Here is a 57,137-nt window from a genome sequence, read left to right on the forward strand (position 1 = left end):
AGCTGATAGGCCGTGAGCCGATCCGAAACCGATAAATCTTTCCAACCAGAGGAGATGCCTCCCTGGCACATATCCAGTATTAGCCACCGTTTCCGGTGGTTATTCCAGAGTCTCGGGCACGTTGCTCACGTGTTACTCACCCGTTCGCCACTAATCCACCCCAGCAAGCTGGAGCTTCATCGTTCGACTTGCATGTGTTAAGCACGCCGCCAGCGTTCGTCCTGAGCCAGGATCAAACTCTCCGTAAAAAAATTACAACACCCACCCACACCACAAAAGCGCAGGCAAGCTGAGTTCAACCCAGACAACAAAACACCAAAATCAATCTGGCGATCATTATCCAAAATATAAAAGGAACCAAAATAACCAACCCCCAAAAGGGCTAGTCACGAGGTAACCAAAAAAATGGCATATGACAATTTAAAGTGCACACTGTTGAGTTCTCAAAGACCGTTCGCTTTCGACTTCCGCAGCGGATTCTGTCTCGCTGTTTCTCTTCGAAGCAACCTGTTTAGCTTATACCCAGAAGCTTTCGCTTGTCAACCTGGCGTTTCCGTCTTGTTCAGACTCTGTTTCTGGTTCAGACCTTCGGAGCTCTTCGAGTATCGAGCGTGATTCGCAGTGAATCTCGCACCCGGTCTGGGGCTTGCCGCCCCGTCCGGGGCAACTCGATTAGCTTAGGACACATTTGGAGCGAGTGTCAACTCGGCCAATCACGCCGCCCCCGACGTGGCCGCGATCAGGGATTTTGCCTTGGAGTGTCGGCGTGTCGCCATCGCGATTGCCGCGACTCCCGCCGCAGCGACCGTCATCAGCGCAAGGATCAACACCGGGCCGACGACCGCGCCGGCGCTCGCCCCCGCGTATCCCGCCTGCATGCCCGAGGCCACCTGGCTCATCGGCGCGAAGCCGCTGAGGGTCTGTGCCCACCCCGCGCGAAGCTCAAGCGGGAGGAACCCTCGCACGAGCACGAGCTGTAGTGCGAGCACGACGATCGACACGATTGCCGCGGTGCGCCGCTTCGCGAACGCCGAGAACATGAGGTGCAGGGCAATGGTGCAGGCGCTCGCGAGCACCGCGAACAGCAGGGTCACACCAATGCCCGCCCACGGCACACCAAAGAAGACGTGCTGCGCGAGGGTTGTGATGCCGGCCACCGCGACGATCGGGGCACCGAGCTTGCGGGTCGCGCCGAGCAGGATGCTCCACGTCGAGGCGCTCGAGTCGAGCAGCTCGTCGGTAACGACGCCGCGACGAAGTGCCGCGATGAGTCCCGCCAGCCAGATACCGAGCGGGAGCAGCAGCGCCGCGAGCACACCGGCGAACGTGGGATCGTGCACCGCGCTCACCTCGGCCACAACCGGTTCGGCGACCGTGTCGGCGAACGTCTCGGGGTCGCCAATCGCGTTCTTCGCCTGGTCGGCGCCCTCCTGCAGCGCCTCGGCCATCGTGTCGGCACCGTCTTCGATGCCGTCGATGCCGTCGCCGAGCTGATCGCCGCCGTCGACGAGCTGCTGCTGCCCCTCCTGCAACTGGTCGAGACCGCTCGCGAGCTCGCCCGCGCCGTCGGCAAGGTCACCGACCCCATCTGTGAGGTCGCCACCGGCGCTGACGAGCTGGTCGCCGCCATCCGAGATCTGCGTCGACGCCGATTCGAGCTGCTCGGCACCCGAGGCGAGTTCGCCACCGGCCGTGGCGAGTTCGCCGCCGCCCGACACGAGCTCGTCGCCCGCACCGTCGAGTTCCCCTGCGCCCGACGCGAGCTGGCTCACGCCATTGGTGTAGTCGGTGAGCCCGCTCGCGAGCTGCGAAAGCTGATCGCCCGCGCCCTCAACATCCTCAATCTGGCCGATGAGTTCGTCGAGCTGCGTCTCGATCTCCGTCACGTCGATGCCCGTGTCGGGAATCTGGCCCGCGAGCTCGCTCAGCGCGGTCGTGCACGCCTCGGCCTGCGCGGGGTCGACATCGGTGAGTAGGTCGCAGTACGTCTGGAGCTGCGACGGGTCGATGCCATCAAGCGACGACACGACGGTGCGCAGCTGCTCGAGCCCCGCGACCGCGTCGTCAATCGTCGTGCTGTTTGAGTTCAGTGCCTCGGCGATCTCGCCGAGCTGGCCCGCGGCCTCCTGCAGCGCGGCGCTGCCGCCATCGAGCTCCCCGAGTCCGTCGGCGAGCTGCTGCACGCCGCCCACGTACTGCTCGACGCCATCGGCATACGAGTCGACACCACCGGCGTAGTCGCCCACGCCCGACGCGAGCTGGTCGGCGCCGTCGACGTACTGATCGACGCCATCAACATACGAGTCGACACCGCCCACGTACTGCTCGACGCCGCTCGAGAGCTGCCCCGCGCCATCGCTCAGGGTGCCGGCACCGTCGGCCGCCTCCCCCGTCGCGTCGGCGAGATCCTGCGCGCCATCCTGGTACGTCGAGAAGCCGTCGCCGAGCTCGCCCGCGCCATCGGCGAGGTCCTGCGCGCCGTCGGCCGCATCCTGCAGCCCATCGGCCGACTCGTTGAGCCCGTCGGCGAGGCCGACCGCGACCTGGTTCGTGATCTGCTGCCCGAACTGCGCCGTCATGCCGGTGAAGATCTGCTGCGTCACCTCGCCGGTCATCCAGTCGGTCGCCTGGCTCACGGTGATGTTCACGCGCGCCTGCTGCGGGTCGCCGCCGCCCATCGACACGACCGACGCCGAGAAGTTCTCGGGGATCTCGACCGCGGCGTACGCGGTGCCACTGTCGATGCGCTGCTGCGCCGTCTCGGCGTTCACGAGCTCCCAGTCGTACCGACCGGCGTTCTCGGGATCGGTGAGCCAGGTCACGAGCAGCCGCCCGGCAACCACCTGCGTCGTCGTGCCGTCGGCGTTCGCCTGTTCGACCATCTCGTCGTTATTCACGAGGACGACCGGCAGTGCGTCGTCGCGGTCAGCGCTCCCGCCGAGGGCGCCGAAATAGGCACCGACGATCGCGAGCGGCAGGAGCACCGCAATGAGAATGTTCCGGATCCGCGTGCCGGTGAAGCCGGTTGCCGGCTGCTTCGAGTCGCGCATTAGTGCATTTCCTTTCGGCCGGTGGTGTCGGCCACGGCGGGCGTCAGCTCCGCCGAAGAGTTCTGGGTGTGAGCGAGCTTGGTGCTGGCTGGTGGCAGGTCGATCACGCGGACCGGTCGCCCGAGTTCGTCAAGCTGGCTGCGGTCGAAGGCCGGGCCGCAGGCGAGCACGATCGCGACGTCGCGGCGCACGAGCTGCTGCACCGCCTGCAAGGCGCGGGCAAGCCGGTCGCTCGCGTCGGAGTCGAGGCCGAGCGCGCCCGCCTCGAGCACAAGGAGCTCGGGCAGCTCGACAATCGCCGCGCCCGCGAGCACCACCGCGCGCCCGAGCGCATCCAGCTGTGTCACCCGAGTCGCCGCGGTCAGCCGCGGCCCGCGCCAGCCGACCACCCGAAGCGCGGCCTCGAGGTCGTCAATCACCGTCTCGACCTGTTCGGCGGGCAACTCGGTGCGCAGGGTCGCCCGACCGAACGCGCCGTGGCGGCCGATGAGCTGGCCAATCGTGAGTTCGCGCGCGCGGTCATCGGGGTCGCCGAGATTCGCGATCGCGACCCGCGAAATGAGCGCGCCGCCATCGCCAGGGAGCGTGCGGCCGAGCACCTGCACGCGCCCGGCATAGGGATCGATGCGCCCGGCGATCGTCGCCGCGAACAGCGACCGTTCGGCGACCTCGCCGCGAACGACGAGCACACCGCCCGCGGGGAGATCGGCCGTGACGGGCGCGAGGTGCGCGCGCTCGGTGCCGACGACGAGGTCTTCGAACGCGACCGCCGCGTCGTGCGCCTCGGCCCACTTCGCCCGATCGCGGTATTCGCGCAGCTGCTCGCCCTCGATGTCGAGGTCGGGCATCGCGCGGTCGAGCCAGCGCGGCAACTGCCACGCGTGCTTGCCGAACAGCGCCATGAGCGCGGGCACGAGCGTCATGCGCACGAGGAACGCGTCAAAGAAGATGCCGGCCGCAAGCCCGAGCGCGATGACCTTGATGACGCCCGCTCCCTCGGGCACGAACGCGATAAAGACGAAGAACATGATGAGGGCCGCCGCCGTCACAACGCGCGCCGCCGACGAGAACCCCTCCTCGATCGCGCGCTTCGGTGCGTGCCCGTGCACGTGCGCCTCGCGCATCCCCGACACGAGGAACACCTCGTAGTCCATTGCGAGCCCGAACACGATCGCGAGCAGAATGATCGGCAGGAACGAGATGATCGGCCCCGGAACGATGCCCATGAACGTACCGAGCACGCCGTCTTGGAACACGAGCACAACGACGCCGAACGCGGCAAAGGCCGAGAGCAAGAAGCTCACCGCCGCCTTGAGCGGCACGAGAATCGAGCGGAACACGAGGGCGAGCAGCAGGAAGCTCAGGCCGACGACCACGCCCGCGAACGGGAGCAGCGCGCCGTTGAGCCGGTCGGTGATGTCAATCTGCACAGCGGTCGAGCCCGTCACCGAACTCACGGCGCCGTAGTCCTCCTCGATGCCGGCGGCGAGCGCGCGGATGCTCGCGACGGTGTCGGTCGTCGCGGGGTCGGCCGGCCCGGTCGTCGGAATCACCTGGAGAATCGCGGAGTCGACCGTGGGATTCGGCAGCGCGTCGCCGACGCGCTCAACGCCGGGCACCGCGGCCACGCGGTCGCGAATCGCGTCGAGGTCGTCGAGCAGCGAGTCGTTGTCGACCTGCGTGATGTCGAGCATGACGAGCATGGGGCCGTTCGAACCCTCGCCGAAGTGGTCGGTGATCATGTCGTACGCCTCGCGGGCCGTGTTGCCCTCGGCCTCGTTCTTGCCGCTCGGCAGCGACGTCTCCATGTGCAGCGCCGGAACCGCCGTGATGCCGAGCGCGCCGATCACGAGGATGACGAACACGATCGGGGCGCGCAGCACGAGGCGCACCCAGCGCCGGCCCATCGTCGGCTTCTCGTTCGCGCCGGTCTCGCGCCGCCATACCCGGCTGCCCTCCTTCGGGCGCAGCCGCTCCCCGGCGAGCCCGAAGAAGGCGGGCAGCAGGGTGAGCGCGGCGAGCAGCGCCATGAACACGCCGGCGGCCGCCGCGACACCCATGACCGAGAGGAAGGGGATGCCGACGATCAGCAGGCCGAGGAGCGCGACCATGACGGTCGCCGCCGCGAAGGTCACGGCCGAGCCGCTCGTACCGACCGCGGTCGCGGCCGACTCTTCGACCGCCATCCCGCGCGCGAGCTGGTTTCGGTGCCGCGAAAGAATGAACAGTGCGTAGTCGATGCCCACCGCGATGCCGATCATGACGGCGAGTAGCGGGCTCGCGTTCGACACGACGATGAAGCGGGTGACGAACAGCAGCGCGCCCATCGTGACCCCGACCGCGACGATCGCCGACGCGAGCGGCAGCCCCGCCGCGAGCACCGACCCGAACGTCACGATGAGCACGATGGCCGCAAACAGCACGCCGATCGCTTCGGTCACGGTGAGCCCGTACTCGATGTCCTGGTACAGCGTGCCGCCGAACTCGACGCGCATCCCGTCGCCCTCGAGCGACTCGGCGATATCGACGATCGACTCCTTGTCGGTGCCGATCTCGTCCATCATCTCACTGTCGAACTGCACCTGAATGATCGCGGCCTCACCGTCGTCACTGAGCGTGCCGGTCGCGTAGTCGGAGTACGGGTCGAGTGCCTGCACGACGTGCTCGAGGTCGCTGATCTGCTCGGCGACGTCGGCGATCTCGTCGCGGTGGTCGTCGATCGTCGAACCGTCGTCGGTCTCGATCACCACCTGCGCGCTGAGCCCCGCAACCTCGGGGAACACCTCGCCGAGCCGGTCGAGCGCATCCTGCGACTCGGTGCCGGGAATCGCGAACGACTCATTCATCTGGCCGCCGAGCCCGAGCCCGAGGCCGAGCGCCGCCGCGAGCACGACGAGCCAGGAGACGAGTACCTGCCAGGCGTGCCGGAACGAGAAGCGACCGATGCGATAGAGGAGGAGCGCCACTGAGTTTGGTCCTTACTAGTTCTTCGTGGTGGGAGTCTGCGTTGCGGGAACGGTGGGCGTCGCGACGCCGCACGCCGCGTCGGCCGCGGGCGCGAGCGTGAGCTGCCGGATGAGCGCCGCGAGCGTCTGCGGGTCGGTGAGGTCAAGCTGCTGCATCCCGTGGTTTCCCTCGAGGTCGTCGGGGCCGATCGAGAGCAGGTAGGCGATGCCGATGAGGCCGATCACGCAGCGGGTCGGCGCCGTCGGGTCGCTCGGCTCGAGCCGAGCGGCGACGCGCTCAATGATGCGCAGCAGCTGCAGCGACTCCCCCTTATCTGGCAGGGAGCGGTGATGGAACATGAGCAGCTGCACCGCGAGGCGATTGCGCAACATGAGCTCGGCCGCCGCGTACGCGACGTCGAAGTCGGGGTCGGCGGCGAGCTGCGCCTCGAGCGCGGCACTCGCCTCGACCGTCGGCTCGAGCACCTCGTGCGCGAGCTGCTCCTTGCTGCCGAAGTGGTAGAGCACGTTCGCCTTCGTGCATCCCGCCCGGTCGGCGATTTGTTGGAGCGAAACCGAGTAGCCGAGCGCCGCGAATTCCTCGAGCGCGCGGGCACGGATACGTTCGGCAAGTTCAGACTTCGGGGCAAGCTGCGCTTCGGTCACCTGGGCGTGTCCTTGGAGTGAGGGTCGTCATACGTCGATCGGTCGGGCGGAGGCGAAGCTCACTCCTGACCGATCGGTCAGGGAAGACTTTACGCGCCGACGGGAGCGCACGCAACGACGACATGTCGCGTTAGTCTTGGCACGCAGACGCGGATTCGCGTCAGCCTCGTAACGTCGCAAGGCGAGCCCACATCGCAAGGAGTGACCACCGGTGCGAAAGTATCTACTCAACGGCGCAGTGCTGTCGGCAGTCGCCGGCATCCTCCCCGCCATCAAGACCACGCAGGCCGCAAACTCGCGCCTGCGCATCATCGCCACCTGGGTCGTCGCCGGCGCGACGATCGCGCTCGCCGTCGCGGGCGTGCGCGAAGCGGCCGAAGAGGCCCGCCAGGAAGAGCTCGACTAGTTCCTCCACCACGGGTGTCGCACCCGTGGAGTTTCCAGGTGCGTCCGTAGACTCTCGGGGAGCGCGCGGCCTGCGCGCACTGCGAGACGAAAGGGGTGCTGATGTTCGGTTGGTTGCGCAAGCTCACCGGTCAGGGTGAACCGCAGAACGAGACCACCGCCGAAGCACGGGTCTTTGACGTCGACGTTCCTTCGCCGAAGTCCCCGATCACGCTCCCCACCGAGCTCGTGAACGAGGCACCGCAGCGGCCCGCGGCGGCACCGACGCCGCAGCCTTCGGCACCCGTTACTCCCCCGGCGGCTGCCGCGCCGACACCACCGGCTCCGCAGCCGGTAGCCGCCGAGCCCGCCCCGGCGGCGCCCCGCGCATCCGAGCCCGCCGACTACGTGACGCCAGAGCCGCCGACCGTCGCAGTGCCCGAACGCCCTCGCGCCACGACCCGTCGCGAGGCCGCCGAAGCGCGTCGCGTCGCGGAGCCCGCGGCCACCGTTCCGGCCCCGGCCGAGCCGCAGGCCGTCGCGGCGCCCGCCGCGCCGCAGGTTGCTGAGGCGTCGGTTGCCGCGGAGCAGCAGGTTGCCCCGGAGCAGCCGGTTGGCCACGAGCAGCAGAGCGCCGCGCCGCAGGCTGAGCTCGCCGACGACGACTTTGACGCACTCGAGAGCGCGGCCGACGAGCACGACGAGCACGAGCACGACGAGCACGAGCACGCGGCCGACGAGTGCGACGACGCACCCGCGCAGGCAAGCCGTGCCGGACTCATCCCCACCCCGTCGGGCCGACCCGCGATGCCCCTTAGCGCGCATCCGAACTTCGCGGGCCTCGGCCTCGCGCCCGCGCCGCAGCAGCCGCCGCGCATGCTCGACCCGGTCGCGGCCCTCAGCCCCGAGGCACAGCGCGAACTGCTCAGCCTGTTCGACGACCTCTTCGGCCCGCGCGGCCGCTACCGGCTCGAATGGCGCACCGCCCGCAAGCCGGGCGACGACGCCGTGTTCGCCGAGATCATGGCCGCCGACCTCGTACGCCGCGTGCAGAACGCGATCGCCGACGTGGCCGAACTCGAGCGCCCCGAGCCGCTCCGCGCGATCGAGCGCCGCAAGGACGACGGCGAAGAGTTCCAGCGCGCGAGCTAACCGCTCGCCGAGCTAACCCCTCTCACGGAGTTCGCCCCCGCCGATTATGAATCGGCGGGGGCGAACTCCGTTGGGCCCGGATTGTCGGGCCGCGCTAGATCATCGAGAGGCGAATGGTCTCCCACATGCCCGCGAGCACAAGGCCGACCACTGCGAGGTACCAGATCACGACGATGACCCACGCCCAGCTGCCGAGCGCCTGGCCCGCGCGCATCCCGCCCCGGCCGAGGCGGCCCTGCGCGAGATTGCCGATCGTCGTGAGCGCGACCGACGGGATCGTCGCGGCCCAGATCGTCATGCACCAGATGCAGAGGGCACGCAGCTCAAACGCCGAGTACCACTGCAGGTAGGTGACGAGCACCGCGGCACCGATGAGGCCGACCTGGAGGCCGACGAAGTACCAGTTCGGCAGCTTGACCCGCGCAACTACGAGCACGCCCGACACGACCGCGACCGTGAAGCACACGAGGCCGAGGATGATGTTCGGGAAGCCGAGCACCGCGGCCGCCGACGACCCCATCGCCGGCTGGCAGGTGACGAACACGTTGAGGTCGCACAGCAGCGCCGCGTCGGGGTCGGTGAGGCTGTGCAGGTACTCGAGCGTGAGCATGAAGCTCGCGAGGAGCCCGACGGCGCCGCCGATCAGGAGCGTCCAGCCCGTGAAGATCGTGCGCGTTGCCGCCGGTGCCCACTCGCTTGGGGCATCGTCGAAGTCAGTCTCGAGGCCGGGCTCGAGGTCGGGCGCTGAGTCGCCCACCGTCGTCGTCACGGCTACTCGCCCGAGGTGTCGGTCGCCGCCGGGGTTTCGGTGGCTGCCGGCGTCTCGGTCGCTGCCGGGTCTTCGGTCACCTCGGCGCCGATCGCCTCCTGCAGCTCGGCGAGCGACGCGGGCACGGTCTCGAGAATGGTGCCGTTCACCGAAACCGAGGGGGTACCGGGAATCCCGTCTTCGCGAGCAGACTGCGTGTTATCGCTGATCCAGGTGGCGTAGCCGCCGTCGCTGATGTTCTGGAGCGTCTCTTCGTCGGTAAATCCGAGCGTCTGCACGTACGAGGCGTAGTCGCTGTACGACCAGCTGACTTGCGTCTCGGCAGGCACGTCGAAGATGCCGTTCATGACGGTGTAGAACAGCTCGGGCTGCACGTCGATAACGCCCGCGACGGCCGAACCGGCGTAGAGGCCGTAGTCCTGCACGAAGCGGATCATGTGGTAGGTCACCTGCACGTCGCCGTCAGCGATGACCTGCTCGTACGACGTCTCCATTGCCGCGTGGTACTCCTGGCAGTGGGGGCACGAGAAGTCGAAGTAGTAGTCAAGCTTCGTGGGTGCGTCGTCGGAGCCGACGACGACGCCGCCATCCTCTTCGACGCGGATCGGCAGGCTGACCGCCTCGCCAGCGGAGTTCGTGAGCTCGACCTCGCCCTCGGCCGCGGGGGTCACCTGGTTGCCGAACCAGCGCGGGCCGAAGACCACGAGCACCACGATCGCGGCGATGACGACGACCGCGCCGCCGACGATGCCGAACTGGGCGAGCATCCGGTTGCGACGCTTGCGCGCCTCTTCCTTCTTGCGAATCGCGTTGGCTTCTTCGCGGAGCTTTCGAATTCGGTCGCGGTCTTTACTGGCCATGCCGGTGGTGTTCCATTTCGTTGGGGCGGGAAGGTCCGCCGCGATTCTAGGTTCTCTGAATCTGAGGTTGCCCGAGCAGGGCGCACCGAGACTTAGTGAACGACGCGGGCCGTCTGCGCATTCCCAAACTGGCCGTACGGATCAAGATCGTGCGCAACGTGCGCGAAGTCGGAGTAGCGAGGCATGACGTCGGCGGCCTCGCCCGCGTTAAACGTGTTCCAGCCCGCCCAGCTCGGCAGACCGCCGAGGAAGATGAAGAGCTCCTCGGCCTGCGCGAGCGCCTCGCGGTTGCGGTCGCTTGCGGCGTCGGGCACCTCGATCGCGATCGTGACGACGTCCTGGCCGTACGCGGGCGACAGCCACACATCGTCGCGCGCGACCATGCCGAGGCGGGCCGAGGCGCGGGCGAACGCCGAATTGCCGTGCGCGAGTTCGTACAGCGCCTCGACCACGAGGCCGCCGCGATAGAGCGGGAACTGATACTCGAGGTAGGCGGCACCGGCGCCCGCGCCCGAGACGTCACGCCCCTCGGCAAGCACGCCGCCCTCGCTGCGCTCAGAGAACCGGCTCGAGCTACCCGCAACGAGGCGGCGGATGCCCGCACGGATGCGCGTGAACAGGCCCGGCTTGCGCTCGTCGGCCGCGGTGATCGACGTGAGCGAGGTGCGGCGGGCCGCGACCTGTGCGGGCGACGCATCCTCGAGCCAGCCGAGCGTGAGGCGCGCGCCATCGTGGCCCGGGCGCCAGGTTGCCGAGTAGTAGTCGACCTTCTCGCGCGCCTCGGGCAGCTCGCGCAGCAGGCTCGCGAGATCGCGACGAACGCGCTTCACGCGCAGCGCCTGGTACGGCCGCACGCGCACCGTCACCTCGGCGATGATGCCGATCGCGCCGAGGTTGAGGCGCGCGGCGCCCCAGAGGTGCGGGAACTTGTGGGAGGTGACGCGCACGAGGTCGCCGTTCGCGGTGACGAGCGCAATGCCGGCGATCGAGCCCGAGAAGCTCGCGTCGGTGGGGGCACCGCTGTGGGCGCCGGTTGCGACCGCCGCGGCGAGCGTCAGCCGCGGATTGCTCGGCGCGCCGACCATCGAGTATCCATGTCCCTCGAGGTAGGTCGCCGCCTGGTCGATCGTCGTGCCCGAACGGAACGTCGCCGTGCGCGCCTCATCGTCGACCTCGACGATGCCCCTAAGGCCACCGAGGTGAATGCCGACGCCGCTCGTGTGCGCCGCGGGCTCTGCCTCGGCGGTGTCGAGCTCGACCGCGCGCACGTGGTGCCCGAGCGCAACCGCCGTGCGAACCGCTTCGCGCAACTGCGCCACCGTCGTGGGGCGCGTCTCGAGCGCGGGCTGCGCCGTCGCAACCTCGGTCGATGCGCTCGCTGCGGCGCGCTGTTCGAGGACCATTCCACCAGCCACGATCTGCCTTCTTTCAGCTCTCTGGAAAGTCTGCGTCTCTATTCTGCCCCAGTCGCGGAGTGTCGCCTCGCAGGCGGAGTGCGCGGCCGGCGCTGGCGCCGCGCGAGACCGTCGTGGCGAATGACGTCACAGCGAATGGGTTCATCCCACGGTGCAGGGGTGCATGGTGCGCCATACCGCTGGTCGCCGTGCGGTACACCCACTCGCGCTGGTTGGTAGCTCGCGCGCATCCGCCGCGCGCGCAGACGCGGCGACTGACAGCCACAACCAGGCCGTCAGGAGAAGGAAGAAGAAGTGCGCCCCCCGGGACTTGAACCCGGAACCCGCTGATTAAGAGTCAGCTGCTCTGCCTATTGAGCTAGAGGCGCGAATCGAGCGACGGAGTCTCTTGCGAGCCCGCGTCGTTCCGACTGGTAGACACTACCACCGCTCGATCTACCCGTGCAAGTCGCCTACGAAACCCTCGAGAGGAAGGTCTTCGTGCGCTGGTGCTGCGGGTTCGTGATGACGTCGCGAGGGTTGCCCTCCTCGACGACGACACCGCCATCCATGAACACGAGATAGTCGCCGACGTCGCGTGCGAACGCCATCTCGTGCGTGACGACGACCATCGTCATGCCGCTCTCGGCGAGCTGCTTCATGACCTCGAGCACGTCGCCGACGAGCTCGGGGTCGAGCGCCGACGTCGGCTCGTCGAAGAGCATGAGCTTCGGCTGCATCGCGAGCGCCCGAGCGATCGCGACGCGCTGCTGCTGCCCACCCGAGAGGTGCCCGGGGAACGACTTCGCCTTATGGGCGAGGCCGACCTGGTCGAGCAGCTCCATGGCGCGCTTCACCGCCACTGACTTCTTCTCGTGCTTCACGCGCATGGGCGCCTCGATGATGTTCTCGAGGGCGGTCATGTGCGGGAACAGGTTGAAGCGCTGGAACACCATGCCGATGTCGGCACGCTGCGCCGCGACCTCGCGGGGCGACATCTCGTAGAGCTTGTCGCCGCGCTGGCGATACCCGATGAGTTCGTCTTCGACCCAGAGGCGGCCGCCATCGATCGACTCGAGGTGGTTGATGCAGCGCAGCAGGGTCGACTTGCCCGAGCCGGATGGGCCGATCAGGCAGAGCACCTGGCCACGCTCGACCTCGAGCGAGATGTCCTTCAGCACCGTGTTCGAGCCGAAGCTCTTCACGACGTGTTCCGCGCGCACCATCGGCACGGCGGCGGTCGTGGACTGCGTCGCGGTCATGCGCCGTCTCCCGTCGTTCGAGTCGAGGTCGCCGGGTCGGTCGACGCGCCCTCGGCGGTCGGCACGGCCCCGGTGACGGTGTTGAACACGCCCGTGTCGGTCACCGCGGTCTCCTTCTGCGGCGCGACGCCGCGACCGTAGTACGCCTCGAGGTAGTGCTGGCCGACCATGAGCACGCTCGTCACCACGAGGTACCAGATGCTCGCGACGATGAGCAGCGGCACGGGCTCGTAGAGCGCCGCCGAGATCTCCCGCGAGCGCGCGTAGAGGTCGAGCGTGAACCCGAGCGCCGTGACGAGCGATGTCGTCTTCAGCATCGAGATGAGCTCGTTGCCGGTCGGCGGAATGATGACGCGCATCGACTGCGGAATGATGATGCGCAGCATCGTGTCGCGCCAGCTCATGCCGAGCGCCTTCGACGCCTCCTCTTGGCCGCGGTCGACCGAGAGGATGCCGCTTCGCACGATCTCAGCCATGTACGCCGCCTCGTTGAACGCGAGGCCGAGCACAGCGAGCCAGAACAGATCGATTGACTCGAACGGCGCGATCGTGAAGAACGTCGTGTCGGTGAACGGCACGCCCACCTCGACCTGGCGGTAGATGGTCGCGAGCAGCCCCCAGAACACGAGCTGCACGTAGACCGGGGTACCGCGAAAGAGCCAGAGGTACAGCCACGACAGCGTGCGCAGCACGGGGTTGTCGCTGAGCCGCATCACCGCGAACAGCAGGCCCATCACGACCGCGAGCAGCATCGACAGGATGGTCAGGGCCAGCGTGACCCCGGCCGCCTGGAAGATGCGGGTGTCGAAGAGGTAGGCCCCGACGAGGTGCCAGCGGAAGGTCTCGCGCGTCGCCGCATCGTACACGAACACGGCGAGCGCGAGCACCAACACAATCGCGATGATGGTGCGCCACGGGTGGCGCAGCTTGACCGCGACGATCGGGTCGGTGCCGTTAGCTGACACCGTTGATCACAGCTTCGTCGACGGCGCCGGCCTCAACGCCCCACTCCTCGAGGATCTGCGCGTAGGTGCCCTCGTCGATGAGCTCCTGCACCGCGACCTGCACGGCGTCGGTGAGTTCCGTGTCCTTCGCGAAGACGAAGCCGTACGGCGCGGCTTCGAAGATGTCGCCCTCGAGCACGATCTTGTCTTCGGCCTGGAGCACGCTGTTCTGCGCGATCGGCGAGTCGGCGAGCATGTAGTCGGTGTTGCCAAGCACGACGTCGTTCGTCGCCTCGTCCTGGCCATCCTTCTTGATGAGCTCGATCGGCGCTTCGCCGTTCGCCTCGCACTCTTCGCTCGCGGCCATGAGGTAGTCGTCGGAGGTCGTCGTCGCCTGCGCGCCGATCTTCAGGCCGCACAACGAGTCGCCGAGCGGCTCGACGTCGACGCCGCGCACGTACTGCAGGCCGGCCTCGTAGAAGTCGACGAAGTCGACCGATTCCTGGCGCTCGACCGTGTCAGAGAAGCTCGACGAGCCCATGTCGAGGGTGCCGCCCGTGACCTTCGGGATGATCTGGTCGAAGCCTTCCTTCGACCACTCGACCTCGAGGCCGAGCTTGTCGCCGATCGCCTCGACGAGGTCGACCTCCCACCCGATCGGTTCGCCGTCGGGGCCCGCGTACTGGTTCGGCGCGTAGGTCGCGTCGGTGCCGACGCGCAGGGTGCCCGAGCTCGAGATCTCCTCGGGCACGAGCGCCGAGGCCGCCTCCGACACCGACACGTCGAGTTCGGCGCCGCCGCTCGAACCGGGCGCGCCTCCCCCACCGCCCTCGGTGTTCTGCACACACCCCGTGAGCACGAGCGCTGCCGCCGCGAAGGCGCCAATCGCGCCGACAAAGCGGCGACCGTTTCGAGAAACCGACGACTTGAGCATTTCAACTGCCTTTCGATTTGCCGGCCCGACATTTCGGGTTCGGCAGAGTGCCCGTACGCCTCGGCTCGTATGCATCTTTGCGGCTGCGGATCGCAAGCAACGCTGGTCGCGTCGCAGCTGAGTCAGGCGTGGGGTACTCGATTTTCAACTGTGCGGCGAGCATAGCGCGACCCGGCGACGCGTCGTACACACTGACGTCCCCGTGACCAAAGTGTGCTCAAATTGCCGGATGCGGCCCGCTTCGCCCGACAGGCGTCCGGCCCCGCGCACACCGACCCACAGGAGGACAACGTGACCGACCCCATCCGGCTCGAAGCAGGCGACCAGTTTCCCGACTTCTCGCTGCTCGATCAGGCAGGCAACTCCGTCTCTCCCGCCGATTTTCGCGGCGAGAAGCTCGTGATCTTCACGTTCCCGCAGGCGTTCACGCCGGGCTGCACGACCGAGGCGTGTGACTTCCGTGACAGCGAGGCACGGCTCACCTCGGCGGGCTACCGCGTGCTCTCGATTTCGGCCGATTCGGTAGACAAATTGGCAGATTTCAAGACGAAGTACGAGCTGCCCTACACGCTGCTGAGCGACCCGGGCCACGAGGTGCAGCGCCAGCTCGCCGCGTACGGCGAGAAAAACAACTACGGCAAGGTCGTGCAGGGCGCGATTCGCTCGACGTTCCTCGTCGACGAGTCGGGCAAGGTCATCGACGCGCTCTACAACGTCAAGGCCACGGGCCACGTCGACCGCGTGCTGAAGAAGCTCGCCGACAGCTAGACGCTTCCCGCACGGCGGGGCGGATACGCGGGGCTGGCCGGCGCGAACGCGCGGGTCGGCCCCGCTTCCGTTAGTCGGCGCGGCGCAGCCGGGCGCTGACCGCGGGGCTGAACACGAGCAGCAGGCCGATGAGTGAGGCGAACGCGAGCGCCCAGCCGAGCGCATCCGCCATGTCGCCCTGGATGATCGTGACGGCCGCCGCGACCTGCAGGAGCTGCCACACCGCGGTGAGGCCGCGCACCCATGGCTGCTCACGGAAGATTCCGGTCGCGAGGGCCGCGAGCGCGGCGGCCGCGATGAGCGCGAGCACGGTGAGCGCGATCGACGAGGCGAGCGACAGCGACGGCTGCGTGAGCACCTCAACCACGAGGAACAGGGTGACCGCGGCCATCATGAGTGCCTCTGCGGCGACGAGCGTTCCGAGCGCGAGGAGCGGCCATTTCGGAGGCTCTGAGGTGGTCTCGACGGCGCGTTCGCTCTCTGCGTTCACTCGAATAATCCCTTGATCAGCCTGCCAGTGCGTGGCAAGATACTACAGATCGGGACCTCGGCTATCGGTACGCGTCACCGCGCGCCACAGTGCCAAGGTCATCATGACTCTGTTCTGAGAGTACGGCCTCCGCGTGCCAAAACGCGTAGACAAGGAGCCCCTGTAAATGGATTGGCGTGATCGCGCCGCATGCTTGCATGCAGACCCAGAACTGTTCTTCCCGGTTGGCAACACGGGCCCGGCAATCGAGCAGATCGACGCCGCAAAGGCCATCTGCGGCCGCTGCCCCGTAACCGAGCAGTGCCTGCAGTACGCCCTTGACACGAACCAGGATTCTGGTGTCTGGGGCGGGCTGTCTGAGGACGAGCGTCGTGCGCTGAAGCGCCGCGCAGCCCGCGCCCGCCGCGCAAGCTAGGCAACCAACCACCCCGCAATGATGCCTCGGGAGCTTCGGCTCCCGGGGCATCATTCGTTGCGACGACGGCGCGCTAGCTCGTGACGACGCCCCAGCGCTTCGGAATGCTGATCTCGACGAGCGTGCCGCTGCCGGGGTTCGACTTCCACTCGATCGTGCCGCCGAGCTCACCCTCGACGAGCGTGCGCACGATCTGCGTGCCGAGGCCGGAGCCCTCGTGGCCCCCGACCATGCCCTGGCCGTTGTCGCGCACGAGGATCTCGAGGTTGTCGTCGTCGCGCTCGACCGTCACCGACACGACGCCGCCCTCGGCGCCGTCGGGGAACCCGTGCTCGACCGCGTTCGTGACGAGTTCGGTGAGCGCGAGCGCGAGCGGGGTCGCGAACTCGCTCGGCACGGCGCCGAACGACCCCTCGAGCGACGGGCGCACCTCGGCGCTCGCGCCGCCGGCGACCTCGGTCGCGAGCCGCATCACCCGCGCGAACACCTCGTCGAAGTCGACCGACTGCGAGAACCCGCCCGAGAGGGTGTCGTGCACGACCGCGATCGACGACACGCGCCGCATCGCCTGCAGCAGCGACTCGCGCGCCTCATCGTTGTGCGCGCGCCGGGCCTGGATGCGCAGCAGCGCCGCGACGGTCTGCAGGTTGTTCTTCACCCGGTGGTGAATCTCGCGGATCGTCGCATCCTTGGTGATGAGCTCCTGCATCTGGTTGCGCACGTCGGTCGTGTCGCGGCAGAGCACGATCGCGCCGAGGCGCTCGCCCGCGCGGCGCAGCGGTATGGCGCGGAGCGTGACCGTGACGCCGCGCGCATCCACGTCGCTCATCCACGGCGCGCGGCCGGTGACGACGAGCGGGAGCGCCTCGTCGACGGTGACGTTGCGCTTGTCATCAACGAGGGTCGACGCGACCTCCGAGAACACCTCGCCCTCGAGCTCGCCGCCGAAGCCGAGCTTGTTCAGCGCCGAAAGGGCGTTCGCGCTCGCGAAGGTGACGACGCCCTCGGTGTTGAGCCGCACGAGGCCGTCGGAGGCTCGGGGCGCGCCCCGGCGCGAGAATTCTGGCGCGTCGAGGTCGGGGAACTCCCCCGCGGCGATCATGTCGAAGAGGTCTTCTGAGCACTCCCGGAACGTCACCTCTTGCCGCGTCGGCTGCCGCGTGCCCGCGAGGTTCGTGTGCCGTGTGATGATCGCGATCGGCTTGGCCGAGCGCTGCGCGCGGCCGTCGACGTTGCGGGTCGAGAACACGGGGCTCGTCGTGAGCTGCGCGGGAATCTCGTCGAACCAGTCGGGGGCCGATGAGCGGATCGTCACGCCGCGCTCGTAGACGGCCTCGACCTCCATTTCCCACTGCTCACGCACCGGCTGGCCGATGAGGTCACGGTAGAAGAGCGTCGGGGCGGAGGCCGGCCGGGCTTGGCTCACGGCGACGTAGCGGCCGTCGCCGTCGCGCACCCAGAGCACGAGATCGGCGAGGGCGAGGTCGGCGAGCAGCTGCCAATCGGCGAGCAGCAGCATGAGCCAGTCGCGATCGACCGAGTCAAGGTCGCTGTGGCGCTGGATGAGATTCGTGAGGCTCGACACGCCTCAACATTATTGGACGACGGTGCGCGCTCGGTGCATATCTGCCACACGGCGTGGGAGTGCGTCGAGCTGCGCGAGCACTCGCACCGCGATCGCGTCGAGCTGTTTCGCGAGCTGTGAGCGCGGCGCGGCGTCGACGACGGCGATCGCCTCGGCCGCCGCGCGGTCGACCGCGCGCGGGTCGTCGGGCAACAGCGTCGACTGCTCGATCCCGCCGAAGCGCAGCAGCACCTGCCGCACCTGCCCGGCCGAGTCGGCGCCCGTGACCGAGCGTCGCAGTCGGTTCATGACCGTCTCGATGCGGGCATCCGGGCCGAGCAGATCGACGAGCCCGAGCCGCGCGCGCAGGTACCGCTGCACCCCGACCGGGGTTGCTTCGCCGAGCGCGACGACGAGGTCGGCGGCGTCGACGGCCGCGTGGGTCGCCGCGTTGCGCCGCGGCGCCGCGACGTCGCTCACGAGTTCCTCATCGCGTTCGAGGTTGAACCCGACGTCGATCACGACGACGTCGTACTGGTCGCGGGCGCGGGCGATGACGCCGCGGACGCGCTCGGCGCCGAGTTCGGGCCACCGGGCGGGGTTACTGATGCCGACGAGCACGCGCAGCTTGCCCTTCGCGGTCGCGCACTCGGAGCTCACGCGGTCGAGCTCGTCGCTCGTGAGCGAGCCCGCGCCGGCGAGCCGGCAGGCCGCGGCGAGCCCGGGCGCCTCGTCGGAGATCCCGAGCGCCGGGGCGACCGCGCCGCCGTACGTATCGGCGTCGATGAGCAGCACGCGTCGCCCCTGGTTCGCGAGCGACGCCGCGAGCGCGATCGCGACGGTCGTCGCGCCGGGCGCGCCGTGCGGCCCCCACACCGCGACCACCCGGCCGAGGGGTGCCTCGTGCGCCGGCGGCTGCGCAGTGAGGTCAGCCGCGGGATACCCCGTGGATGCACCGCCCGCGGGGTCATGTGGCTTGGGGGCGCGTTTCCGTCGAGGGGCCGATTCGCGAGGCGCCGACTGACGGCGCGCCCGCGACTCCTCGCGCCGACGCTCCTTGCGGCTCGCGGTGCGGCCGGGCTCGCCTGACGCGTCGGCACCCGGAGCGAGGTCACCGGCCGCCTCGGCAGCGGCGACTTCGGCGGGGCCGGGTGCGGGTGGCCGCGCGGCGCGCGGAGGCTGCGTGCCCGCGAGCAGCCGCTCGACCGCATCCCACCCCTCGTCTGCAGCGATGCGGTCGACGATGCCGAGCTCGGCCGCCTGACGGCGCTCGACGTCGTTCCCGACCACGGCGATCGCCCGGGCACCCGCCGCGTCGCAGCGGGCGAGGCTCGCGCGGTTGAGCGTCTCTGGCCCGGCCTGTGCGACGACGAGGTCAGGCCGCGCCCGCTCGACGGCCGCCGCGAGCGCGGCGGCACCGGTCACGCGGTCGACGATCTCGTGGCCCGCGCGAATGATGCCCTCGAGCAGGGCGACCTCGACCTCGTAGTCGACGGCCAGCAGGATGCGCGCCATGACTACCCCCGCACCCGGTCGTGGAGCGGCACGAGCTGCAGCCGCGCGCCGTTCGAGGTGGCGCTCATGACCGTCGAGATCTCGGAGTCGGGGATGCGCAGCTCAACGTCGACCTGCGAGGTCGCGACAAAGTCGTCGGACTCGATGACGCGCACGACCTGGGCCTCGGCGACGATGACGGTCGGTGCCGAGTACGTGCCCATGCGCTCGCCCGGAGATGCCGACCAGAGCTCGACGGTCGACCCTGTGGTGACGCCGGCGGGCAGCTCGCCCGGAATCGTCACGACGACCGCCGCCATCGAGGTGTCGGCGTCGCCGAGCGCCGTGAGTGGCACGAGCTCGCCGGCGCCGATCGGCCGCGTCGCGATGAAGTCGCCGTCGCCCACCTCGGTGAGATAGAGGTCGGTCGGCGTCGCGGCCGACACCTCGACGGGCGTGAGCGCATCGGCCGAAAGCGCGTCGCCAGCCGCGACCGCTGACTTCACCGCGTACACGGTTGTCGTCTGCGCCGCGGCCTGCACGATGCCGACGACCCCGGCGATTGATCCGAGCACCAACACGATGCCGATTACGAGTCGCGGATCAATCCGCCTGCGCGCCCCCACTGCCACAACCCCACTCCTTCGTTGCGTCGGTTGTCTGCGCCGCCGCGAGTGATTTCGCGGGGCACAGGCACCATCGTGCGGCATCTGAGGATGTGCTGAAGAAGTTATCCACAGCCAGCCTCTGCCCACCGTGTGGCTGAGATAATTGGGGACATGACTTCGACAACCGGGGCCGAATTCCCCCGATTCCTCACGCTTGCCGACGTCGCCGACATCCTCCAGGTTGATCTCGACGTCGTCCGCGACCTCGTGACCACAAACGAACTTGCCGCGATTCGCATCGGCGTCGACGGCGCTTTCCGCGTCGAACAGCGCGAACTCGAGCACTTCATCGCCGACAAGTACGAGGCCCGCCGCCGCGAAACCATGCTCGAGCAGGCCGAGTTCACCGACCTACCCGAGATCACCGGCAGCGGCAGCTGGCGCGACCGCACGTAGCCCCGCGACGCTACTCGGTCACGTCGCCGTCGATGCGCACGAGCCGCACCTCGTCGAGCGGCACCATGCGGTATGCCGCGACGTCGCGATTGCGGCGCGGGGTATCACCGTCGTGCACGGCGAGATCGAGGTGATCTCGGCCGACGAGGTCGATCGTGCCGTGGAGCACGCCGAGCGTCGTCGTGACCTCAACGTGCACGCGCCGGCGCGTGAGGTCGCGCAGCGGAATCACGAGCCCGAGCCGCGCCGCGAGCGAGTCGGGCTGTTCGGGGCGCGCCGCGAGTGAGCGCTCGAGCTGGTCGCGCGTGAGCACGAGCGACGAGATGCCCGCGAGCGGCACGAGCACGCTCCGGTACCGTCGCGTCGGCGCCGCAAGCCGGGCCGCGAACCAGTCGGCCCCGAACTCGGTGGGTTCGATCTCGAGTCGTTCGCCGCCGCGCAGCTCGAGTGAGAGGCACTCCCCCGGCCGCAGCGCGGGCTGGAGCGTCGCGAGCCGCTGCCGCAGCGTGAGCCGCGCGACGCGGAGCCGCTCGTCGTCAACGGCCTCGCGACGTCGCTCGGCCTCGTATTCGGCGTCGAACTGCCCCGCGAGGTCGTCGAAGAGATCGTTCCAGCGCACCGGCCCAGTCTTACCCAACCTGCACGACCGGGGTATGAGTTATCCACAGGCGGCCACTGCGCGTCTCCCCCTGGTGATTGTTATCCACAGTTTCAAAAATTCACTTTCCCTCAGCACCAATGCCGGGGTTCAATGACGACGTACCTCGCCGCACGACGGGAGCCCGCATTGACGCAGCCGCAGCGACTCACCACCACGCTCACCCACGACCAGCCCCGTAAGCCGCGCTTCGGCGAGGGGGCGCTCACGAGCCGCGCTGAGGCGGCCGCACTCGAGTTACCCAACCCCGAGCCCCTGCTGCTCAACCTCGGCCGCAGCGTGTTCGAGGCGCTCGCCGGAGTGCGCGAGGTCGAGCAGATGGTGCGGTGGCTCGCACCCGAGGTCTACAGCAAGCTGCTCGCACGCGTGCAGCACGCGGCGCGCGGCCGGGCCCGCAACGGCACGCCCGTTATGCGCCCGCAGATCGACCCCATCCGCTGCATCTGGCAGTCGCCGCGCCCCGGCGTCGTCGAGTCGACCGTGCTCATCGATTTCGGCACGCGTGTGCGCGCCGTCGCGATTCGCCTCGAAGGCTACCGCGACCGCTGGCGTGCCGAGCGCATCCACGTGCTCTAGCCTCGGCCCGTACCTGTGCCACCTGGCCGACCTGCTCGCCAGACCCGATCTCGCCGACCACACCTGATCGCTCGGAACACACCTGATGGCATGTCAACAGGGCTCGTCGGGCTCGTCGGCCTCGCTAGGGCTGAGCGGGGCGCGGATACGCGGGCGCGGGCTCGACGAGCCACTCGCGCGCGGCAGTGACCCGCGGCGCATCCACGCCGTGCTCGGCGAGAAACCCCTGCGAGTCAAACGACGCCGCGAACTCGCGCAGTGCCGCGCCCCGCGACTCGATCACCGGCGCGAGTTCCTCCTCGGGCAGCCAGCGCTCGTACGGGTGCGGCTTCTCGCGCGTGAGGTGGTGCGCGTTCACGGCGCGCACGGCCCGCTCGTCTTCGTCGGCGAGCGTCGCACCGTCGGCGCCGAGGGCGAGCAGCGCGATGCCGGTCACGAGCCCCGTGCGGTCCCGGCCGGCCGAGCAGCACACGAGCGTGCCGGGGCCCGCGTCGAAGAGTTCCCCGACCGCGTCGGCCACGCGCGGCGCAAACATCGCCACGAAGTCGGCGTAGCCGTCGGTGTGGTTGAGGTACGGCTGAAAGCGCGCCCGAAACTCGGGCAGGGTCGGGTCTTCGACGGGCGCGAAGCGATAGTCGATCGCCTCGGTGCCGACGGCCGGGCCCTGCGGCTCGGTCGCGTCGCGCAGGTCGAGCACGCGCCGCACGCCCTCGGCTGCGGCCTGCGCCCAGGCCGCCTCGGCCCACGCCTGCGGCTGCCCCGAGCGGAACAGCACGCCGTCGCGCACCGCTCCCCCGGCGACGGGGATACCACCGAGGTCGCGGGCGTTAAAGGCTCCCGGCCAGCCTCGTTCGCGCGTCACGATCACTTGTCGTCGTCGGTCACCTTCTGCCCGAACGAGCCGCGCTGCTGCTTGCGACTCGTCGCCTTCTGCTGCTCCCGCGCGACGTCGGCGGCCGAGCGGCCCTGGCCTGCGCTCTGCTTCGCGGGGTTGCCCGAGCGCGACTTCGCCTTCGCGGCCTTGCCACCGGCGGGCTTCGGCGTCGGCTTCTTCGCGGTCGTCGTGGCGCGAGTTGCGGCGGGTGCGTCGGCCGTGTCGGCCTCGGCTCCCTTCGCCTCGCCCGCGGCCTCGCGCATCGCCGACGCCGTGCCGAGCGTCATCTCGCGGCGCAGGGCGGCCCGCGTCGCGTTGACGTTCACGCGGCCCGTGCCGTCGGTGACGCGCACCTGACCCGACTCGTCGGCCGACGAGTAGTTGAGCTGCTGCTGCGGCTCCGACTCGGTGCTGCGCTGGCGCAGCTTGATCGACCGGTGCTTCGTGCCGTCTTCGTGCTCGTGCTCTTCGACCTCGACCTCGGTGTTCATGAGGAACTGCACCGACTCCTCGCGAATGCCACCGAGCATCTGCTGGTACAACGCGAAGCCCTCGCGCTGGTACTCGACGAGCGGGTCGCGCTGCGAGAGCGCGCGCAGGCCGATACCTTCCTTGAGCGCATCCATCTCGTAGAGGTGGTCGCGCCACTTGCGGTCGATGACCTGCAGCAGGATGCGTCGCTCGAGCTCGCGGCTCGCCTCGTCGCCGAGCTGCTCCTCGCGCTTCTCGTAGGCGAGCTTCGCGTCGGCGATGACCTCTTCTTCGACGTGCTCGTCGGTCACCTGGTTGACGCCGCCGTGCTCTTCGATGATCTCGTCGACGGTCACGGTGATCGGGAACAGCTGCTTGAGGTCGGCCTCGAGGCCCGGGATGTCCCAGTCGTCGGGGTTGCCGGCCGTGTGCTCGAGCACGATGTCGTGAATCGAGCCCTGGATGAAGTCCTGCACCTTGTCTTTGAGGTCGTCGCCTTCGAGAATCGCGCGGCGGTCGGCGTAGATCGACGAGCGCTGCTCGTTGAGCACGTTGTCGTACTTCAGCACGTTCTTGCGGATCTCGGCGTTGCGCGACTCGACCTGGCCCTGCGCCGACTGAATGGCGCGCGAGACGATGCGCGACTCGAGCGCGAGGTCGTCGGGCGTCGAGTCGTTGTCCATGATCGCCCGCGCCGCACCCGTGTTGAACAGGCGCATGAGGTCGTCGGTCATCGAAAGGTAGAAGCGGCTCTCGCCGGGGTCGCCCTGACGGCCCGAGCGACCGCGCAGCTGGTTGTCGATACGGCGCGACTCGTGGCGCTCGGTGCCAAGCACGTACAGGCCGCCGAGGTCGGCGACCTCCTCAGCCTCGTCCTTCACCTCGTCGCGCACCTGCTCGAGCACCTCGGGCCACTTCTGCTCGTAGGCCTCGGCGTCTTCGACGGGGTCGAGCCCGAGCTCGGTCATGCGGGCCACCGCGATGAACTCGGCGTTGCCGCCGAGCATGATGTCGGTACCACGACCGGCCATGTTCGTCGCGACCGTGATCGCGCCCTTGCGGCCCGCCTGCGCGATGATCGCGGCCTCGCGAGCGTGGTTCTTCGCGTTGAGCACCTCGTGCTCGACGCCCCGCTTCGCGAGCAGCTTCGAGAGGTACTCGCTCTTCTCGACCGAGGTCGTACCGACGAGCACGGGCTGGCCGGTCTCGGAACGGTCGACGATGTCTTCCACGACCTGGGCGAACTTCGCGCGCTCGTTCTTGTAGACGAGGTCGGGCTTGTCGACGCGCTGCATCGGCTTGTTCGTCGGAATCGGGATCACGCCGAGCTTGTAGGTCGACTGGAACTCGGCCGCCTCGGTCTCGGCGGTACCGGTCATGCCCGAGAGCTTCTCGTACATGAGGAAGTAGTTCTGCAGCGTCACGGTGGCGAGCGTCTGGTTCTCGGCCTTGATCGTGACGCCCTCCTTCGCCTCGATCGCCTGGTGGAGGCCCTCGTTGTAGCGGCGGCCCTTGAGGATGCGGCCGGTGTGCTCGTCGACGATGCTCACTTCGCCGTTCTGCACGACGTATTCCTTGTTGCGGTGGAACAGCGCCTTCGCCTTGATCGAGTTGTTCAAGAACGAGATGAGCGGCGTGTTCGCCTGCTCGTAGAGGTTCTCGATGCCGAGCTCGTCTTCGACGCGGTCGATGCCCTCTTCGAGCACGCCGATCGTGCGCTTCTTCTCGTCGACCTCGTAGTCGCGGCCCTCCTTGAGGCGCTTCGCGAGCTTCGCGAACTCGACGTACCAGCGGTTCACGTCGCCCGAGGCGGGGCCCGAGATGATGAGCGGGGTGCGCGCCTCGTCGATGAGGATCGAGTCGACCTCGTCAACGATCGCGTAGTAGTGACCGCGCTGCACGAGCGCCTTCTTCGACTGCGCCATGTTGTCGCGCAGGTAGTCGAAGCCGAACTCGTTGTTCGTGCCGTACGTGATGTCGGCGGCGTACTGCTCGCGGCGCTGGTCGGGGGTGAGCCCTGAGAGGATGCACCCGGTCGTCATGCCGAGCGCGCGGAACACGCGGCCCATGAGGTCGGACTGGTAGCTCGCGAGGAAGTCGTTCACCGTGACGACGTGCACGCCCTTGCCCGGGATCGCGTTGAGGTACGCCGCGAGCGTCGCGACGAGCGTCTTGCCCTCACCGGTCTTCATCTCGGCGATGTTGCCGCCGTGGAGCGCGGCGCCACCCATGAGCTGCACGTCGTAGTGCCGCTGGCCGAGCGTGCGTCGGGCCGCCTCGCGCACCGCGGCGAACGCGAGCGGCAGCAGCTCGTCGAGAATGTCCTGGTCTTTCTTGCCCGCGTCGACGCCCTCGGCGTACTGCTCGCGGAACTCCTCGGTCATGTCGCGCAGGTCGTCGTCGCTGAGGTCTTCGAACTCGCCCTCGAGCCCGTTCACCTGGTTCGCGAGTCGCTCGAGTCGGCGCACCTGCCGGCCCTCTCCGAATCGAAGGACCTTATCGAGGATCGAAGCCAATGAAATCTCCTGACAAATCGTCGGCGTACCGCGGAAACGCGCTCAATCGTACTCCGCGCGCATCAACAACACTCGGGCCGGGTGGAGGAACCACCCGGCCCGAGCATCAGGGAGTGTTAGGCGACCGAGGATGCTTCGCTCACGGCATCTAGGTCGGCCTCGACCTCCTCGTCGATCTCGGCGGCGCCGTTCTCGTCGAGGGCGATCACACCGTAGTCCCAACCGCGGCGGCGGTAGACGACGGCGGGACGCTCGGCGCCCGCCTCAATGAAGAGGAAGAAGTCGTGGCCGAGCAGCTCCATGTGGTCGACGGCCTCGTCGGCGGTCATCCGCTTCGGAGCGAACACCTTCTCGCGAATGACGATCGGGTTGTAGTCGTCGAACTTCTCGCCCTCGACGTCGACGGTCGCGGCGGGCTGGGCCTGCCCCGAGACGACGTCGATGACACCGGTATCAGCGGGAACGATGTCGAGGTTCGCGAAGTCCTTCGCCGACGCATCCGCGAGGCTCTGGCCGCCGTGGCGGTGCTTCTTCTTGTCTTTCATGCGACGCATGCGCTCGACGAGCTTGTCGAGGGCGATGTCGAAGGCGGCGTACTTGTCGCCCGCCTCGGCTTCGGCACGAATCGTCGGGAACGGCCCGAACACGGTGATTTCGACCTTGCCCTTATCGAGGATGTTGCCGGCCCGGTCGGTGCGACGCTTGAGCTTGACCTCGATGGTTTGCGCCCGTTCCGAAAGCTGCTGCACCTTCGCAGTTACCTTCTCTTCCGCGTACTCCCGAAAGCGGTCGGGAATCTCGGTGTTGCGGCCGCTGATAGTGACGTCCATCTCACCCTCCTGGTCTGCGAACTCGGGGTTCGCGAACTCGGGACCCCGAGCCGGATGTGTATGTATGTCTCCCAAATACTACGAGCATCTCCCTGCAGGATTCCCACACGACGTCAAAAGTTTCCATTTATGTTGTTGCGGCTCGGCACTCGCCCCACTACCGCGGCCCCGACGACCCGTGCCCCGGCCGCTTCGAGGGCCCGCCGCGCCTCGAACAGCGTCGCGCCGGTCGTCACGAAGTCGTCGACGATGACGCAGTCGCGACCGCGCACGAGTGGCCTGGCGCGCAGCGCGCCGATGAGATTCTCGGCCCGCGCTTCGCGCCCGAGCCCGGCCTGGTCTCGCACACGCCGAACGTGCGCGAGCCCCTGCGCCGCCCCGCCCCGCACGGCGCGTTCGATGAGCAGCTCGACGTGGCCGAAGCCGCGCGCGGCTCGGGCCGCCCGCCGCGACGGCACGGGCACGAGCAGCAACCCGATCGGCGGCGCGGCGAGCTGCCGCACGAGGGCGGCGAGGGATGCGCGCAGCAGCGGCGCGAGGTGCGTCGCGACGTCGACGCGGCCGCGCTCTTTGTACGCGTCGGCGAGTGCCCGCAGCCGGGCGTCGTAGTCGATCGCGGTCGCGACGGCGAGGCCGTGAGCGACGGTGACCCGCGGTCGGCACGCCGCCCGCAGCTCGGCCCGGCACGCGGCGCACACCCCGTGATCGGGCGCGCCGCAGCCCGCGCACGCGACGGGAAACAGGGTCGCGAGCGCGTCGCGCAGAGCGGGGAGCACGCCGGTCACGCGCGTAGCCTGCCACGCCCCGCGGCGAGGCGACCCCGCCTATCCACAGGCCGAAGGCGCCGCTCGCCTACTCCTGCGCGAACAGGAAGTTCACGACGGTTTCGGAGGCCTGCCAGCGCGTGCCGCGCGGCGAGTAGACGATGCCCTGCCGGTCGACGATGCGCATGCCGGCGAGCGAGTTCGAGCCGGCGACCTGAATCGCGTTCGGGATCGACCCGAGCGACGTGAGCTCGCCGCCGACGCGGTAGAGGCGCACCTCGGTCGTGCCGTCGCCGTCGTCGACGAGCATCGCGATGCTCGAGCTGTCGACCCACGCGAGGTCGTTCGCGACGTCGTCGGTGCCCGGCATCTCGACGAGAATCGGGTCGCCGAGGGCCATCGGTTCACCGCCGTCGCGGATGATCGGCATGACCGCGAGCGTGACGCCCTCGTCGCCTTCGAACAGCACCGCGAGGCGCGTGCCGTCGCGCGAGATCTGATGCGAGATGAAGTCGGGCGCGACGCCCTCGGGCAGCGGGATCTCGAAGATCGAGCCCTCGCCGATCTTCGAGACGTAGAGGCCGGTCTGGGTCGTCGACTGGGTCCACACCCAGTCCCAGTTGTCGAGCGCGGGCTCGACCTGACCGCCGCGGCTGTCGATCAGCGTCGCCTCGGTGTCGTCGTACCGCATCGCGTAGGTGCCGTCTTCGGTGAGCATCGTCACGGTCTGCCGCGACGCCGACAGCGCCCCGCGAATCGGGTCGATCTCGCCCGCGACCGCGTTCACGTTCTCGGCGCCAGCGGGCGGCGAGAGGGTGTCGCTATTGAGGTAGCCGAGGCTGCCGTCTTGGAACACGAGCGGCAGCGAGTTCACCTGCGGGCTCGTCGTCACCGTGTCGCCGCTCGGCAGGCTCGCGTCGATGCGCGCGCCGTTCACGCGCAGCTCGACGCTCGTGATCTCGTCGATCGCCGTGAGGCTGCGCTCGAGCTGCAGGCGCATGAGCGAGAGGTCGGAGGCGCTCGCGGCCGCCGACGCGTCGCCCGAGAGGTTCACGATCGCCTGCCCCTCGACGACGTTGACACTCGAGATGAGCGTTGTGCTCCCGGGGAACGCGCTCGTGACCGCCTCGCCCGGGTAGAGCCAGTCGGATGGGCCGCGCAGGAGTTCCTCGACGACCCGGTCGGCGAGCGCGTCGGTGTTCGGGAACCACCGCAGGTCGGGCACCGTGTACTGCTGCTCGCTATCGAAGAACGTGAGCGAGGTGGCCTGGAACAGGTCGGTGAACGACTGGCGGAGCAGCACGATGCCGTCGGGGACGTCGGAGATGCGCCACTCGCCGCTCACCTGGCTGAGCTGAAAATCGAGCGTCTCGTTGCTGCTCGAGAGCACCTCTTCGTAGTTGCCGTGCGCGTCGACCGTGCCGGTGACCGGCACCGTCACCGTGATCGCGTTGTCGCTGTCGGTACGCATCGACACCTGGCCGCTCGTAATGAGCACCTGCTCGGCCGGCTTCCAGCTGTCGGCTGCCTCGTCGGTGAGGTACTGCCGCGCCGTCGCGAAGTTGTTCTGCATGCCCGTGCCGGCGTCGATGAAGCCCTGCACGATCTCCTCGCGGCTCGCGCCCTCGCTCGGCTCCGAGGGGTAGTAGCGCAGGCCCTGCGACTCCTGCTCCTCCTCGATCGACCCCTGCTCGACCGACCCCGAGGTCGGGATCGAGGCACACGCCGCCAGCGAGACGAGACCGGCGAAGGCCGTCACGCTCAGCAGAAATCGACGCAGGCGGGTCATCGGCGCTCCTCCCCCGAATTGTCATCGCCGGGCTCGGCGTCGAACTCCTGCCCGAGGCCGGGGAGCGCGACGCGAAGGGTGATGGGCTGGGTCGAAAGGTCTTCGTTCGAGAACCCCTCCACCTTCTCACCCTGGTGCTCGCGCGTATAGGTGTCGGCGCCGGCGTCGTCGGGCAGCAGCGGCAGCGGCGACGTCACGATCGGTTCGTCGTGGTGGCGCGGCAGCGTGAGGCGGAAGTTCGAGCCGAGCTGCGGGGCCGACCACACCTCGAGCAGGCCGGAGTGCAGGTGCGCGTCGTCTTTCGCGATCGCCATGCCGAGGCCCGAGCCGCCCATCGTGCGCTTGCGCGAGGGGTCGGCGCGCCAGAAGCGGTCGAACACGTTCGTCTGCTGTTCCTCGCTCATGCCGATGCCGTAGTCGCGCACCGTGAGCGATACGGCGGTCGCGTTCGCGTCGACCGTGACGACGATCGGCTTGCCCTCGCCGTGCTCGATCGCGTTCGCCACGAGGTTGCGCACGATGCGGTTGATGCGGCGGTCGTCGAACTCGGCGATGACGCCGCGGTCGGGCGCGCGCAGCACGAGCGCCTCGCCGTGCTCGATCGCGACCGGCAGCATCGCGGCAATGACGTCTTCGGCGACCTCCTTGAGGTCGTGCTCCTTGCGCAGCAGCTCAACCGCGCCCGCGTCGTACCGCGAGATCTCGAGCAGGTCGGCGAGCAGCAGCTCGAAGCGTTCGACCTGGTCGTGCAACAGCTCGGCCGCGCGCGACAGCGTCGGGTCGAAGTCGTCCTTGCGCGAGTAGACGAGCCCGCCCGCGAGCCGAATCGTCGTGAGCGGCGTGCGCAGCTCGTGCGACACGTCGGACACGAAGCGCTGCTGCACTTTCGACAGGTTCTCGAGCTGCTCGATCTGCTGCTGCAGGTTGTCGGCCATGTGGTTGAACGAGCGCGCGAGCGTACCGATGTCGTCGTCGCCGCGCTCGGGGATGCGCTGCTCAAGCTGGCCCGCCGCGAGCTGGCGGCTCGTCTGCGCAGCGAGCCGCACGGGCTGCATGACGGCGCGCATGATCGAGCCGATGATGAGGCCCACGAGCAGCACGAGAATCGCCATCGAGATCGCGAGCGTGCGCTGCACGAAGTCGAGGGTGTCTTGCGACGACTGCAGCGAGTACACGAGATAGAACTCGTAGTTGCCCGCGTTCGGCACCTGCACGAGCGTGCCGATGACGATGCCGGGCTGCCCCGCGTCGACGCCGGTCGTGAGTTCGACCGACTGGAAGTGGAGCGTGTCGGGCTCCTGACGCACCGCAGCGCGCAGCTCCGCCGACGTGAGCGACGGCGCGACGCTCTCCGACGCGATGTCCTGAATCACGCTCGTGGTCGACTGCCCGGGGGCGCGGTAGAAGGCCCAGCCGATCGCGTTCGGGGCCTGCGCGCGCGCCGAGTCGAGCGCATCCTGCCGCAGCGCCGAGATCGCGGTCTCGTCGCTCTCGCCGCCCGTCTCGAGCACGGACTGCGCCGCCGTCGCCGCTCGCTGCGCCTCGAGCTGAATGTCGTCGGATCGCGAGGTGAACAGGTCGCGCGCGATCGTGTTGCTCATGACGAGCGCGACCGCGACCACCGTGATGCTCGTGAGCGTCACGGCGATGACGGTCGTGCGGAACGGCAACGACGTGCGCCAGAGAAACCGAATGTTGCTCAGGAACTCGCCGGGGCGCCACCAGCGGCCGGGCGGACTGTCGGCGGGTGCCGTCTCGACGTGGTTCGGCAGGCGAACCTGGATGCGATCGGAATCGGGCTCGGCTCGGCGCTTGCGTGGACGGGGAAGGCGCATCGACTAGGCGGGCGTGTGCCCCGCGCGGTAGCCGACGCCGCGCACCGTCTGCACGATCTTCGGCTGGTCGGGGTCGATCTCAACCTTCGCGCGCAGGCGCTGCACGTGCACGTTCACGAGGCGGGTGTCGGCCTTGAAACGGTAGCCCCACACCTGCTCGAGCAGCTCTTCGCGCGTGAACACACGGTTCGGCTTCGCCGCGAGCGTGTGCAGCAGGTCGAACTCGAGCGGCGTGAGGTTGATGGGGTCGTTGCCGCGGGTGACCTCGTGGGCGGCGAGGTTCATCTCGAGGTCGCCGATCTTGATGACCTCGGTCTGCTCGCTCGTCGTCGCGCGCAGACGCGTCTTGATGCGGGCGACGAGCTCCTTCGGGTCGAAGGGCTTCACGATGTAGTCGTCGGCGCCGGCCTCGAGGCCGCGCACAACGTCGGTCGTGTCGGACTTCGCCGTGAGCATGATGATCGGCACGCCCGACTCTCCACGGATCGCCTCGCAGATCTCGATGCCGTCCATGCCCGGGAGCATGACGTCGAGCAGCACGAGGTCGGGCTCGGTGTCGCGGAACTTCGCGACGGCGAGCGCGCCATCGGAACAGAAGGTGGGCTCGTATCCCTCGGAGTCGAGCACGATTCCGATCATCTCGGCCAACGCAGTGTCGTCATCGACGACCAAGACTCGCCCGGGCACGTGACCTCCCCTATTCATCCGTATTCCTAGGCAGAGCCTACCTGGTGCGGTGGGCGCGTGGGCGCGGCGAAACGCAGTTCACCCCGGTCGAACCGCGGCGGATGCGCGCGGTTCGCCTCGCGCGCGTGCTACTCGTGAACGATGCGATTCGGAGGGCGCCTGTGAAACGATTGCCCGGTGACGAACGACTACCAGCAGCCAGGGTATCCGCCGCAGGGCGCCGCTTCGTGGAACTACGACACGTCGGGCCAGGGCCCGCAGCCGACCGGCTGGCGGCCGCCGCCGAAGCCGGGCCTGTTCCCGCTTCGCCCGCTGTCGTTCGGTGACATCTTCAGCGCGACGTTCCGCCTGCTGCGGGTCAACGTCGCCGCGAGCTTCGGCGGGGCGTTCCTCGTGCAACTCGTCACCGGCCTGCTCTCGGCGGTGCTCCCGATCGTCGCGCTCATCGTCGGGTCGAACCGACTCGCGATGACGACCTCGGGCCAGGTCGCGAACGAGCTCGGCGTGGCGATGTTCGGCTGGGTCATGCTCGCATTCATCCCCGGCATCATCATCGCGCTCATCGGCAATGCGCTCGTGCAGGTGATCGTCGCGCAGGTCGTCGCGGCCGGCGCGCTCGGGCAGAGCGTCACGCTCGGCGCCGCATTCAAGCAGGCCTTCTCGCGCATCTGGTCGGTGCTCGGCTACCTGCTGCTCGTCGGGCTGGGCGCCACCGTCATCACGGGCGTGCTCGCGCTGCCAATCATCTTCACCGTGCTCGGGGTGATCAACGACAACGGCACGTGGCCGCTGCTCGTGTTGCTCATCCTGCTCGTCGTCTTCGGCGGCCTCGCCCTCTACTTCTGGCTCTCGACGAAGCTGCTGCTCGCGGTGTCGGCGATCGTGCTCGAGAAGCTCGGCCCCATCGCCGCGATCGGCCGCAGCTGGAAGCTCACGAAGGGCTACTTCTGGCGCACGCTCGGCATCTGGATCCTCGTGGCGTTCATCGTCAGCCTCGCGACGCAGGCGATCTCGTCGGTGTTCAGCTTCATCTTCTCGATGTTCGGCGTGTTCGTGCCGTTCGGTGACATCGCGACGGGCCAGGAGGCGATCACGATCGGCGCGGGCATCACGCTCACGCTCATGTCGGTGGTGCTCTCGACGATTCTCGCGGCGATCTCGACCGTGCTCGTCGGCGGCAACGCGACGATCATGTACACCGACCTGCGCATGCGCAAGGAGGGCCTGAACATCCACCTGCAGCAGGCCGCCGAAGATGTCAACGAGGGCCGCGAGCCGTCGACCGATCCGTGGACCGCCCCCGACCTCGGCCCCGTCGAGCCCCAGCAGCCCGCCTACGTGGCGACGCCGCAGTACGGCGGGCAGGCGTATCCGCCGCAGCAGCCGCACGGGGCGTACGGACAGGGCGACCAGGGGACGTTCGGGCAGCCGCAGTACGGCCAGCAGCCGTACGCGCAGCAGCCGTACGGGCAACAGCAGTATGGCCAGCCGGTTGACCCGAATGCGCAGTCGGGCGGATACGCGGCCCCGCAACAGGGCTGGGGCCAGCCCGCGCCGTCGGCCGACGCTGGACAACCAACCGATGCGCCGAGCTACGAGCAGCCGGCCGCGACGCCGTACCAGCCGTTCCCGCAGGACGGCCAGCAGCCGCCTCAGCCCGAGACTCCCGATGCGGCCGCGCCGCGATCGCCGTACGCATCCGGAGCCTCCGACCAGTCGGGCGGTTCGAGCGAGTCCGACGCCTCGGGCGCAGGCGACGACCCCACGCGGCCGCGAGGCGAGTAGCTCCGCCGCATGACGACGCCGATCACGCCCGACGAGGACACCGCCCGCGACTGGCTGCTGCAGGAGCTGTCGAAGGCGGAGTACCAAGAAGCGAAACCGAACCCGATCGATGAGCTGTTCAACGCCATCTGGGAGTGGTTCGCGTCGCTGTTCGAGTACACGCCGAACGGCGTCTTCGGCATCAACCCCGCCTGGATCTTCATCATCCTCGGCATCATTCTGCTCGTCGTGCTGTTCGTGATCTTCGGCCGCCCGCGGGCGGTGGCGCGGCGGCGGTCCGAGCACGGGGCCGTGTTCCTCGAGAATGACACGCGCACGGTTGCGGAGCTCCGCGACGCTTCCGAGCGCGCCGCCGGCCGCGGCGACTGGTCGCTCGCCCTCACCGAGCGGTACCGGGCGATCGCCCGCGCGCTCGCCGACCGCACGCTCATCCGCCTGCGCCCCGGCACGACCGCGCAGGGCGTCGCCGCCGCGGCCGCAGGCCCCTTCCCCGGTGAGCGCGACGAGCTGCGCGGCGCCGCGACCGCGTTCGACGCCGTCCGCTACGCCGAACACGGCGCATCCGCCGACGATTACGAGCGCGTGCGCACCCTCGACGCGCGGCTCGACCGCGCCCACCCCAACCTCGCCGCGGCGCCCGAGGCGGTGGCGCGATGACGACGCTCGAACAGCAGATCGGCGAGCCGCAGCCCGCGGGCCCCACCGCCGCCGAGTCGGTCACGCCGGATGCGCGCGGCGCGTGGAAGCGGCTGCGCGGCTGGCTCATCGCGCTCGTCGGCCTGCTCGGCGCCGCGCTCATCACGGTGCTCATGGTCGGCTCGATGAACCTCGTCTCGAACCGCTTGCTCGACCCGACCTCGCCCGCGCCGAACGGCGCGAAGGCGCTCTTCGAGGTGCTCGGCCAGCACGGCGTCGACACCGAGTACACCGAGACGCTCGAGGCGACCGACGCGGCGCTCGACCGCCCCGACGGGGCGACGCTCGTGCTCGATGATCCGAGCCAGTACCTCGTGTCGCAGCAGGTCTCCGACCTCGTCGAGCGCGCGGGCACCGGCATCGACCGGCTCGTGCTGCTCGACCCCACCGGCTCGGCGTGGGACCTCATGACCGAGGCCGCCTCGTTCGAGGGCTCCTACTGGTCGGCCGAGGACGCCGGGGCGAACGAGCTCGAGATGCCGGCGACGTTTGCGGCGGGCGCCGACTGCCCCCTCGCCGAGAACGCTCCCGAGATCACGAACCTCGGCGGCACCGAGTACACGCCGCTCGAGGGCGGCACCGGGTGCTACCAGGTGCGTGACGGTTACGCGGTCGTGTTCGGCGAGATCGACGGCATCGAGGTCGTCGTGATCGGCTCGAACCTCAACCTCACGAACGAGCAGATTCTCCGCGACGCGAACGCCGCGTTCGCAGTGAACCTGCTCGGCAAGAACGAGCACCTAGTCTGGTACACGGCCTCGGCCGACGACGTGCTCGGCGACATGCCGACGCTCGGCGACTACGTGCCGCCGTGGCTCACGCCGGTGATTCTGCTGCTCGCCGCCGCGGGCGTCGCCTGCGTCATCTGGCGCGGCCGCAGGTTCGGTCCGCTCGTCGCGGAGCGTCTGCCCGTGACCGTGCCCGCGGCCGAGACCATCGAGGGCCGTGCCCGCTTGTACGACCACGGCGACGCGCGACTCCACGCGCTCGACAGCATCCGCCTCGGCACGCTCACGCGCCTCGCCGACCTGCTCGGCCTCGGGCGCACGGCGGCGGCCGAGGCCGTCGCCGACGCCACCGCCGCGACAGCGGGCGTGCCGCGCGAGCACGCGTTCCGGGTGCTCCTCGGGGCGAACCCGGGCAGCGATGCCGAGCTCGTCGAGCTCGCGAACGCGTGCGCCGAACTCGAAACCAGGGTGCGCGCCGCGACCGGCCGCGACCGAAGCAACCGAACCTTCACGAGGGAGCAAGACAACGATGAGTGACCAGATTCGAACCCAGCTCGGCCGCGTGCGCGCCGAAGTGGCGAAGTCGATCGTGGGGCAGGATGCGGCGGTCGAGGGCCTCGTGCTCGCGCTGCTCGCCGACGGGCACGTGTTGCTCGAGGGCGTGCCCGGCACCGCGAAGACCCTGGTCGTACGCACCCTGAGCCACGTGCTCGACCTCGACACGAAGCGCGTGCAGTTCACGCCCGACCTCATGCCGGGCGACGTGACGGGCTCGCTCGTGTTCGACAACAAGTCGGGCGAGTTCGAGTTTCGCGAGGGTCCGGTGTTCACGAACCTGCTGCTCGCCGACGAGATCAACCGCACGCCGCCGAAGACGCAGTCGTCACTGCTCGAGGCGATGGAGGAGCGCCAGGTATCAGCCGACGGCGTCACCCGCAAGCTCCCCGCCCCCTTCATGGTCGCGGCGACGATGAACCCGATCGAGTACGAGGGCACCTACACGCTGCCCGAGGCGCAGCTCGACCGCTTTCTGCTCAAGCTCGTGCTCGACCTCCCGCCGCGCGACGCCGAGATCGAGGTGCTGCGCCGGCACGCCGAGGGCTTCAACCCGCGCGACCTCGCGTCGGTCGGCGTCGACCGCGTGCTCGGCGCGGCCGAGCTGCAGCAGGCGCGCGCCGAGTCGCAGCGCACCCGCGTGAGCGGCGACGTGCTCGCGTACGTCGTCGACCTCGCCCGAGCGACCCGGCAGTCGCCGTCGGTGCGCATGGGCGTCTCGCCCCGCGGCGCGACCGCGCTGCTGCGGGTGTCGAAGGCGAGCGCCTACCTCTACGGCCACGGCGCCGTCACGCCCGACCACGTGCAGCGGATGCTCCTGCCGACCTGGCGCCACCGCATCGTGCTCGAGCCCGAGGCCGAGCTCGAGGGCGTCTCGGCCGACTCGATCCTGCGCTCGATCATGCAGCAGGTGCAGGTGCCGATCTAGCCCATGGCCATCAGCGGAATCTACGTCGGGCTCCTCCTCGTCGGCGCCCTGCCGGTCATGCTGTTCGGCACGACCGGCGAGCGCGCGATCGCGGTGCTCGGGCTCGTGCTGCTCGTGTGGCTCGTGCTCGGCGTGCTCGACTGGCTGCTCGCGACCCCCGCGCGCCGCGTCGCGATCGAGCGCGAGCTGCCCGACCGGGTGCGGCTCGGCGAGACGGTGACGTCGACGCTCCTGCTCACAAACCTCGCCGGCCGCGGCCTCCGCGCCCAGGTGCGCGACGCGTGGGAGCCGTCGGCCGGGGCCCCGCGCATGCGCGAGTGGGTGCGCATCCCCGCCGGCGAGCGGCGCGCGGTCACGACGACGCTGCGGCCCTGGCGCCGCGGCGACCGCCGCAGCGAGCTCGTCGTCGTGCGCTCATGGGGCCCGCTGCGCCTCACCGCGCGGCAGGCGACGCTGCGTGCCCCCGGGCGCGTGCGCATCCTGCCCCCGTTCAACTCGCGCAAGCACCTGCCCTCGCGGGTGCAGCGCCTGCGCGAACTCGACGGGCAGACGACGCTGCAGGTGCGCGGCCAGGGCACCGAGTTCGACTCGCTGCGCGACTACGTGCGCGGCGACGACGTGCGGTCGATCGACTGGCGCGCGACGGCCCGGCGGCAGGAGCTCGTCGTGCGCACGTGGCGGCCCGAGCGCGACCGCCGCGTCGTGATCATCATCGACACGGGGCGCACCTCGGCCGCGCGGATCGAGGACGAGACCCGGCTCGACACCGCGATCGAGTCGGCGCTGCTGCTCGCCGCCCTCGCGACCCGCGCGGGCGACCGCGTCGACCTCGTCGGCTATGACCAGCGCGCCCGCGCGCGCGTGCAGGGTGCGAGCGGGCCGACCGTGCTCTCGAAGATCGTCGACGCGATGGCGAACGTCGAGCCCGAACTGCTCGAGATGAACTGGCTCGACGTGCCGAAGCTCGTACGCGAGGTGACGACGCACCGCGCGTTTGTCGTGCTGCTCACGACCGCCGACAACGAGGGCTCGACGCGGTCGCTCCTCGAGGCGCTGCCCGAGCTCGCGCGCCAGCACCTCGTGCTCGTCGCGTCGGTGACCGACCCCGAACTCACCGACGCCGCGGGTGACCTCAGCGAACGCGACACCGTCTACCGCGCCGCGGCCGCCGAGCGCGCCCTGCTCGACGCCGAGCGCGTGCGCCGCGCCCTCGGGCAGCTCGGCGTCGACACGATCGCGGCGACCCCGTACGACCTGCCGCCCCGCGTCGCCGACCGCTACCTCGAACTGAAGCGCGCCGGCCGGCTGTAGGCCGCGCATCCGGCTGTGCCCTCGCAAGATGAGAGAGCTCTCATGCTGGCGTCATGTGGGTGCGGTGCTCGCTCGATAGCCTCGTGGCAATGATGGGCCCGTGACGGTGCCCACGAAAGTGCCAACGAAAGGAAGTGGTGAGGATGCGCCGACTCGCGCCCGCCCTGTTCTCGGCGGCCTCGGTGCTCGTGCTCACGGTGCTCGCGTTCGCCGGCATCTTCCTCATCAATGACGACCGCGAGGAGGCCGTCGGCGACCGCGTCACGATTCCCGCGACGAGCACGCCGATCCCGACCTCGAGCGGAACCGCGACGCCGGACCCGACCGGGTCGCCCGCGCCCACCGAGACCGGTGGCGCGGATGGTTCGGATGGGTCCGGAAGCTCGGATGGGTCGGGCGATTCAGATGGCTCCGGCGACTCCGGCGGCGCGGCGGCGAACCCCGATCGCGCGCAGCCCGTGAACCCCGCGCCCGCACAGCCGATCGCACCGAACGACGATGATGACGACTGGGACGACGACGATGACTGGGACGACGACGATGATGACGACTGGGATGACGACTAAGCCGTGACACTTGTGATGAGTCGGGACATCAGCGACAGTTTGGGTCCCGACTCATTGCGTTTCCCCGCTCGACCCGGCCCTACCTCCGCCAACTGACGGCAGTTCGCAACGATTCCGCGGAAATCCCCGCAAATTGCCGTCAGTCAGCGATGTTTTGGGCGGCTAGGCGAGGCGGTAGCCGACACCGCGCACGGTCTGGATGCGCTCGGCGCCGAGCTTGCGCCGCAGGTAGCGCACGTACACGTCGACGACGTTCGAGCCCGGGTCGAAATCGAACCCCCACACTCGCGAGAGCAGCTGCTCGCGGGTGAGCACCTGGCCCGGATGCTCGAGCAGCTCCTGCGCGAGCGAGAACTCGCGGGCCGATAACTCGACGGGGGCGCCGTCGACGGTCGCGCGGCGCGTGCGCAGGTCGAGCCGCACGCCGCCGTGCTCGAGCACGGTGACGTCGGCCGCCGACGCCTCACGGCCCGCGGGCGCCTCGCTCGCCGAGCGCAGGCGCAGCCGCACCCGCGCGAGCAGCTCCTCGAACCGGAACGGCTTCGGCATGTAGTCGTCGGCACCCGTCTCGAGTGACTGCACCGTGTCGTCGACCGACGTGCGCGCCGTGAGCACGATCACGGGCGTGCGCACCCCCGAGCCGCGCAGCTGCTCGAGCACCTCGAACCCGTCGAGGTCGGGCAGCCCGATGTCGAGAATGATGAGGTCAAACTCGTCGCTCAGCCCGTGGTCGATGCCCTCGCGACCGGTCTCGACGCCGACCGCCGCGTATCCGGCCGCCTTGAGCCCCTTGGTGATGAAGGCGCGGATGCGCGCCTCGTCTTCGACGATGAGGATGCTGGTCACGGGGCGGTTCCTTCCGGCTCGGAATCGGTGGGGAGCACGAGGGTGAAGCGGCTGCCGACGCCGGGCTGCGACTCGAGCTCGACGGTGCCGCCGTGGCCGTGCGCGATCGACGAGACGATCGCGAGGCCGATGCCGAGGCCGCCGCCGATGCGCGGCAGGTCGCTGCCGTCGCCCTCGCGCGCGAAGCGTTCGAACACGCGCTGCTGTTGCTCAGCCGAGATGCCGACGCCCGCGTCGTGCACCCCCACGCGCAGCACGCGGGTCGCGGGCTCGAGATAGGCGCCGAGGCGGATGCGCGAGCCCTGCTCGGAATACTGCACGGCGTTGCCGGCAAGCTGCAGCAGCGCCTGGGTGACGCGCTGCTCGTCGATCCGAACGACGGCCTCGGGCCGCGAGTCGAGCGACCAGTCGCGGTCGCCGAGCGGCCGCACCTTCTGCAGCACCGAGTCGAGCAGCTCGCCGAGGTCGACGGGCGCGCGGCGCACGAAGTCGGGGCGGGCCGACTTCGCGAGCAGCAGCAAGTCTTCGATGAGCCGGTTCATGCGGCCGAGTTCGTCAAGCACGAGGTCGCGCGTCTCGGCGACCTCGGCCGGGTCGTTCGCGTCGAGCAACTCGAGGTGCCCCTGCACGATCGTGAGGGGCGTGCGCAGCTCGTGACTCACCTCGTCGAGCAGCTCCCGCTGCCCCGCGAACGCGGCCTCGAGCCGGTCGAGCATCGCGTTGATCGTGCCGACGAGCGCCGCGAGATCGTCGTTGCCGTCGGCGGGAATGCGACGGCTCAGGTCGGATGCGGTGATCTCGTGGGCGGTGCGCCGCACCTCGGCGAGTGGTTGCAGCACGCGGCCGAACGCCCGCCACGCGAACACCGCCGCGAGCGCGAGCACGAGGGCGCCGACGAGGAGGCTCACGAGGTGCTGGCGCAGGATCTCGGCGCGGCCCGACGAGAGGTCGTAGGCGGCGACGTACGCGTCGACGCCGTCGGCCGAATCGACCGCGGTCATCGTCACGGGCAGCACGAGCACCCGGTAGCGGCGCACCTCGGTCGCAAACGTGAGCTCGGTCGCGACCGACACCTCACCCGCCGCGGCCTCGACGCGCGCGACGAACTCGGGGTCGTCTTCGACCCGCAGTTCGACCGAGGTGGGCGCCGACCAGCCCGCCGCGCCGTCAACGATGCCGAGGAAGCCCTGCCGCGGCTCCGACACCGAGCGCTCGATCGCGAGCTTGACGAGCGCCTCCGCGGTCGCGAAGGGCTCCCCCGTCGCCGGGTCGACGCCGTCGGTTGCGAGCTGCACGACCTGCGCGTAGGCGCGGTCAAGGCCGCTGTCGACCGACGTGTTGTAGTCGATCCAGTCGATGACGAAGTCGACGAGGGTCGTGATGAGCAGCGTGAGCGCCGTGATGCCGAGCAGCGACGCGAGCACGCGGTTGCGCAGCGACATCTGCATTAGTCAGCAAACACGCGGGTATACCCCGCCTCGGCGGCGCGCAGGTCACCCGTGTGCCCGGCCCGGTACGCGCGTCGGCCGAGCACGAGGCTGTAGCCGAGATAGGCGGCGAGCGCGAGTGCGCCGATGCCGATCTTCACGGGCCACGGCCAGTCCTGGCGGGTGACGAAGCCCTCGATGAGCCCCGAGAGCAGCAGGAAGATGGTCGTTCCCACCGCGACAATTACCAGCGTGCGACCGGCGTGACCGAGCGCATCCACTCGCGTGCGGTTGCCGGGCACGACGAGCGACCAGAACACGGCGAAGCCGGCACCGCCTGCAACGAAGATCATGGTCATCTCGAGCAGGCCGTGGGGCGCAATCCAGAGGAAGAAGGCGTCGAGGTGGCCGAACGACGCGAGCACCGCGGCCGACATGCCGAGCGAGATGCCGTTCTGAATGAGCACGAAGATCGGGTACAGCCCGGTGATGCCGAACGCGATGCACTGCGCGGCGATCCACGCGTTGTTCGTGAACACCTGGGCCGCGAACGCCGTCTCAGAGAAGTCGGAGTAGTAGTTAATGAAGTCCTCTTCGGCGTACTGCTCGAGGCCCGCCTGCGTGCCGTAGAACGAGAGCACCTCGGGGTTCGCCATGTGCCAGAAGTACGAGAGCAGGCCGGCGCCGATCGTGAGCACCGCCGCCGCGAGCGTCCACCACCGCACCTGGTACAGCGACGCCGGGAGCTGCTCGACGAAGAACTCGCGCAGCACGACGAGCACGTTGCGGCGCACCCGCGTGAAGCGTCGCCGCGACCGGGCGAGGTCGATCGAGAGTCGCACACTCTCGGCACTGTCGCCCGTCGCCGTGCGCAGGGCCGAGAGGTCGGTCGCGCCCGCCTGGTACCGGCCAATGAGTTCATCCGACTCGGCGCCGCTCAACCGCCGGCCGCGCGAGAGGTCGCTCAGGCGAGACCATTCTGCGCGCCGGGCTTCGGCGTAGGCGTCGATGTCCATATGGTGAAATACTCTCATGTCTGCCCCCGCGACTCCGAGGATTGCCTCCTATGCCGACGACGACATCGTCATCGGCGAGGGCGTCGCCCTCAGCATCCCCGCCGCCGGATGGGTGCTGCGAGCCGGCAGCGCCGCAATCGACGCCGCGATCGTGTTCATCGGGTACCTCGTGTCGCTGCTCGCGCTCGGGTGGGTGTTGACGTCGTTCGTGCTGAACAACAACATGCAGTTCGAGACCGCATGGGTGCCGGTGATTCAAATCACGTGGGCCGTGCTCTGGTTCTTGCTCGTGCCGCTCACGATCGAGACGCTCTCGAACGGGCGCTCGCTCGGCAAGCTCATCTTCGGCCTGCGCGTCGTGCGCGACGACGGCGGCGCGATCGGTTTCCGGCACAGCTTCGTGCGGGCCATCGCCGGGCTCGCCGAGATCTTCGGCACGATGGGCAGCATCGCCGCGCTCGTTGGGCTGTTTAACCCGCGGTCGAAGCGGGTCGGTGACCTGCTCGCCGGCACCTACGCGCAGTACGAGCGGGCGCCGAAGCCGAAGCCGCTCGGGCTCACGCTGCCCCCGCAACTGGCGGCTTGGGCGAACCTCGCCGACGTCGCCCGCCTGCCCGACCCGCTGGCCCGGCGCATCCGCGACTTCTTCACTCAGGCGCACGCGCTCTCGCCGAATGCTCGCGAGCACCTCGCCGGCGATCTTGCGCGGCGCGCGCGGCCGTACGTGCATCCGATTCCCGACGTCGACGCGACGACCTTCCTGGTCGGCGTGACGGTCGTGCGTCGCGATCGCGAGTACGCCGGGATGCTCGGACGGCAGCGCCGCACCGCGCGCCTCGACGCGACGCTGCACGGGAACCCGCACGGGTTCCCGACGCGCGGGTAGGGCTGGGGCGGTCGCCGCGGTCGCGCGGTGCGCGAGCGGGTGTATCGCACGGTAGCCGGGTACATCGTGTGCGATACCGCCGGTGCCGAATCATGCACCCACTCGGCGAGCAGGTGCATCGCACGGTTGGCGGGTGCATCGTGCGCGATACCGCAGGTGCCGCAGGATGCGGCGGCTCAGGTGGAGAGGATGCAGCGGCTCACGCGGGGAGGCGGCTGCAGCTCAGGTGAACTGGATGCAGTGGCACGGCCAGGATGCGGCTGCTCAGTTGAGGGGTGCGCGCGGGCCGCGCTGCAGGTACGACAGCAGCAGCGCGAGCAAGAAGCAGAGCACGTAGGTTCCGGCGGCGGCCGCCCAGCTCGCCTGGAACGTGCCCGTGAGGTCGATGAGCTGCCCGACGAGCGCTGGCCCGAGCGCGAAGCCGAGGTACATGCCGGCCGAGACGAGCCCCGACGCGATGCCGATGCGTGCCGCCGGCGCCGCCATGATGATGCCCGAGTTGATCACGACGTTCGCGGCGAGCGGCAGCGCCGCGTGCATCGCGATCCCAAGCCAGAGCAGGCACACCTGCCCCGTCACCGACGCGAGCGAGAGCGCCACGAGCCCGACGACCCCGCCGAGGCTCATGATCGAGATGAGCGGCGCTGGCCTCCCCCAGCCACCGTTCACACGCCCCCAGCCGACCCGGCTCGCGATGCCGATGACGCCGATCACGCCAATGACGAGGCCACCGATCTCGACCGGGAACCCGAACTCGCGCACCGAGAACAGCGACACGTACGCGTTCACGCCCTGCGTGCCGACGGCGTTCAGGAACGAGATCGCGGTGAAGATCCACACGGCGCCCGGCAGCTTGTCGCCGCGCCCCGGCAGTTGCACGGCGCCCGTGCGGGGGCCAGCGCCGCGGCCCGACCGCCGGCGCAGCACCGCGAACGCAACGCCGAAGCAGGCGGCGCAGACGGCGGCGCCGACGGTGCCGGCGAGGGTCCAGCCGCCGACGCTCGCAATGAGCGGGAACGTCAGGCCCGCAACGAGCATGCCCATCTGCACGCCCGACTGTTTCCAGCCCATCCAGGCCGAGCGCTGCGCCTTCGGTACTCGGGTCGCGATCAGCCGGTTCGTGACCGGGTTCGACAGCGCCTGCGCGGGGCCGACGAGCAGCGCCGCAACCAGGAACCCCGCAAACGTGTGCCAAAAAATCGTGAGCACGAACGCGGCGAGTGTGCCGAGCATGATTAGCGCCATCTGCATGACCGTCGAGAGCCGGTCGGCGAGCACGCCGAGCACGGTCGCGGTGAGCCCGGCCGAGAGGAAGATCGTCGAGAGAATCAACCCGAACTGGCCGTCGGTAATGCCGAAGCTCTCGATGAGCGGCGCGCTGAGCGACGTCACGCCGAAGTTGAACATGACACCAACGGCCATCGCGGCCATGAGCACGAACAGCAGGATGCGCGGGGCACGCTGCGGTGCGTCATGCGTCGTGCGCTCGGTCGGCATCGTGGGCATCACTCTCTCGGTCAAACTGGGCGGGAACGCGACGCGCCGCCCCACGCAAGGTGCGAGGGGCGGCGCGGGCGACCCGGTGGTCGGCGCTTACGCGGCGGCGTAGGGGTCGGGAATCGCGGTGTACTTCGTGTAGAGGTACTCCTCGATGCCCTCGAACGAGCCTTCCTTGCCGACGCCCGACTGCTTCACGCCGCCGAACGGGGCCGCGGCGTTCGAGAGCACGCCGACGTTGAGGCCCATCATGCCCGACTCGATGCGGTCCATCATGCGCTGGCCGCGGGCGAAGCTCTCGGTGAAGACGTACGACATGAGGCCGTACTCCGAGCCGTTCGCGAGGGCGACGGCCTCGTCTTCGGTCTCGAAGGTGATGATCGGGAGCACCGGCCCGAAGATCTCCTCGTGGAAGATCTTCGCGCCCTGGGTGATCTTGCTCAGCACGGTGGCCTCGAAGAAGTAGCCGTCGCCGTCAACGGGCTTGCCGCCCGAGATGACCTCGGCGCCGTTCGCGACCGCGTCGTCGACGAGTTCCTTGACCTTGTCGACGGCCTTCGACTCGACGAGCGGGCCGATGACGACGCCGTCTTCGGTGCCGGGGCCCATCTTGAAGTCGTTCACCTTCGCGGCGACGCGCTTCGAGAACTCGTCGGCGATCGACGCCTGCACGATGATGCGGTTCGCGGCGGTGCACGCCTGGCCGATGTTGCGGAACTTCGCGGCGATGACGCCGTCAACGGCCTTGTCGAGGTCGGCGTCTTCGAAGACGACGAACGGCGCGTTGCCGCCGAGTTCCATCGACGTGCGGAGCACCTTGTCGGCGGCCTTCTTCATGAGGTTAACGCCGACCGGGGTCGAGCCCGTGAACGAGATCTTGCGCAGGCGGTCGTCTTCCATGATCGCGTCGGTGACGCCGCCGGTGTTGCGGGTCGTGATGACGTTGACGACACCCTTCGGCACGCCGACCTCTTCGAGCACCTTCGCGAAGTAGAGGGTGGTGAGGGGCGTGAGCGAGGCGGGCTTCACGATGACGGTGTTGCCGGCCGCGAGCGCGGGCGCGATCTTGCGGGTCGCCATCGCGAGCGGGAAGTTCCAGGGGGTAATGAGGAAGCAGGGGCCGACCGGGTGGTGGCTCACGAACATGCGCTGCGTGCCCTCGGGGTTCGACGAGTAGCGGCCGACGATGCGCGGCGCCTGCTCGGCGAACCAGCGGAGGAACTCGCCGCCGTAGTTCACTTCGCCCTGCGCCTCGGCGAGGGGCTTGCCCATCTCGAGCGTCATGAGCAGCGCGAACTCGTCGCGGCGGGCGATGACCTCGTCGAACGCCTTGCGCAGCAGCTCGCCGCGGGTGCGGGCGGGGGTGCGCGCCCACTCGTCCTTGACCGCGACGGCGGCGTCGAGCGCGGCAACGCCCTGCTCGACCGAGGCGTTCGCGACGCGAAGGAGCTCTTCGCCGGTCGCCGGGTTGTTCACCACGAAGGGCTCGCCGCCCTCGCCGTCGACCCACTCGCCGCCAATGAGCAGCTGGGTCGGGATCTTCGCGAGAAGCTCGGACTCGGTGGGGTAGGTCATCTATGACTCCAATTCGTTGCGCTGGTGCCAGGAGGCGGTGGACGCGTGGCGTCGGCGGCGTCGAAGACGCGGCTGCGCGGCTGCGCGTGATATCGACGCTACACCGCGAGTGCAACCAGATTCGTCGTCGAGTTGCACGCATCTGCAACTCATCATTGTGCGAAGTCACAGTGTTGCGCGTCGCGTGCCAGACTAGCCGTATGCCGACCGCATCCGCCGCCTCGAACGCCACAACTGGCGCCACCACCGGCTCGGCCGCACCTCGGCAGGCCGCGTCGTCGCACTCGCAGACGCTCTCGCGCGGCATTCGCGCGCTCGAGGTGCTCGCCGAGGCCGGGCATCCAATCTCGATCGCCGAGCTCGCCGCGGCGCTCGACGTGCACCGCTCGGTCGCGTACCGGCTGCTGCGCACGCTCGAAGACCACGGCCTCGTGCGGCGCGACTCGCAGGGGCTGATTCGGCTCGGGGCACGGATGGCGCAGCTCGCGCGGGGCGTGCAGCGCGACATGCAGACGGTCGCGATGCCCGAACTCACCGACCTCGCGAACCGCTTCGCCGTGACCGCGTTCGTCGGGCTGCTCGACGACGATGACATCGTGACGCTCATGAGCGTCGAGCCGCGCGTCGCCTCGACCTCGGTCGCGCAACGCCCGGGCACGCGCCACTCGCTGCTCACGGGCGCCCCGGGCCTCGCGGTACGGATGCAGATGCCGGGTTCCGAACTCGCCGAGCTTCGGGCGCGGGGGCTCGATCCCGACGACGAGGCGATTCGCGCGGCCATCGCGAAGGGCTACGCCGCCTCGACCGACGAGGTGATTCCGGGGCTCTCGGCGCTCGCCGTGCCGCTCCCCCTCGTCGACGAACAGCTCGCCTCGCTCGCCGTCGTCTATCTCAGCCCGAAGGACGAGCCCGACGTCGCCGCGCTCGTCGAGAGCCTGCGCGCATCCGCCCACGCGATCTCGAGCGCGCTCAGCTAGACGACTCCCGCGGAAACACGGGCGACTCGGCGGGAAAAGCGTCGTTGCCCCGGGGGAACACGGCATCCCCGAGGCAACGGACTTGCTCGCACCCCGACGTCGCGGCACGAAACCTGCGGATCGTCGAGCCAACTTCGAGGCGTTGCGGGTAACGATTGTGACTCGACGTGATCCTCTGCATAGTTTGCACCATGACTCGCGCTAGCACAAAGCGGTCTGAAGAAGTCGACATTTGCCGGGATGTCACGCCGGAGCCGAGTCGTCGATCAGCCGTTCGGCTGACACTGCCGCGGCGACTCCATGCCAGGGAATGATGTCGAGCGACGAAGCGCGTCACTAGGCTGTTGACAGCCGATCGGCGACTCCGTGCAACGCAGCAACACGTGACCTGAACGCCCGATCGATCCAACGTCCACAGCCCAGCAGAGATAGAGGAAATCATGTCGACCAAGAAGCTCCGCATCCCCGGCGTCCTCGCCGCGTTCGCCATCGCTGGGCTCGTGCTCACCGGTTGCGCGAGCGGCAACGAGCGAATCGAAGACCGCGACAACACCGAGGTCGAAGACGACACGACCGAGGAGACCACCGACTCGGGCGACACGACCGACGAGACCACCGACACGGAGACCGACACTGACGACGAGGAGTTCCAGGCTCCCGAAGAGCAGAGCGTGTTCGACATCACGGTCGGCGACTGCATCACGCAGCCCGAGGAGGCCGACCAGTACCAGAGCCTCGAGGTCGTGCCTTGCTCACAGCCGCACGAGTACGAGGTGTTCCACGAGTTCAACGTGAGCGCGACCGAGTTCGACCAGGACGCGATCGAGCAGGAAATCTACGACGTCTGCTACGTGGACGAGTTCGAGAAGTTCGTCGGCACCGCCTACGACAACACGACCCTCGGCGTTCAATACCTTTCGCCGACCCAGAGCAGCTGGGACGACTACGACGACCGCCTCGTGAGCTGCATGGTCTACGAGAAGGGCGCCGACAACGAGACGACCGGCACCCTGCAGGACTCGCGCCTCTAGACCTACCGAACTGAGCGCCCCTGGCGCGTGTCACACGGGACACGCACCGGGGGCGCTTCTTCGTGCCGAGGTGCAAGGATGCTCACATGCCCGATTTCACGCTTCGCCAGCTCGAGTACCTGCTCGCGGTCGCCGACTCCGGCACCATCTCGGGCGCCGCGACCGAGTTGCACGTATCAGAATCGGCCGTCGCGACCGCACTCACGCAGCTCGAACGCAGCCTCGGCACGTCGCTGCTCGTGCGCCGGCGCGCACACGGCGTGCAGCTCACGTCCGAGGGCGAGCTCGCTGTCGACCGCGCCCGGGCGCTGCTCGTGCAGGCGCAGGATTTCCGCGCCGAATTCGCGTCGACCGAGCTGCGCGGCACGGTGCACCTCGCGACGTATCCGACCCTCGCGCCCACGCTCGCGCCGCGACTCGTGCGCAAGCTCGAGGATGCACATCCCGGCCTCAACGTCGAGGTGTCGACGATGCCTGCCGGCCAGCTGCAGCAGGAGGTCGAGCACGGCCGCATCGACCTCGGCATTTGCTACGGGTTTGACCTCGACGACACGCTCGAGCGCAAGACGCTGCGCCAGCTTCACGCCCACGTCGTGCTGCCACCCGACCACCGCCTCGTCGACGCCGAGCGCGTCGACCTGCGCGACCTCGAGGCCGAGCCGTTCATTCGCTACGACCAGTCGCCGAGCTGGGAGCACACGCAGTCGGTGCTGCGCGCCGCCGGGATTCAGGTGAACACGCGCTTCACGACGAGCGGCTACGAGCTTGCCCGCTCGTACGTCGCGGCCGGCCTCGGGTGGAGCCTGTTCGTTATGCGCTCGCTCAACGAGGGCACGCGCGACGGCGGGCACATCGTTGTGAAACCGATTACGCCGCCACCCGCGCCGACCGAGGTCGTGGCGGTGTGGCGGCGGAACCGGCCGATGCGTCGGGTCAGGCCGCTGCTCGACGCGCTCGAGGCGATCGTGCGCGACGACGCGAGGACACTGCCCGAACTGAGCTAGCGCGAGCGCCGGCTCGGAATCTCGTCGGGGTGGTAGTACTCGAGCATGATCGACTGCGTCTCTTCGGGGCGACGGTCGGGGTCGAACAGCTCGTAGCGGCCCGACTCCTCGAACCCGACGTCGAGCGGGATGCCCCGGCGGTCGCGCAGCACGAGCACGGCGCTGAGCGAGAGCAGGATCATGAACAAGAGATACTGCGACACCGCCTGCGTCGTGCCGAACTGCGCGACGAGCGCCGCCGCGATGGTCGGGGCGAACGCGCCACCGATGATCGCACCGATCGCGTACGAGATTGATACGCCCGAGGTGCGCACCGAGGCCGGGAACGTCTCGGCGTACCAGGCGGCCTGCGGCCCGTAGGTGAGGCCGAGCCCGACGGCGAAGATCACCATGCCGACGGTGAGCCAGAACAGCTCCCCCGAGTTCACGAACCAGAACAGCGGGAACGCGAAGAAGGCCATCCACAGGAACCCGATGATGTACGTGTTCTTGCGGCCGATCCAGTCGGCGAGGTACCCCGACACGAGGGTCGAGATGAACCACATCGCCGCCGCGATCGTCACCGCGTTGAGCACGCCCGTGCGGTCGAGCGCGAGCGGCCCGTCGGGGTTCGCGGCATAGTTCGTAATGAACCCGCCGGTGATCATGTAGCCCGAGGCGTTGTTGCCCGCGAAAACGAGGGCGAGCAGAATCACGAGCTTCCAGTGCTTGCGGAACAGCTCGACGATCGGCATCTTCGTGCGCTGGCCGGCCTGCTTCATCTCGGTGAACACGGGCGACTCTTCGACCGACTGCCGCACGATGAAGCCGACGACGACGAGCACGATCGAGAGCAGGAACGGCACGCGCCAGCCCCACTCGGTGAACGCTTCGCCGGGCGAGATCCAGCCCGACATGATGGCGAGCACTGCGGTCGCGAGCAGCATGCCGATCGGCACGCCGAGCTGCGGGTACATGCCGAAGCGGCCGCGCTTGTTCGCGGGGGCGTACTCGACCGCCATGAGCACGGCGCCGCCCCACTCGCCACCGGCCGAGACGCCCTGCAGGATGCGCAGAATGATGAGCAGGATGGGCGCGAGCACGCCGATCTGGTCGAACGTCGGCAGCACACCGATGAGGGTCGTCGCGGCACCCATGAGCACGAGCGTGATGACGAGCATGAGCTTGCGGCCGAGGCGGTCACCGTAGTGGCCGACGAGCGCCGCGCCGAGCGGGCGGAACAGGAACGAGATACCGACCGTCAGGAACGTGAGGATCTGGCCGAGCGTGCCGCCGACCTCCGCGAAGAAGAGCTCGTTGAACACGAGGCCCGCGGCGTTCGCATAAATAAAGAAGTCGTACCACTCGATCGTGGTGCCGACGATGGTTGCGCCGACTACCCTGCGGCGCTCGCGCGCAGACTGCTGCACGCTGGTAGGTGAGGACATGGGACTCCTTTGTCATCCACGGCGCATCGCGGGTGATGCGGTCGTGGAAAATCTACTGCGCGACCGAGCCCGAAAACCGGCCGCGTTCACGCAATTCTTCGGCTAGCATCCGCGATTTCAGTGCGAAACCACCGCTGCTCCGCGGGCCGGATGCTCGACTCAGTTTCGCGCGGATCGTATTTGAAATCAAATCTAATTTTGCGGTGATGCACCCAATTTGCGATGGCCACGGGCTACCATGAGGGGCAAATGTCTCAGGCATGGTCAGACGTCGAAGTCACCGGGGCGAGCGAACTTGCGCCCGACGGTGCTGCCGCCGTGCCACAACCCCGCTACACGAGCGCCGACTCGGGCGTCGTCGACCTCGCCGGATTCCAGCGCTGGGTTGACGCCTCGTTCGTGCCGCTGCGGGTGACGTCGCCGCTCGGCGAGACGTTTCGCGGCCGCGTCGCCGGCGTGAACGTGCACGGCGTCGGCTTCACCGACGTGCGCGGCGACCCGCAGCTCGTCGAGCGCACACCCGAACTCATCTCGGCCGCGACCGACCACTTCTACAAGATCTCGCTGCAGCTCGAGGGCGCATCGCTGCTTCGCCAGGGCGGCCGCAGCGTGGAGCTGCACCCGGGCGACCTCGCGATCTACGACACGTCGCGGCCGTACGAACTCGAGTTCACGGCCCCGTTCCGCGTGCTCGTGATCATGCTCCCCCACTCGCTGCTCGCGGTGCCGCACGGCCTCGCCTCGGAGTTCACGGCGATTCGACTCGCGGGGTCGGAGGGGCTCGGTCGCGTCGTCTCGCCGTTCCTCGCGACGCTCGGCACGAACCTGCAGGAGCTGCGCGGCCCCGCCGGCGCGAAGCTCGCGCAGAACGCCGTTGACCTGCTCGACACCCTGCTCGCGAACGAGTTCGACCTCGCGCGCTACGCATCCGACCCGCACCTCAGCCTGCTGCAGCAGATTCGCGACCGCATCGACGAGCACCTCGGCGACCCAAACCTCGGGCCGAGCTCGATCGCCGCGTCGGCGTTCATCTCGGTGCGGCACCTGCACAACCTGTTTCAAGATCAGGGGCAGACTGTCGCGTCGTACATTCGCACGCGACGGCTCGAGCGCACCTACCTCGACCTCACGAACCCGAAGCAGGCCGACGAGTCGGTCGCGTCGATCGGCAACCGCTGGGGGTTCAAGGACCCGGCGCACTTCTCGCGCGCGTTCAAACAGGCGTATGGCGAGTCACCGAGCGAGGTGCGCCGGCAGGCCCTCGCGAGCCGCGCATCCGCCCACCCTGAGCACGCCGACGAGACCTGATCAGTCCGACGCGACCTGATGGCCTGCCAGCAGGTTTGGTCGCTGTCGTCAGGTCTCGTCGGGTTCGGAAGGGATGGGCTGGGAGGGCAGGGCGGGCCAGGCCAGTTAGCGGCGGTCGCGGGCCGGGGCGCCGTCGATCGGCAGCTCGACGCCGATGCCGCGCTCGGCGGCGCGCTTGGCGGCGATGGCCGCGAGCGCCGTATCCCACGACCCGGCCCCCTGCGACACGAACGCCGTGATCGCGTCGGCGTCGCCGCGCACCTCGCCGCGCGCGATGAGGTCGCCGAGCTCCCCGACGTCGGCCCAGTCGAGCGTTCCGGCATCGGCGGCGCGGATGAGCGTGCCGCCCTCGCGCTGCGCGGCCACTCGGTCGTCGGTCACGATGAGGTCGAACTCGGCGAACGCCTCGGGCTCGACCTCGGCGTTCTTCGGGTTGTTCGAGCCCGCGAAGATGTAGTGCCGCCCCGGGAGCACGTGCTGGCGCAGCAGCACGGGGTCGTGGGCGCTCGTCATCGTGATGACGACCTGCGCCGACGCGATTGCCTCGTCGATCGAGTCGAACGTCGTCGCCGTCGCGCCCGAGGCCTGGGCGACCGCCTCGGCGAAGGCCGCGGCCCGCTCGGCGTTGCGACCGTAGACGTTGAGCTGCGTCGCACCCGTCGCGAGCAGCACGGCCTCGGCCTGCGTGCGCGCCTGGTAGCCGGTGCCGATGATCGCGACGGTGTCGGTGGCGGGCGGCGCGAGCGTGCTCGCTGAGATGCCGCTCGCGGCGCCGGTGCGCAGCTGGCCGAGCCGGTCGGCCTCGTAGAGGGTCGTGAGGGCGCCCTCGGCATCGAACAGCAGGCCCCAGAACTTCGCCGCGCCGTTGCCGGTGACGTACACCTTCGCGCCGAGCGCGTCGGCGCTCGCGACGCTGCCGCCGAGCACGTTGAGCGCGAGGCCGTTCAGTCGGGCGCGGCTGCGCGGGGCATTGCCCGACGTGCCGAGCCCCTGATCGCGCAGGGCGTCGGTGACGGCCTCGAGCGCGTCGCGCAGGTCGACGAGCCCGTCGATGTCGGCTTCGGTGAGAAAACGAACCACGAGTTACTTCCCTTCTTCGTGCGCCGCTGCCGCGCCGTCGAGCACGACGACCGGCTTCACGACGCTCGCGGCCGCCGCGTCGCGCAGCGCCCGCTCGGTATCGGCGATGCCGTACTCCTCCACGATGGCACGCAGGCTTGCTGCACGCTCGTGAATGATGCGCTCGGCGGCCTCGAAGTCGGCGCGCACGTAGGCGTACGTGCCGCGCAGCGTGAGCTGGCCACGCACGATCGCGTTCATGTCGAGGGCGACCTCGGCGGCGAACATCGCGGGCACGGCGATGGCGCCGCCGCGGCGCACCCGTGGGAGCGCGCCGCGCAGGGCGACGCCCGCGCCCGAGGCGTCGAGCCAGGCGTCAAACGTGCGCCCCGGCTCATCGGCTCGCAGGCCGAGCGCGAGCGCCGCGGCCATGCGCGACTCGGCGCCGCTCGGTGGGCCGCTGATCGTGACGTCGGCGCCCGCCGCGAGCGCGGCGCACCCGGCGAGCAGGCCGACCGCGCCGGGGCCGCTCACGCAGAGTTCGCGGCCGGCCAGCGGCGAGAGCGCCGAGTTCTCGGGGTCGCGCGCGGCGACGGGGTCGAGCGCGTCGGCGAGCTGCCGCAGCGCCTGGTGCGCGACCGCCATCGGCTCGATGAGCGCGCCGAGGCGCGCGTCGAGCGACTGGTCGGCGAGCACGTGGAGCCGCGCCGCTGGGAACACAAACGTCTCGGCGAGCCCGCCGTCGAAGTGCATGCCCATGCAGTCGCGCTCGAGGCAGCGGTTCTCGTGGCCCGCGGCGCAGGCGTCGCAGTGATGGCAGCCGTCGATCGCGAGCGGCGCGACGCGGCGGCCCGCGAGCGCGGTGTCGACGCCCTCGCCGACCTCGACGACGCTGCCGACCACCTCGTGGCCGATCACGACGCGCTCGGGTACCCACTCGTATCCGGCATCGGCACGCACCGCGTGCACGTCGCTGCCGCAGAGCCCAACCGCCTCGGTGCGGATGCGCACCTCGCCCGGTCGCAGCGCGGGCTCGGCAACGCGTTCGACGACGAGGTCCCACGGCGTGCGCGAGCGCAGGCGGGCCGCGACGACGTCAGTTGCCAAAGTACGACTCCCGCACAACGTCGGAATCGAGCAGTTCGCGGGCCGTGCCGTCGAGGCGCGAGCGACCGCCCTCGATGATCGTGCCGCGGGCCGCGACCTCGAGCGCGTTCTGCACGTGCTGTTCGACGAGCAGCACCGACATGTCGGCGGTTGCGATCTCGTGCACGAGCGCGAACATCTGCTCGACGACGACGGGCGCGAGGCCGAGCGACATCTCGTCGATCATGAGCACCTTCGGCTTTGCCATGAGCCCGCGGCCGATCGCGACCATCTGCTGCTCACCGCCCGATAGCAGCCCGGCCTCCTGCTTGCGGCGCTCGAGCAGCCGCGGGAAGTGCGAGTACACCTCGTCGAGGCGGGCCTGGGTCTTGCCGTCGCTGCGGCTCGTGAACCCGCCGAGCAGTAGGTTGTCTTCGACCGTCATCGAGCCGAACAGCTTGCGCCCCTCGGGCACCTGCACGATGCCCATCTCGACGCGCCGCTTCGACGACGCCTTCGTGATGTCTTCGCCGTTGTACAGCACCTGGCCGCTCGACGCCGGCAGCAGGCCAGAGATGACCCGCAGCGTCGTCGTCTTGCCCGCGGCGTTCGGGCCGAGGAACGCCGTGATGCCGCTGTCGGGCAGCGTGAGCGAGACGTCTTCGATCGCCTGCGCGTCGCCGTAGTGCGCGCTGATGTTTCGTACCTCAAGCATTGCTCGAGCCCCCTCGCTCTTCGGCCTCGGAGATGATGTTGTTCGCGATGGTGTCGTCGGTGTGCTTCGAGCCGAGGTAGGCCTCGATGACGCGCGGGTCGGTGATGACATCGGTTGGGTCGCCCGACGCGAGCACTCGACCCTGGTTGAGCACGAGCATCTGGTCGGAGACCTCCATCACCGCGGCGACGATGTGCTCGATCATGAGAATCGCGATGCCGCGGTCGCGCACCCGCTGCACGAACGGGAGCACCTCGGTGACCTCGCGGCTGTTCAGCCCCGCGAGCACCTCGTCGAGCAGCAGCAGCTTCGGCTCGGTGCCGAGCGCCTTCGCGACCTCGACGCGCTTGCGCATGACGAGGTTGAGCGACTCGGTTGGCCGCTCGGCGATGTCGGCGATGCCGAGCTCGTCGAGCAGCTCCATCGCCTTCGCTCGGGCGACAGCCGGCCGGGGATGGTTCACGAGGATCGACACCATGACGTTCTCGATGACCGTCATGCCCGCGAACGGGCGCACGACCTGGAACGTGCGGCCGATGCCGCGCCGCGCCCGCGTGGGCAGGTCGGTCTTCGTGATGTCCTCGCCGTCGAACAAGATCGTGCCGGAGTCGGCCGGGAACAGCCCCGAGATGAGGTTGAAGAACGACGTCTTCCCCGCACCGTTCGGGCCGATGATGCCGATGATCTCGTTCGGCCCGACCTCGAGCGATACGTCGTCGACCGCCTGCACGCCGCCGAACCGCTTGCTGACGCCGCTCACCTGGAGCACTGCATCGTTCGTCATTGCTATTCACCGTCCTTCGCCGACGCGGTCGCCGACTCCCGCGACGAGGCGTCGGCCTCGTCGGTGTGGTTCGGCTTCGTGGCGCCTCGGCCCCACTTGCCGCGAAGTTTCTGCCAGCCGTCGACAAGGCCACCGGGCATGAGGCGCACGATGACGATGAGGGCGAGGCCGTAGATCATGAAGTTGAGGCCCTGCACGCCCGAGAACGACGTGCGCAGCCACTCGCCGAGCGGGGTCATGAGCAGCGCACCGACGATCGGGCCGACGACGGTGCCCATGCCACCGATGATGCCGTTCAGCGCGGGCTGCACCGAGTAGAGCGTCATCGAGAACTGCGTCTCGGGCTCGATCACGAAGAGGTAGAGCGCCGAGAAGGCGCCGAACGCGCCCGTGATCGCGGCCGAGATCGCGAGCGTGCCCACCTTGAGCCCGTTCGTGTGCACGCCGAGCGCGCGGATCGCCTCCTCGTCGGTCTTCATCGCGCGCAGGTGGTAGCCCGTGCGCGAGTTGTAGAGCCACACCGAGAAACCGACGGCGAGAATCACCATCGCGAGCACGATGTAGTAGTACGGCTCGCGGTTCTCGAACGAGATGAACGCGAAGCCCTGGTCGTACGGCGTCGTGATGCCGACCGAGCCGTTCGTGAGCGGCACCGCCCACACCGACAGCAGGCGCAGCACCTCGACGAACGCGAGCGACGCGAGCGTGAAGAACGGGCCGCGAAGGCGCAGCAGCGGAATCGCGAGCACCATCGAGGCGGCGGCCGCCGTCACCATGGCGGCGAGGATGCCGACCCACGGGTTGACGCCGAGGTTCACGTAGAGGATCGCGACGGTGTACGCACCGACGCCGAAGAAGGCGGCGTGGCCGAGTGAGAGCGTGCCGCCGATCGCCATGAGGTTCCAGGCGACCGTGACGCCGACGTAGATGAACGTGATGACGGCGATGTGCAGCACGTACTGGTCGCGCACGACGATCGGCAGCAGCAGCGCCACCAGGCCGAGTACGCCGAGGCCGAGATTCTTGCGGTTCGACATTATTTGAGCCCCACTTCTGCGTTTCGAGCCGACCCACCGAAGATGCCCTGCGGGCGCACGATCAGCGCGACGATGAAGACCGCGAACACTGCCACTTGCTGCAGCGCGGGGTCGATGTAGGTTCCCGTGAGCGTCTCGATGACGCCGAGGAAGAGGCCGCCGATGAGGGCGCCGGTCATGTTGCCGAGCCCGCCGAGCACGACCACAACAAAGGCCATGAGCGTGTAGTGGGCGCCGACGAGCGGATACGCGGCCTGGAACGGGATGATGAGCACGCCGGCGATGCCGGTGAGCGCGGCGCCGAGGCCCATCGCGATGAGGTAGTACCGCTTCACTGGAATCCCGAGCATGCGGGCCGTGTCGCGGTCTTCGGCGATGGCGCCGAGCGCCTTGCCAAGCATCGTGCGCTTCATCATCCAGAACAGCGCGGCGACGAGCAGGAGCGCCACGACGAACGCGATGAGACGGGCGTAGGTGGCGCTCACGCCCCCGATCGAGATCGACTGTTCGGCCCACCCGACCGAAACGGTGCGGAACTGGCCGCCGAACAGGAACAGCGCGAGGTTCTGGAGGAACACCGACAGGCCGAGCGTCACGAAGATCTTCATGTTCGCCGACGAGCCCTGCATTGGTTCGAGAATGAACTTCTGCAGCGCGACGCCCGACAGGAACATGAGCGGTGTGACGATAAAGAGCGACACGTACGGGTTGACGCTCCACGTGGTCGAGAGGAACCACGTGAGGTACATCGCGACCATCACGAGCTCACCGTGGGCGAAGTTCGCAATCTTCACGACGCCGAAGATGATGTTGAGGCCCGCCGCGATGAGCGCGTAGACGCCGCCGAGCAGGAGCCCGGCGACGAGGGCTTGAATGAGGAATGTCATTGTCTCGTCGACCTCACTGTCCGAACGGAGTGATGAACTGGGGCTGCGAGACGGCGACCTCGCTCGGGTACACGGTGACGAGCTCCTTGTTCTGCCACTGCATGACGTAGTCCTCGGCGCGCTCGTTCTGGTTGTTCTTGCCGAGCTTGTAGCCCCACGTGTTCACGCTCTGGCTGTTCGGCGCCTCGTAGCTCAGCGCCGCCTCGTGGAACACGTCGGGGTCGTCGTTGCCGCCCGTGAGCTCGAGAATGTCGAGCACGTACGCGGCGCCCGCGTAGTTGCCCTGCGGGTAGCCCGAGCTCGGGAACTTGTTGTACTTTTTCTCGTAGCGCTCGAGGAACGCCTCGAGTTCGGGGGCCGCCGCGGGATTGAGGCGCGGTTGCGGGAAGTCGCAGTCGTAGACGCCCTCGGCGGCGTCGCCGAGCGCATCCGAGAATTCCTGCAGCGTGTATCCGCCACCGATGCCGATGAACGCGCCGACCTTCACGCCGGCGTCGCGGATCTGCCGACCGAGCAGCACCGCGTCGGCCGCGTACGACACCGCGAGAATGACGTCGGGCTGCGCCTGCTTGATGCGGGCGACGGTCGACGAGAGGTCGGTCTGCTTCGCCGAGTACGCCTCGTGGTCGGCGAACTTCATGCCGAGCGCCTCGGCGTTCGCGTCGGCCGAGGCCGTCACCGACTGCCCGTAGTTCGAGTCCTCGTGCACCATCATCAGCTTGAGGTCGCCCGGAGCCTTGCCGAGCTTCGGCGCGAGCACCTCGGCGGTGAACTTCAGCGCCTGCTCGGTCTGCTTCGTCGAGGCGGGGTTGATGCGGTACACCCGCGGATACGCGCGGTCGGTAATGCCC

The 57,137-nt window shown here is 69.0% G+C and carries 51 protein-coding genes, 1 tRNA gene and 1 rRNA gene (1 of these 53 running past the window's edge); 17 read left to right on the forward strand and 36 right to left on the reverse strand.

The features are described from left to right. From G328_RS0107080 to G328_RS16740, 4 genes are all read right to left on the reverse strand, one after another. Window positions 1-248, reverse strand: a 16S ribosomal RNA gene (locus G328_RS0107080); the annotation flags it as partial. 465 nt (window positions 249-713) lie between these two features. After that, the gene (locus G328_RS0107085) at window positions 714-3,050 is read right to left on the reverse strand and encodes a YhgE/Pip domain-containing protein (protein ID WP_019618649.1); all 2,337 of its coding nucleotides are present in this window, start codon (window positions 3,048-3,050) and stop codon (window positions 714-716) included. Continuing rightward, complete coding sequence (locus G328_RS14635) at window positions 3,050-6,016, reverse strand: MMPL family transporter (protein WP_019618650.1); 2,967 nt, start codon at window positions 6,014-6,016, stop codon at window positions 3,050-3,052. Before G328_RS14635 ends, G328_RS0107085 begins: the two co-directional genes overlap by 1 nt. 15 nt (window positions 6,017-6,031) lie before the next feature. Then, window positions 6,032-6,661: a TetR/AcrR family transcriptional regulator gene (locus G328_RS16740; protein WP_019618651.1), complete on the reverse strand. Its 630-nt coding sequence runs from the start codon at window positions 6,659-6,661 to the stop codon at window positions 6,032-6,034. A gap of 211 nt (window positions 6,662-6,872) precedes the next feature. Between G328_RS16740 and G328_RS0107100 the strand changes: the two genes are divergently transcribed. Next, window positions 6,873-7,067 carry a hypothetical protein gene (locus G328_RS0107100; protein WP_019618652.1) on the forward strand — a complete coding sequence of 65 codons (195 nt, stop codon included), beginning with the start codon at window positions 6,873-6,875 and terminating at the stop codon, window positions 7,065-7,067. Window positions 7,068-7,168: 101 nt separating this feature from the next. Next, window positions 7,169-8,197: a hypothetical protein gene (locus G328_RS15850; RefSeq protein ID WP_051082877.1), complete on the forward strand. Its 1,029-nt coding sequence runs from the start codon at window positions 7,169-7,171 to the stop codon at window positions 8,195-8,197. 94 nt (window positions 8,198-8,291) lie between these two features. On the opposite strand, the gene G328_RS14650 is transcribed toward G328_RS15850, so the two are convergent. The 7 genes from G328_RS14650 to G328_RS0107145 all read right to left on the reverse strand — a co-directional run bounded on the left by G328_RS14650 (window position 8,292) and on the right by G328_RS0107145 (window position 14,360). Beyond that, window positions 8,292-8,966: a vitamin K epoxide reductase family protein gene (locus G328_RS14650; RefSeq protein ID WP_019618653.1), complete on the reverse strand. Its 675-nt coding sequence runs from the start codon at window positions 8,964-8,966 to the stop codon at window positions 8,292-8,294. A 2-nt stretch (window positions 8,967-8,968) separates the two neighbouring features. Further along, window positions 8,969-9,826, reverse strand: a complete 858-nt coding sequence (locus G328_RS0107120) for a DsbA family protein (RefSeq protein ID WP_019618654.1) — start codon at window positions 9,824-9,826, stop codon at window positions 8,969-8,971. Between the two features lie 92 nt (window positions 9,827-9,918). Continuing rightward, a complete protein-coding gene (locus G328_RS0107125; RefSeq protein WP_154651545.1) occupies window positions 9,919-11,241 on the reverse strand; it encodes an FAD-binding protein in 1,323 nt (440 codons plus the stop codon). Between the two features lie 295 nt (window positions 11,242-11,536). Further along, window positions 11,537-11,609 (reverse strand) — tRNA-Lys (locus G328_RS0107130). A gap of 84 nt (window positions 11,610-11,693) precedes the next feature. Next, complete coding sequence (locus G328_RS0107135; protein WP_019618656.1) at window positions 11,694-12,482, reverse strand: amino acid ABC transporter ATP-binding protein; 789 nt, start codon at window positions 12,480-12,482, stop codon at window positions 11,694-11,696. Next, window positions 12,479-13,447 (reverse strand): amino acid ABC transporter permease, encoded by a 969-nt coding sequence (locus G328_RS0107140; RefSeq protein WP_019618657.1) that lies wholly within the window; start codon window positions 13,445-13,447, stop codon window positions 12,479-12,481. Before G328_RS0107140 ends, G328_RS0107135 begins: the two co-directional genes overlap by 4 nt. Beyond that, a complete protein-coding gene (locus G328_RS0107145; protein ID WP_019618658.1) occupies window positions 13,437-14,360 on the reverse strand; it encodes an ABC transporter substrate-binding protein in 924 nt (307 codons plus the stop codon). The genes G328_RS0107140 and G328_RS0107145 overlap by 11 nt, the downstream gene beginning before the upstream one ends. A gap of 291 nt (window positions 14,361-14,651) precedes the next feature. On the opposite strand from G328_RS0107145, the gene bcp reads away from it, so the two are divergent. Continuing rightward, on the forward strand, window positions 14,652-15,128 hold the full coding sequence (gene bcp, locus G328_RS0107150) for a thioredoxin-dependent thiol peroxidase (RefSeq protein WP_019618659.1): 477 nt from the start codon (window positions 14,652-14,654) through the stop codon (window positions 15,126-15,128). A gap of 70 nt (window positions 15,129-15,198) precedes the next feature. On the opposite strand, the gene G328_RS0107155 is transcribed toward bcp, so the two are convergent. After that, on the reverse strand, window positions 15,199-15,618 hold the full coding sequence (locus tag G328_RS0107155) for a hypothetical protein (protein WP_019618660.1): 420 nt from the start codon (window positions 15,616-15,618) through the stop codon (window positions 15,199-15,201). Between the two features lie 166 nt (window positions 15,619-15,784). Between G328_RS0107155 and G328_RS0107160 the strand changes: the two genes are divergently transcribed. Further along, window positions 15,785-16,033: a WhiB family transcriptional regulator gene (locus tag G328_RS0107160; RefSeq protein WP_019618661.1), complete on the forward strand. Its 249-nt coding sequence runs from the start codon at window positions 15,785-15,787 to the stop codon at window positions 16,031-16,033. Between the two features lie 73 nt (window positions 16,034-16,106). Here G328_RS0107160 and G328_RS0107165 read toward each other — a convergent pair whose 3' ends face one another. From G328_RS0107165 to G328_RS0107175, 3 genes are read right to left on the reverse strand one after another with little or no spacing between them, the layout of a single operon-like run. Then, window positions 16,107-17,618: a sensor histidine kinase gene (locus G328_RS0107165; protein ID WP_019618662.1), complete on the reverse strand. Its 1,512-nt coding sequence runs from the start codon at window positions 17,616-17,618 to the stop codon at window positions 16,107-16,109. 9 nt (window positions 17,619-17,627) lie between these two features. Further along, on the reverse strand, window positions 17,628-19,112 hold the full coding sequence (locus G328_RS15855) for a CpaE/TadZ family protein (RefSeq protein ID WP_019618663.1): 1,485 nt from the start codon (window positions 19,110-19,112) through the stop codon (window positions 17,628-17,630). Between the two features lie 2 nt (window positions 19,113-19,114). Continuing rightward, complete coding sequence (locus tag G328_RS0107175) at window positions 19,115-19,723, reverse strand: CpaB family protein (RefSeq protein ID WP_026339717.1); 609 nt, start codon at window positions 19,721-19,723, stop codon at window positions 19,115-19,117. A 147-nt stretch (window positions 19,724-19,870) separates the two neighbouring features. Here G328_RS0107175 and G328_RS0107180 point away from each other — a divergent pair, with 147 nt between their 5' ends. After that, entirely contained in the window at window positions 19,871-20,155 is a 285-nt protein-coding gene (locus G328_RS0107180) for a helix-turn-helix domain-containing protein (RefSeq protein WP_019618665.1), read from the forward strand. A 10-nt stretch (window positions 20,156-20,165) separates the two neighbouring features. Here the strand turns inward: G328_RS0107180 and G328_RS0107185 are convergent, their stop codons facing one another. Next, window positions 20,166-20,774 (reverse strand): hypothetical protein, encoded by a 609-nt coding sequence (locus G328_RS0107185; protein WP_019618666.1) that lies wholly within the window; start codon window positions 20,772-20,774, stop codon window positions 20,166-20,168. 132 nt (window positions 20,775-20,906) lie between these two features. Between G328_RS0107185 and G328_RS0107190 the strand changes: the two genes are divergently transcribed. Next, on the forward strand, window positions 20,907-21,389 hold the full coding sequence (locus G328_RS0107190; RefSeq protein ID WP_026339718.1) for an Rv3235 family protein: 483 nt from the start codon (window positions 20,907-20,909) through the stop codon (window positions 21,387-21,389). Window positions 21,390-21,513: 124 nt separating this feature from the next. On the opposite strand, the gene G328_RS0107195 is transcribed toward G328_RS0107190, so the two are convergent. The 7 genes from G328_RS0107195 to mtrA form a co-directional block, all read right to left on the reverse strand. After that, entirely contained in the window at window positions 21,514-22,251 is a 738-nt protein-coding gene (locus tag G328_RS0107195) for a tyrosine-protein phosphatase (RefSeq protein ID WP_187325744.1), read from the reverse strand. Between the two features lie 2 nt (window positions 22,252-22,253). Continuing rightward, on the reverse strand, window positions 22,254-25,250 hold the full coding sequence (gene secA / locus G328_RS0107200) for a preprotein translocase subunit SecA (RefSeq protein ID WP_019618669.1): 2,997 nt from the start codon (window positions 25,248-25,250) through the stop codon (window positions 22,254-22,256). Between the two features lie 116 nt (window positions 25,251-25,366). Beyond that, window positions 25,367-26,080: a ribosome hibernation-promoting factor, HPF/YfiA family gene (hpf, locus tag G328_RS0107205; protein WP_019618670.1), complete on the reverse strand. Its 714-nt coding sequence runs from the start codon at window positions 26,078-26,080 to the stop codon at window positions 25,367-25,369. Window positions 26,081-26,193: 113 nt separating this feature from the next. Further along, window positions 26,194-26,865, reverse strand: a complete 672-nt coding sequence (locus tag G328_RS0107210; RefSeq protein WP_019618671.1) for a ComF family protein — start codon at window positions 26,863-26,865, stop codon at window positions 26,194-26,196. A gap of 67 nt (window positions 26,866-26,932) precedes the next feature. Next, window positions 26,933-28,633 (reverse strand): LpqB family beta-propeller domain-containing protein, encoded by a 1,701-nt coding sequence (locus tag G328_RS0107215; RefSeq protein ID WP_019618672.1) that lies wholly within the window; start codon window positions 28,631-28,633, stop codon window positions 26,933-26,935. After that, window positions 28,630-30,468, reverse strand: a complete 1,839-nt coding sequence (gene mtrB / locus G328_RS14660; RefSeq protein ID WP_019618673.1) for an MtrAB system histidine kinase MtrB — start codon at window positions 30,466-30,468, stop codon at window positions 28,630-28,632. Before mtrB ends, G328_RS0107215 begins: the two co-directional genes overlap by 4 nt. 3 nt (window positions 30,469-30,471) lie before the next feature. Next, a complete protein-coding gene (gene mtrA / locus G328_RS0107225) occupies window positions 30,472-31,173 on the reverse strand; it encodes an MtrAB system response regulator MtrA (RefSeq protein ID WP_040905116.1) in 702 nt (233 codons plus the stop codon). Window positions 31,174-31,332: 159 nt separating this feature from the next. On the opposite strand from mtrA, the gene G328_RS0107230 reads away from it, so the two are divergent. From G328_RS0107230 to G328_RS15860, 6 genes are all read left to right on the forward strand, one after another. Next, complete coding sequence (locus G328_RS0107230; RefSeq protein WP_019618675.1) at window positions 31,333-32,940, forward strand: glycerophosphoryl diester phosphodiesterase membrane domain-containing protein; 1,608 nt, start codon at window positions 31,333-31,335, stop codon at window positions 32,938-32,940. A 9-nt stretch (window positions 32,941-32,949) separates the two neighbouring features. Next, window positions 32,950-33,597 carry a DUF4129 domain-containing protein gene (locus tag G328_RS14665; RefSeq protein WP_019618676.1) on the forward strand — a complete coding sequence of 216 codons (648 nt, stop codon included), beginning with the start codon at window positions 32,950-32,952 and terminating at the stop codon, window positions 33,595-33,597. Next, window positions 33,594-34,901: a DUF4350 domain-containing protein gene (locus tag G328_RS0107240; protein ID WP_019618677.1), complete on the forward strand. Its 1,308-nt coding sequence runs from the start codon at window positions 33,594-33,596 to the stop codon at window positions 34,899-34,901. Before G328_RS14665 ends, G328_RS0107240 begins: the two co-directional genes overlap by 4 nt. Continuing rightward, window positions 34,894-35,847, forward strand: a complete 954-nt coding sequence (locus G328_RS0107245) for an AAA family ATPase (RefSeq protein WP_019618678.1) — start codon at window positions 34,894-34,896, stop codon at window positions 35,845-35,847. The genes G328_RS0107240 and G328_RS0107245 overlap by 8 nt, the downstream gene beginning before the upstream one ends. Window positions 35,848-35,850: 3 nt before the next feature. Further along, entirely contained in the window at window positions 35,851-37,158 is a 1,308-nt protein-coding gene (locus G328_RS0107250; RefSeq protein WP_019618679.1) for a DUF58 domain-containing protein, read from the forward strand. Between the two features lie 143 nt (window positions 37,159-37,301). Continuing rightward, window positions 37,302-37,724 (forward strand): hypothetical protein, encoded by a 423-nt coding sequence (locus tag G328_RS15860; protein ID WP_019618680.1) that lies wholly within the window; start codon window positions 37,302-37,304, stop codon window positions 37,722-37,724. 162 nt (window positions 37,725-37,886) lie between these two features. On the opposite strand, the gene G328_RS0107260 is transcribed toward G328_RS15860, so the two are convergent. Genes G328_RS0107260 through G328_RS0107270 form a run of 3 tightly spaced genes read right to left on the reverse strand, consistent with a single transcriptional unit; the run spans window position 37,887 to window position 41,013 of the window. Beyond that, the gene (locus G328_RS0107260) at window positions 37,887-38,570 is read right to left on the reverse strand and encodes a response regulator transcription factor (protein WP_019618681.1); all 684 of its coding nucleotides are present in this window, start codon (window positions 38,568-38,570) and stop codon (window positions 37,887-37,889) included. Beyond that, complete coding sequence (locus tag G328_RS0107265) at window positions 38,567-40,012, reverse strand: sensor histidine kinase (RefSeq protein WP_026339721.1); 1,446 nt, start codon at window positions 40,010-40,012, stop codon at window positions 38,567-38,569. The genes G328_RS0107260 and G328_RS0107265 overlap by 4 nt, the downstream gene beginning before the upstream one ends. A gap of 5 nt (window positions 40,013-40,017) precedes the next feature. After that, on the reverse strand, window positions 40,018-41,013 hold the full coding sequence (locus tag G328_RS0107270; RefSeq protein ID WP_019618683.1) for a stage II sporulation protein M: 996 nt from the start codon (window positions 41,011-41,013) through the stop codon (window positions 40,018-40,020). A gap of 16 nt (window positions 41,014-41,029) precedes the next feature. Here G328_RS0107270 and G328_RS0107275 point away from each other — a divergent pair, with 16 nt between their 5' ends. Continuing rightward, window positions 41,030-41,899, forward strand: a complete 870-nt coding sequence (locus G328_RS0107275; protein WP_019618684.1) for an RDD family protein — start codon at window positions 41,030-41,032, stop codon at window positions 41,897-41,899. Between the two features lie 264 nt (window positions 41,900-42,163). On the opposite strand, the gene G328_RS0107280 is transcribed toward G328_RS0107275, so the two are convergent. Further along, window positions 42,164-43,396 (reverse strand): MFS transporter, encoded by a 1,233-nt coding sequence (locus tag G328_RS0107280; protein ID WP_026339723.1) that lies wholly within the window; start codon window positions 43,394-43,396, stop codon window positions 42,164-42,166. Window positions 43,397-43,492: 96 nt separating this feature from the next. Beyond that, window positions 43,493-44,971 (reverse strand): NAD-dependent succinate-semialdehyde dehydrogenase, encoded by a 1,479-nt coding sequence (locus tag G328_RS0107285; RefSeq protein ID WP_019618686.1) that lies wholly within the window; start codon window positions 44,969-44,971, stop codon window positions 43,493-43,495. A 200-nt stretch (window positions 44,972-45,171) separates the two neighbouring features. Here G328_RS0107285 and G328_RS0107290 point away from each other — a divergent pair, with 200 nt between their 5' ends. The 3 genes from G328_RS0107290 (at window position 45,172) to G328_RS14675 (ending at window position 47,983) form a co-directional block, all read left to right on the forward strand. Then, the gene (locus G328_RS0107290) at window positions 45,172-45,948 is read left to right on the forward strand and encodes an IclR family transcriptional regulator (protein ID WP_019618687.1); all 777 of its coding nucleotides are present in this window, start codon (window positions 45,172-45,174) and stop codon (window positions 45,946-45,948) included. 440 nt (window positions 45,949-46,388) lie between these two features. Beyond that, window positions 46,389-46,979, forward strand: coding sequence for a septum formation family protein (locus G328_RS0107295; protein ID WP_019618688.1), 591 nt, complete (start codon window positions 46,389-46,391; stop codon window positions 46,977-46,979). 86 nt (window positions 46,980-47,065) lie between these two features. Beyond that, a complete protein-coding gene (locus G328_RS14675) occupies window positions 47,066-47,983 on the forward strand; it encodes a LysR family transcriptional regulator (RefSeq protein ID WP_019618689.1) in 918 nt (305 codons plus the stop codon). Here G328_RS14675 and G328_RS0107305 read toward each other — a convergent pair. Continuing rightward, window positions 47,980-49,410, reverse strand: coding sequence for an MFS transporter (locus tag G328_RS0107305; RefSeq protein WP_051082878.1), 1,431 nt, complete (start codon window positions 49,408-49,410; stop codon window positions 47,980-47,982). The genes G328_RS14675 and G328_RS0107305 overlap by 4 nt on opposite strands. 249 nt (window positions 49,411-49,659) lie before the next feature. On the opposite strand from G328_RS0107305, the gene G328_RS14680 reads away from it, so the two are divergent. Continuing rightward, window positions 49,660-50,718 carry an AraC-like ligand-binding domain-containing protein gene (locus G328_RS14680; RefSeq protein ID WP_019618691.1) on the forward strand — a complete coding sequence of 353 codons (1,059 nt, stop codon included), beginning with the start codon at window positions 49,660-49,662 and terminating at the stop codon, window positions 50,716-50,718. A 105-nt stretch (window positions 50,719-50,823) separates the two neighbouring features. On the opposite strand, the gene G328_RS0107315 is transcribed toward G328_RS14680, so the two are convergent. The 7 genes in view from G328_RS0107315 to G328_RS0107345 are tightly spaced (at most 13 nt apart) and all read right to left on the reverse strand, a layout consistent with a single transcriptional unit that may run on beyond the window. Beyond that, window positions 50,824-51,798: an ornithine cyclodeaminase family protein gene (locus G328_RS0107315; RefSeq protein ID WP_019618692.1), complete on the reverse strand. Its 975-nt coding sequence runs from the start codon at window positions 51,796-51,798 to the stop codon at window positions 50,824-50,826. Between the two features lie 3 nt (window positions 51,799-51,801). Beyond that, window positions 51,802-52,884, reverse strand: a complete 1,083-nt coding sequence (locus tag G328_RS14685) for an alcohol dehydrogenase catalytic domain-containing protein (protein WP_019618693.1) — start codon at window positions 52,882-52,884, stop codon at window positions 51,802-51,804. Further along, complete coding sequence (locus G328_RS0107325) at window positions 52,874-53,578, reverse strand: ABC transporter ATP-binding protein (RefSeq protein WP_019618694.1); 705 nt, start codon at window positions 53,576-53,578, stop codon at window positions 52,874-52,876. The genes G328_RS14685 and G328_RS0107325 overlap by 11 nt, the downstream gene beginning before the upstream one ends. Beyond that, window positions 53,571-54,362, reverse strand: coding sequence for an ABC transporter ATP-binding protein (locus G328_RS0107330; protein ID WP_019618695.1), 792 nt, complete (start codon window positions 54,360-54,362; stop codon window positions 53,571-53,573). The genes G328_RS0107325 and G328_RS0107330 overlap by 8 nt, the downstream gene beginning before the upstream one ends. Before the next feature lie 2 nt (window positions 54,363-54,364). After that, window positions 54,365-55,399 carry a branched-chain amino acid ABC transporter permease gene (locus G328_RS0107335; protein WP_019618696.1) on the reverse strand — a complete coding sequence of 345 codons (1,035 nt, stop codon included), beginning with the start codon at window positions 55,397-55,399 and terminating at the stop codon, window positions 54,365-54,367. Further along, on the reverse strand, window positions 55,399-56,286 hold the full coding sequence (locus tag G328_RS0107340; RefSeq protein ID WP_019618697.1) for a branched-chain amino acid ABC transporter permease: 888 nt from the start codon (window positions 56,284-56,286) through the stop codon (window positions 55,399-55,401). Before G328_RS0107340 ends, G328_RS0107335 begins: the two co-directional genes overlap by 1 nt. A gap of 13 nt (window positions 56,287-56,299) precedes the next feature. After that, window positions 56,300-57,137: the 3' portion of an ABC transporter substrate-binding protein gene (locus G328_RS0107345; protein ID WP_019618698.1), read on the reverse strand. Its footprint extends 431 nt past the window's final position; 838 of the gene's 1,269 nt are visible here — the last part of the coding sequence; its start codon lies off the right edge, out of view; the stop codon is at window positions 56,300-56,302.

The sequence above is a fragment of the [Zimmermannella] faecalis ATCC 13722 genome (genome assembly GCF_000381765.1).
Lineage (GTDB): Bacteria > Actinomycetota > Actinomycetes > Actinomycetales > Microbacteriaceae > Gulosibacter > Gulosibacter faecalis.

Bases quoted from the DNA above. Each gene is read 5' to 3' on its own strand.
- G328_RS0107270 (WP_019618683.1), bottom strand. From the start codon at position 41,013: ATGGACATCGACGCCTACGCCGAAGCCCGGCGCGCAGAATGGTCTCGC.
- G328_RS15855 (WP_019618663.1), bottom strand. From the start codon at position 19,112: ATGGCGCGCATCCTGCTGGCCGTCGACTACGAGGTCGAGGTCGCCCTG.
- G328_RS0107135 (WP_019618656.1), bottom strand. From the start codon at position 12,482: ATGACCGCGACGCAGTCCACGACCGCCGCCGTGCCGATGGTGCGCGCG.
- G328_RS0107245 (WP_019618678.1), top strand. From the start codon at position 34,894: ATGAGTGACCAGATTCGAACCCAGCTCGGCCGCGTGCGCGCCGAAGTG.
- G328_RS0107085 (WP_019618649.1), bottom strand. From the start codon at position 3,050: ATGCGCGACTCGAAGCAGCCGGCAACCGGCTTCACCGGCACGCGGATC.
- G328_RS0107285 (WP_019618686.1), bottom strand. From the start codon at position 44,971: ATGACCTACCCCACCGAGTCCGAGCTTCTCGCGAAGATCCCGACCCAG.
- G328_RS0107340 (WP_019618697.1), bottom strand. From the start codon at position 56,286: ATGACATTCCTCATTCAAGCCCTCGTCGCCGGGCTCCTGCTCGGCGGC.
- G328_RS15850 (WP_051082877.1), top strand. From the start codon at position 7,169: ATGTTCGGTTGGTTGCGCAAGCTCACCGGTCAGGGTGAACCGCAGAAC.
- G328_RS0107295 (WP_019618688.1), top strand. From the start codon at position 46,389: ATGTCGACCAAGAAGCTCCGCATCCCCGGCGTCCTCGCCGCGTTCGCC.
- hpf (WP_019618670.1), bottom strand. From the start codon at position 26,080: ATGGACGTCACTATCAGCGGCCGCAACACCGAGATTCCCGACCGCTTT.
- G328_RS14675 (WP_019618689.1), top strand. From the start codon at position 47,066: ATGCCCGATTTCACGCTTCGCCAGCTCGAGTACCTGCTCGCGGTCGCC.
- G328_RS0107215 (WP_019618672.1), bottom strand. From the start codon at position 28,633: ATGACCCGCCTGCGTCGATTTCTGCTGAGCGTGACGGCCTTCGCCGGT.
- G328_RS0107290 (WP_019618687.1), top strand. From the start codon at position 45,172: ATGCCGACCGCATCCGCCGCCTCGAACGCCACAACTGGCGCCACCACC.
- G328_RS0107160 (WP_019618661.1), top strand. From the start codon at position 15,785: ATGGATTGGCGTGATCGCGCCGCATGCTTGCATGCAGACCCAGAACTG.
- G328_RS0107275 (WP_019618684.1), top strand. From the start codon at position 41,030: ATGTCTGCCCCCGCGACTCCGAGGATTGCCTCCTATGCCGACGACGAC.
- mtrA (WP_040905116.1), bottom strand. From the start codon at position 31,173: ATGAATAGGGGAGGTCACGTGCCCGGGCGAGTCTTGGTCGTCGATGAC.
- G328_RS0107250 (WP_019618679.1), top strand. From the start codon at position 35,851: ATGGCCATCAGCGGAATCTACGTCGGGCTCCTCCTCGTCGGCGCCCTG.
- G328_RS0107265 (WP_026339721.1), bottom strand. From the start codon at position 40,012: ATGTCGCTGCGCAACCGCGTGCTCGCGTCGCTGCTCGGCATCACGGCG.
- mtrB (WP_019618673.1), bottom strand. From the start codon at position 30,468: ATGCGCCTTCCCCGTCCACGCAAGCGCCGAGCCGAGCCCGATTCCGAT.
- G328_RS0107180 (WP_019618665.1), top strand. From the start codon at position 19,871: ATGACTTCGACAACCGGGGCCGAATTCCCCCGATTCCTCACGCTTGCC.
- G328_RS0107280 (WP_026339723.1), bottom strand. From the start codon at position 43,396: ATGCCGACCGAGCGCACGACGCATGACGCACCGCAGCGTGCCCCGCGC.
- G328_RS0107305 (WP_051082878.1), bottom strand. From the start codon at position 49,410: ATGTCCTCACCTACCAGCGTGCAGCAGTCTGCGCGCGAGCGCCGCAGG.
- G328_RS0107335 (WP_019618696.1), bottom strand. From the start codon at position 55,399: ATGTCGAACCGCAAGAATCTCGGCCTCGGCGTACTCGGCCTGGTGGCG.
- G328_RS0107120 (WP_019618654.1), bottom strand. From the start codon at position 9,826: ATGGCCAGTAAAGACCGCGACCGAATTCGAAAGCTCCGCGAAGAAGCC.
- G328_RS0107325 (WP_019618694.1), bottom strand. From the start codon at position 53,578: ATGCTTGAGGTACGAAACATCAGCGCGCACTACGGCGACGCGCAGGCG.
- G328_RS0107330 (WP_019618695.1), bottom strand. From the start codon at position 54,362: ATGACGAACGATGCAGTGCTCCAGGTGAGCGGCGTCAGCAAGCGGTTC.
- G328_RS15860 (WP_019618680.1), top strand. From the start codon at position 37,302: ATGCGCCGACTCGCGCCCGCCCTGTTCTCGGCGGCCTCGGTGCTCGTG.
- G328_RS0107240 (WP_019618677.1), top strand. From the start codon at position 33,594: ATGACGACGCTCGAACAGCAGATCGGCGAGCCGCAGCCCGCGGGCCCC.
- G328_RS14680 (WP_019618691.1), top strand. From the start codon at position 49,660: ATGTCTCAGGCATGGTCAGACGTCGAAGTCACCGGGGCGAGCGAACTT.
- G328_RS0107190 (WP_026339718.1), top strand. From the start codon at position 20,907: ATGACGACGTACCTCGCCGCACGACGGGAGCCCGCATTGACGCAGCCG.
- G328_RS0107145 (WP_019618658.1), bottom strand. From the start codon at position 14,360: ATGCTCAAGTCGTCGGTTTCTCGAAACGGTCGCCGCTTTGTCGGCGCG.
- G328_RS14665 (WP_019618676.1), top strand. From the start codon at position 32,950: ATGACGACGCCGATCACGCCCGACGAGGACACCGCCCGCGACTGGCTG.